The following is a 45,032-nucleotide window of genomic DNA, read 5'->3' as shown; positions in this document are numbered from 1 at the left end:
CTGAACGACCAAGGAGATACGACGTCAGCGGGCAACCACCCCGATTTTCAGGCCAGAACGGCCTCCTCCACCAGGGGAGATCGGAGACTAAAGCGGGTGCCGCAGGTTCGAATCCTGCCGGGGGCACGCACCAAATCTTCGGCACTGGCACTCGCGACCTGCCATCAGCAGGCCGAACAGGCACCTCACCAACCGGTAGACCAGCGATAACAACCTTGCGATGGTCGCAGCCGCCGCTCTGATAGCGCAACTAAACCCCAGCTCGGAGCACGAAATCGTGTTTCCGAGCGGGACACCGTCCTGGCCGGGCTCATGGCTGTACCCGCCGTCCTCATCTCCTCCCCGCGGACTCGAGCGCGTGGCACCCACCAAGCCGGGACGCCCTGTCGACGGCACAGCGCGGTGGCCGGCACAGTCCCACGTGCCGACGCTGGTCACAGCCCGCATCTCCCGGCGGTGAGTGCGGTGATCGCGCACTCGGCGGCGTGCTGTGCCGCGAATGCGGAGGGGAGGGGGGCACAACTTCGGGAGCCGCGGCCGGCCGGTCCGCCGGTGATCCTCCACTGCCAGGCAGGGCGTGGGGGGTGACGATGGCAGACGGGCGCCGCCGCCGGGGGAGTGCTCCGCGCCGTCCGGACCAGTACGTCGTGTGTCACCCCGCGCCCCGCCGTGGTGGCGCAGTACCGGCGGCCGCTGTCGTGAACGGTCCAGTCCAGGGGTGTCGGGGTGGAGTCCGACACCTCCAGGAGGGTGTCCGCGAGGTCGGCCAGAATCCGATACAGCGCGGCTCGTACCACCTCGGTGTGGTCGCGGCCCCAGTGGCACGGGGACCGTTCGGCGACCTCCTGCGCGAGGGTGTGCGCGGCGAGTTCGCGCAACGGATCTCCGGCGCCGGGGTATCCCGGCGCCAGGACTGCGGCGGCGCCCCGTAGGAGGTCGTCCCGGGTCATTGCGGTGCCGCGGGCCAGCTTCCACAGGTCGGCCGGGCCGACACCGTCGACCGTGCGCCGGATGCAGAGGGCCGCCGTGTCGGAGGGGGCCGGGACCTCGGCGTTCAGGAGACCCGCCTGTACGTCCGTGGCCGCGTACACATCGCCCGGCTGGAGCGCGCCCGGCGGCACCGACCCCACCGTCTGAAGGACCCGCTCGTGGATGCGGCGTACGGGATGGGGCCCAGGAGGAGGCGCCGGTTGTCCGGCCAGTACGCACGGAGCGTCGGGCAGGTGCGCCGGCGCGACCCTCAGGGCGGCGCACGCCCGTGTCAGATGACCGGCCATGGTGATCAGTCGTCCAGCACGGCCAGGGCGTCGATCTCGACGAGCAGTCCCGGCGGAAGCCGCATGTACACGGTGGTGCGGGCGGGGAAGGGCGCGCCGACAGCCGCCGCGTACGCCTGGTTCATCTCGGCCAGATGGGCGGGCTCTGTGAGGTACACGCGCAGCATGACGACGTCCTCCCAGCCCGCGCCGGCCGCCTTGAGCACGGCATCGACGTTGCGCAGGGTCTGCGCGGTCTGATCGGCGACCGTGGCGCCGGCGACCTCGCCGGTGTCCGGGTCGAAGGGGAGTTGCCCGGAGACCTGAAGGATGGGGCCCTTGCGGATGCCCTGGGACAGCGGGGCCCCCAGGATGGGGGCGTTCTCGGTGCTGATGACGGTTCTGGTCATGATGTTCCTCAGCTCCAGACCTGGCGTTCGGGGGTGCGGGGGCCGTCGATTTGGGTCCACTCGGTGTCGATGCGCATGGTCGCTCCGCGTTCTGCGTCGTACGGATCCCAGCCGGGGTCGCCGGTCCTGGCGAACCGGATCCAGGTCTCGTGTACGCGGGCGGCGAGGCCCGCGGGAGCCGTGCCGGGACCGAGCAGGGCGTTGGGGCCGTGCAGGTCGGGCCGGTCCGCGAGGTCGAAGACGAAGGGCAGCTCGACCGCGTGGGTGGCGCCGAGCTCTCCGTCCAGGGCCTGGGAGCGCCAGGCGAACTCGTAGGCGTAGGTGACGGACCCGGGATGGGCGGCGTGTGCGCCGGCCAGAGCGCGGCTGCCCGCGCCGAACAGGGCGTCGCCCATGATGGCGGAGCGCAGTTCCGCGAAGGACGCCTCGGGGCGCGACTCGCGGTATGCCTCGACGAGCCGTGCTGGATCCGGGTGCGAGCGCGCCGCCGCCTCGTCGACGTCGGCGGCGGTCGAGGTGGCGTACTTGCCCACCGGGACCAGGTAGAGGTTCCCCTCTTCGGTGTTGGTGCCGACGAGCAGGTCGACGTCGGCGCTCAAGCCGACGGCGACGGACGCGGCGGGTTGTGTGTCGAGGACCAGGCTGAACGGGCTGAGTCCGATCAGCGGGTCGCCGTGGGTGTCGGTCCGCAGATCGATGCCCGCGAGCCGGGAGGCGGCCTCGACCAGGCGTTCGTCGGAGACGTCGGCGAACGCGCCGGCGTGGGGCTCAATGCCCAGGGCCTCGGCCGCCGCCTTGGTGACGCGGGCGGCCTGCTCGGTGCTGAACGCGCCCAGGCCGCTGCCGCTCTGCACGATCGCCCGGTGGAACAGGCCCGCGGCATCGGAGGTGGCCAGGACGCCGCCGACGATGGTCGCCCCGGCCGACTGGCCGAAGAGGGTGACGTTGTGCGGGTCGCCGCCGAAGGCTGCGATGTTCTCCTGGACCCAGCGCAGCGCGGCGACCACGTCGAGCAGGCCGCGGTTGGCGGGCGCGCCGGGGAGGTCGAGGAACCCGGCGATGCCGAGCCGGTAGTTGAGAGTGACCAGGACGACGCCGTCGCGGGCGAACGCGGAGCCGTCGTACATTGTGGATCGCGTCGAGCCGGCGACGAATCCGCCGCCGTGGACGAACACCATGACCGGCAGTTCGTCACCGCCGGTGGCGGGCGCGAAGATGTTGACCGTGAGATAGTCCTCCCCGCGGCTCCAACCGGCGCCGAAATAGGGGGACATATCCACGCTGCCGAGCTTGCGTTCGGACTGCGGCGCGTTGGGACCCGGCGCCGTGGCGTCCCGCACGTCCTCCCACGGCTCGTGCGGCCGCGGCGGCGCGAAACGGCCGGCGCCGCGAGGTGGGGCGGCATAGGGGATGTTCAGGAAGGTGAGGGCCGCGCCTTGGCGCAGACCACGGACGGCTCCCTGGGCGGTGGCGACGACGGGGTCAGGGCGGTGGTTCACGGTGGTGCCTTTCCGGGGCTCAGAACTGCTCGGTGTACGGGGCGAAGGGCGCCCAGCCCTTGATCGCGAACTTGCTCCCCTCGCGGATGACTTCAGCGGCACCATGGCCGCCCAGGTGCGCGGGAATGACGAGGGCGTTGTTGTCGACCGCCCAGCCCAGGAGCTTGTGGCGGGTGGCGCGGGCTTCGGCGGGGTCCTCGCAGAAGCAGCTGTTGGAATCGGGTTCGTGGATCTGGAGCGGGCTGTGCAGCAGGTCGCCGACGAACAGCGCCCGGTCCGGCCCGGACTCCAGCGTCAGCACCGACGAGCCCGGCGTGTGGCCAGGGGCGAGGTCGAGGCGCAGATTGCCGTCGATGCGGTGGCTGCCCTCCCAGAGCTGGGTCTGGCCGGCCTCGTGTACGGGGGCGACGCTGTCCTCGAAGACATTCTGGTTACCGCGGCCCAGCATGGGCTTGTGGTCGTTGGCAGGGTTCCAGAAGTCGAAGTCCGTCTTGGACATGAGATAGGTGGCGTTGGGGAACGTCGGCACCCAGGTCCGGCCATCAAGGTAGGTGTTCCAGCCGACGTGGTCGATGTGCAGGTGCGTGTTGATCACGATGTCGACGTCTTCAGGACGGACCCCGGCGCGGGCGAGATTGTCCAGGAAGGCGGTGTCCAACCGGTTCCACACGGGTGCGTACGGGCGATCCTTGTGGTTGCCGACGCCGGTGTCGACCAGGATGGTTCTTCCCTCGCTGCGCAGCACCCAGGTCTGGATCGCCGAGTTGACGATCCGGGTCTCGGCGTTCAGGAAGTGCGGTGCCAGCCAGGAACGGTGGGCCTCCCATGCCTGCGCCGGGCTCTTCGGGAAGAACGCCTCAGGCGTCATGTCAACAGGGCCGAAGTACTCCCAGACCCGGGTCAGCGTGACATCGCCCAGGGTGATGGTGTCCACGATTGTCTCCAGTTCGATCGGTTCCGCGTGCTCGGCCGCGGCACGGCTGAGCGGCCGCTCATGACGGGTTCAGGGGGTGCCGCGCTCCTGCGGGGCGGTGTGCCGGTGGTGCTGTGACCCCGGCGGAGGCGTCCCCGTCCTCAGGGGGTTACGCCTGCTCATCCATGGTGCGCCGGCCGTGGTGGACAGCGGTATGAGTCACCTGACTGCATCTGGGCACAACGCGGTGTGCCGACCCGCTCAGCAGGCGGCGCCGGCGGGTCAAAGGCTCGTGCGAGCGCCGTCAGAATCAGGTCGATACGGTTCAGATGGAGCAGCAGGCGCTCCTGCGGCGACAGTGGCCCGCGACGCGTACGCCGTTCACCGGAGAGCAGCGACAGCGCTCCGGCGATCTTGAGGCGTTCCGGGTGGGAGGCGGTGCGCCGCCGGCGTCGCGCGAGGCGGATCAGGCGCGTCACCCTCCCCTGCGTGCGGTCGGCCGCCGCGGTGACCCGGGTGGCGTACTCGTCGTCCTGCGGGAGGCGCCCGGCCACGACGGCCAGGTTCCGGGCGTGGTAGGCACAGGCTTCCAGCCGTTCCAACAGGTGGCGAGCTCGATCACGACGGCCGCGCTGGGGATTGAACGGGTGGGTGAGCGGCAGACAGGCTTTGCGGAAGGACTCCAGCGCCCGGTCGAGATCACGGGACGCGCGTATCAGGCTCGTCGTGGTGCCGGTGCTCGGGCTCCGCGTCGTCGCGTCCAGCAGACGGCTGAGGGCCAACAGGAAGCGGACTAGTTCCTCGTCGCCGGCCCGGCGGACCGTGAGGGGCGCCACGACCACGGTGGCGAGGACGCCGCAGGCGACTCCCAGCGCGGTCTCCTGCACGCGCAGGACGAGCACGGTCGTCGAGAAGGTGTCCAGCAGCGCGAGCAGCATGCTCAGCATGCCGGTGATGAAGAACGTCACTGCCCAGTAGGCGTCTGCCGGCGTGTAGAAGGTCCCGAACATGCACGCCAGCAGCAGCACCAGAAGCAGCGGGCCGTACGGTCCGGCCAGGGTGGCCAGGCCGTAGCCGAACACCGCGCCGAGAACTGTGCCCGCCACTCGGCGCGCGCTTTGCAGGAGGACTTCGCCGGTGCTCTCGGTGTTGATGAACACGACCCACGTGGCCATGACGGCCCAGTACCAGTGGTCGGGTGACAACAGGTGACCACCGAGGATGGACAGCGTGGAGGCGGCGGTCACCCGGAGGGCCTGCCGGGTCGTTCCCCGCCTCCGGCCTTCGGGGTCCGCCTCGCGGCAGCGCCCGGCGGTCCGCGGTGCGGCGGGCTCGTACGGAGTCGCCCCGATCCCCGTCGGGGAGACGACGCGCGGGCCGGGAAGGCGCATGGCCGCGGCCAGTTCGTCGATCTCCCGAAGACAGTCCGGTAGCAGGGCGGGTGCGTCACGTGGTGTGCGAGCCGCGCGGACGGCGAGTACGACGAGTCGCTGGGCGGCCACCTCCGCGCGTGTGACGTGCCGCAGGATCCGGCCATCGGTGGCCTCGCCGACCGCGCGCTCACCGAGAAAGTCCCCGATCAGGAGCGCAGCCGCGTGGAGCCGGTCCAGACGGCGCTCCAGCGACAGGCTCAGCGTGCCGGTGTCCTGCGCGGTGCTGAGCAGGACGGCCGTGTCTCGCAGGACGTCGCGCAGTCGCGCGTTGAAGGTGCGCCGCAGGCGGGCGAGAACACGGGACGACGTCATGAATCCCGTGCCGTAGAAAACGGCCACGACGGCACAGAACGCGACGACTACAGCCCCACCCATCGCCGGCAGCTCGCTCGCTCGTGCCCCGGCGAACTGCGCCAGGAAGAAGCCCATGAAACCGAAGACGCCCACGCCCTGCCCTCTGGCGCCGTACTGGCGGGCGCGGACGGCGAGGTAGATGAGCAGCAGGAACACGATTGCGGCCGTGACCGGGTACGGCCTCAGCACGGCTCCTGCGGCCAGGGCCGCGAGGGACACCGGAGCCCCTATCCCCAGCGTGATGAGCTGGTTGCGCGAATGCAGATCGCTGATGGCCAGCGAGGTCACCATCGCGGTGAACCCGCCGGCCAGCAACGCCGTGCCGGACTGCCCCAGGGCCGCCAGGACGGTCAGGGACGCGGCGGCGCCAAGGACGGCGCGCATCGCGGAGGCCAGCCGCATCAGCCCGGGGTCGGCGGCGGCGAAGCGCTCCCACAGCAACGCCGTCTTTCTTGCCCGCATGACGGTCTCCGTACATCCTTCCGTGAGCGAACAGAGGTCCTCCGACGGCCGGGTCAGCTACGGCTGAACCCCGCCCACTCCTTGATCCGGAAATTTCCGCCGCTGCGCGCCACCTCTGCGGCGCCGTGGCCGGGAAGGTGCGCGGGCAGGATGAGGGCCTTGTGATCGGCGGCCCACTCCAGTTCGCGGCGCCGGGTCGCGAGCGCCTGCTTCTCGTCCTCCTCGAAGCAACTGTTGAACTCGGGGTGTTCGAGCTGCAGCGGGGTGTGGAGCAGGTCGCCGATGAACACCGCTCTGTCGTTTCCCGACTCCAGCCGGATTACGGACGAGCCGGGAGTATGTCCGGCGGCGAGGTCCAGCTTCAGGCCGGAGTCAAGGGTGTACGAGCCCTCCCACAGCTTCACCAGGCCCGCCTCATGCACCGGGAGCACACTGTCCTCCCAGACGTTCTGGTTACCCTGCCAGTACTTCGGCCGCACAGGGCCCGCGGGGTTCCAGAAGTCGAATTCGATCTTCGGGATCAGATAGGTGGCGTTGGGGAAGGTGGGCACCCAGTCACGGCCCTCGCGCCGGGTGTTCCAGCCGACGTGGTCGTTGTGCAGGTGGGTGTTGACAACGACGTCGACGTCCTCCGGCCTGACTCCCGCGCGGGACAGACGGCGCAGGAAGCCCGTGTCCATGTACTGCCACTGCTTGGCGTACGGACGGAACTTGTCGTTCCCGGCACCGGTGTCGATCAGGACCGTCCTGCCCCCGCTGCGCAGGACCCAGGTCTGCAGAGCGGAGTAGACCATGTCGGTGCCCGGCTCCCAGAAGTCCGGGCTCAGCCAGTCCTCGTTCTCCTCCCACAGTTCCTTCGGACTTCCGGGGAAGAACTGGCGTGAGGTCATGCCGACGGGTCCGCTGTACTCCATGACACGAGTGACGGTGACCTTGCCCAGCTCGATCGTCTCGACGCGGGTCCGGCTCTCGGAGGCTGCGGCGGAGGCGGTGGTCGGCCGGCTCAGCGCGCCTCCCAGCAGCCCGGCGGCGCCGATGCCCGCCGCGGCTCCGACAAAGCCGCGCCGGCTCAGGGAACGTGAAGTATTGATGCTGTTCATTTCCGCACTCCGATGGAATCACTGGTCACGGCCTGCGTGTCCTCGCGAGCAAGGAACACCAGGACCGTGACAGGCCGCTTTCTGATGGTCGCGGCCGGATGCTCACCATCGTCCGCAATACGGGCGCGGGCCGGTATCAGTCACTCGACTGAAGAACCGCTGGCAGGGGCATCGGACGGCGGAATATCCCGGACGCCGCACGCGTTGATGACCCCGCGCGATCATTCGAGCACATCTCTGGAGCGTTCGTGGAAAACGGAAGAAGTGCCCGGAGAAAGAGCTCGGCAGACGATCTTGATCTGCCGATGGTGGGCCGGGAAACCGAGACCGCGGAAATCATGCGGCGGATCGCCGCTGACCGGTCCCGCGGCGAAGTCCTGATCCTCACGGGCGACCCCGGTGCCGGCAAGAGCATGCTGCTCGACTTCGCGGCCGGTCACGCGCGGCGCGAGGGCGGACGGGTGCTGCGAGCGGCCGGCAGCGAGTCTGAGGCCCATCTGGGATTCGCGGGCCTCCACCAACTGGTCCGCCCGGTGCTCGGCGAGCTCGACAGCCTGCCGCCGTGGCAGCGCTCCGCGCTCCGGACCGTCCTGGGGCTGGACCAGGGCACCGAGGCCCCAGACGGCGTGCTCACCGGATCGGCCGTTCTCACCTTGCTGTCGGACCTGGCGGAGCCGGCGCCGCTGCTCGTGGTGGTCGACGACGCCCAGTGGATCGACCGGGCATCGCTGGACGTTCTCTCCTTCGTGGCCAGGCGCATGGACGGCGAACCCGTCACGCTGCTGCTGGGTGCACGCGCCGAGGCTGCGGTGCCCGGGTTCAACAAGGGATTCGAGCGCCTGGAGATCGGCCCGCTGAGCGGAGGGGAGGCGAATCGCCTGCTCGACCGGCAGCCAGCGCCGCCCACCGGCCGAACCCGGGTACGGATCCTGCAGGAGTCGGCCGGCAACCCGCTGGCCCTGGTCGAACTCGCCCGCGCCGACGCGACCCGGCCTTCAGACGGCGGCAGCGTGGCGGGCCCGCTGCCCGTCACCGATCGACTGGAGCGGATCTTCGCGGAGCAGGCGCGGTTCCTGCCGGAGGCGACCCGTCGCCCCCTTCTGCTGCTCGCGGCCGCTGACGCGACGGACGCGCCCACGGCCTCTCGCGGACTCCCCGAAGCCGGCGACAAGGCGTGGGAACCCGCGGAGCGAGCCGGTCTCGTACGCCAGGACGCCCCCTGGATCTCCTTCCGCCACCCGCTCATCCGCTCGGCCATCTACCATGCCGCCTCCTTCGAGGAACGCAGGCATGCGCATCTCGCTCTCGCGGAGCTGAGCGAGGAGCCCGACCGCCGGGCCTGGCACCTCGCCGCCGCGACCACGCGTCCCGACGAGGAGGTGTCGGCCGCCCTGCGGCAGACGGCCGGCCGGGCACGGCGCCGGGGTGGCTACGCGGCCGCCGCCGCCGCTCTGGAACGCGCGGCGGAGCTGAGCCCGCGCCGCGCGGACCAGGCGCGGCTGCTGACCGAGGCCGCCGACATGGCCGTCCTCACCGGTCAGCTCGGCTGGGTGGAACGGCTGGCCGCCGAGGTTCGCGAGCACAGTGACGACCCGTCACTGATCGGCAGTGCCGCGCTGGCCACCGGGCGGCTCAGGTCCCTGCGCCGGCCTCATGCGGCGGCCTTCGCCCTGCTGACCCGCGTCGCCGACGAGGCGGCGGCCGTTCACTCGCCCCGCGTGCTGGACGCGCTCGCTGCGGCCGCGGTGGTCCGCTACTACTCGGGCGAGGAGCCACAGCGGCAACGGATCGAGAGCCTGCTCTCCGCCGTGCCGGACCTCACCGCCAGGGGCCCCTTGCGCGCCTGGGTGCAGGCCGTCTCCGACCCCAACGGCGCGGGGGCCTCCCTGGCTCCGGCGCTGCCCGGACTCATCGCCGAGGCCAGGGACGACGCCGGCAGTCTGACCACGCTCGCCATCGTGGCGTGGATCCTGGACCAGACCGCCCTGGCCGCCAGGACCTTCGACGAGGCGTACGACCGGTGGCAGGCCCGTGGCTCGCTGCCGGACGGCCTGGGCTCCGCCGTCGGCTGGACCTACCTGGATCAGGGCCGATGGACCGAGGCCCGTTCGGTGGCCGCCGACATCTCGGCGGTGGCGTCAGCGGCCGGGCTGGACCACGCCGAGGCATGTGCGTACGCGCTGGACGCGACGGCGCTCGCGCTGCTCGGCGAGTCTGGCGACGCGCGACACGGTGCCGAGCGGGCGCTGGCCCTCGTCGACCCGCTGGAGAGCCGCTCCATCGTGGTCTTCGCACGCCGGGCCCTGGGCCTGGCGGCCGTGGCCGAGGGCGACTACGACACCGCGTACGCGCAGTTCCGCTCCGCCTTCACCGGCGACGGCGATCCGGTCCACTATCACGTCTCCTACACCGTCCTGGCCGAACTCGCCGCGGCGGCCGTCCGCCTGGGGCGGCGGGAGGACGCCGCCGACCTGCTGGAGCGATCGGCGTGGCGCCTGGGTACCGGCATGTCGGTACGGATCACCGCACTGCTCAACCGAGGCCGCGCCCTGCTCGCCGAACGGGACCACGCGGAACCGTACTTCCAGGCGGCGCTGGCGGACGATGCGGGGGAGCAGTGGCCGTTCGAGCGGGCACAGACACAGCTGGACTACGGTGAGTGGCTCAGGCGGCAGCGTCGCATCGCCGAGGCCCGCCCGCTGCTGACCATGGCACTCGACACCTTCCAGCGGCTCGGCGCTCGGCCATGGATGGAGCGGGCGAAGGCGGAACTGCGCGCCGCCGGCATCGAGGCCGCCGACAGTGTGGCGCCCGGCGCTCTCACTGAGCTCAGTCCCCAGCAGCAGCAGATCGTCCAGCTCGCGGCCCGCGGCCTGACGAACCGTGAGATCGGAGAGAGAATGTACCTCTCGCCGCGCACGGTCGGCTCCCACCTCTACCGGGTGTTCCCCAAACTGGGCATCACCGCCCGCGCACAACTCCGCGACGTGGTCGAAGGCACCCTGTCGAGGGTCGGCGGCCAGGGCCGGGATCCGGTCTGACACATGCGTGGACCGGAATGCTGCTGCCTATGCTCAGCCGCAAGGGTCGCGCCGGCGTCGCCTACCGTTGTCCTCCAGCAACCGGCCGCACCCTCCGTCTGCCTGAAGGATGTCAAACTGGGCCTAAGTGGTCTCGCCTGGAAGTCTCTCGGGGGTTGACTTCTGACTGATCGGCGACCTCATCGGCGAGTTCATGGTGAACGCCGGGGTGGCCGACGCGGTGGTCGATGGCGCCGTCCGCGACGTCCGGGCGCTGTCGGCGGTGGGCCTGACCGTTTACGCGCGGGCGGTCACCCCCGCTGGGCCTTTCAAGGACGGGCCTGGCACCATCGGCGTCCCGGTGGCGGTCGGCGGCGTGGTGGTGGCGGGGCCGGTGACGTGCTCGTCGGTGACGCCGACGGCGTCGTCGTCATCCCACGCCACCGCGTGAAGGAGGTCGTGGACGCGGTCGACGGGATCGTCGAGAAGGAGGAGGTGCTCCGGCGGTGCATCCTCGCCGCGCGCTTCGGGCATACGGTGGTGAGCCGATGACCGATCCGACGACCACCGTGCCGCCGGCGTTTCCGGATGGGGGGAACTACGCCGCCAGTCACGGCGCCCGGCCCTGGCCCCGGCCCCTCTGGGAGCCGTCTCCCTCGCCATGGGCGAGCCGGACTTCCCGACGCCGCCGCCAGTGATCAAGGCCGCCGCGGCCGCCCTGCGCGCGGGACACACCCACTACGCCGACCAGAAGGGCCTGCCGGAGCTGCGCGCCGCGCTCGCCGCGAGGTTGCCGGGGTGCCCCGGCCGGACCTGGACCACGGACGACATCCTGGTCACCCACGGCGCAACGGCCGCGCTGGCGGCCGTTGCGCTCGCGATGATCGGCCCCGGCGACCGCGTGGTCATCCCCGAGCCCGCCTACTCGCTCTACGCCGACCTGGTCGTCCTGGCCGGGGGGACCGTGGACTTCGTTCCGCTCGCCCCGGACCTGCACTGGGACCTCGACGCCTTGGCCGAGGCCCTTCCCGGCGCCGCAATGATGATTTTCTCGAATCCGTCGAACCCGACCGGTATCGTGCACTGCGAGCAGGAGCTCAAGGCCCTCGGGGATCTCCTTGACGGCTCTGGCATCCTGGTCGTCAGCGACGAGGCGTACCACCGGCTGGTTTACCCGGGGCATGTGATGACCTCGGCGCTGGAGGTCGAATCGCTGCGCGACCGCACGGTGTACGTACAGACGTTCTCCAAGACGTACGCGATGACCGGCTGGCGGGTGGGCTACCTGACCGGGCCGCGCGAGGTGGTGGACGCCGCCGCCCACGTGCACCGGACCCACAACGGCTCGTTGAACACGGCGGTCCAGCACGCGGCCCTTGCTGCCCTTGAGCTGCCGGACGGCATCGTCGACGCCATGGTCGAAAGGTACCGGCAGCGCCGCGAGCTCAGCGCTGATTTTGCTGGTGAGTAGTAGGAGCGTTTGCAGTGTCAGGCCCTGATCTCCTCGGCCAGCCCTCTGAGGGACTCGAGCGGGTGCTCGACTTCGATCCACGGCGGGGTGAGGTCGGTGGGCTCGAAGCGGGACCGTGCCCGCCCAGGACCTGCTGACCCGCCGTATCGACGGCCTGCTCTGCGAGCGGCGCCTCGCGATATGAGTCAGCAGGATGGGAGCGTCGCGGAAGGGGGATGGCCCGGCCCAGGTCGGAAGTCCGGTCTCAATCTTGCGCGGCGCTCCCGGCTCCCGCACGGGCCTCGGGCGTGAATTCGGGCAGGGTGAGGGCCGAATGGGCCGGTCGCGGCTCGGTGGGGGGCATGGCGCTGAGCTTGCGCAGTCTGTCGTTGCGCTGTTCCAAAGCCTGGGCCGTGACCGGGAAGAGCGCGGCGCCGCCCTCGCTGACCAGCCCCTGGTTCACTGCCACGAACTCGCGCGTGCCGGCTTCATAGGCGGCGAGCCCGGCGGAGTAGTCCTGGCCGGCCAGGGAACCGGCGAGCATGTACGCGCCGACGAGTGCGAGGCTGGAGCCCTGTCCGGTGAGGAACGAGGGCGCGTACGCGGCGTCGCCCGCCAGCGCGACCCTGCCGCTGGACCAGCGGGGCATGCGGATCTGGCTGACGCCGTCGAAGAACACGTCCTCCGCCTCGTGCATGGCGGCCAGCATTCCGGGGACCTCCCATCCCGCGTTGGCGAAGACCGCGGCGACGAGATCCCGTTGGGCTTCCGGGTTCGCGAACGCCTCGAGCGGCGGTTCCGGCTGGACGAAGTTCAGGAAGGCGTGCACCTCCTCGTCCTCCCCTACGGCGTAGAGCGCCGCGGCCCTGCCCGGGGTGTTCCACATGACGGTCTCGTGGGAGAGCCCGAGGGTGTTGCGCATGGGGAAGACGGCGAAGCAGTAGCCGAGGTACCGGTGGAACTGCTCCTCGGGGCCGAACACGAGCGCCCGGGTATGTGAGTGCATGCCGTCCGCGGCGAACACCATGTCGAACGTGCGCCGGCCGCCGCCGCGGAAGACGACGTCGACCCCGCCGCCGGACTGGTCGAGGGTGTCGATGGAGCCGTCGAACAGGAACTCCACGTCGTCGCGGACCGCCGTATAGAGCGCATCGGTCAGATCTCCGCGCCGCACCTCCAGGTCCCGTCCCTCGACACCGCCGGTGACCGCGTGCGGGTGGACCGAGGCTACCTCACTGCCGTTCGCGTCGAGAAAGGTCAACCGGCGCAGGTCGATGTGCGCGTCCCGCAGCCGCGGCAGGATCCCCATCCTCTTGACGACCTCCAGCGCGGTACCGCGCACGTCGATGGGATAACCACCGCTACGAACCGCGCTCGCCTTCTCCACCACCGTGACCGCGTATCCGTAACGGGTCAGCCAGTACGCGAGCGTGGGCCCGGCGATGCTGGCCCCGGAGATCAGGACCCTGCCCTTCGGCGTGGTACGGGTGTTCATCAGGAACATGCCTTGGCTCCCTTGTCCATGGTGCGGGTGACGAGCAAGGCCAGCGCCGTGATGACGCCGGCGAGGATGAATCCGGTGATGTACGACGATTCGGCCGCGACATCCGACCCGGACGGGGTCCCGGCGGCCAGGAGCACGCCGCCGAGCATCCCGCCCGACGCCATTCCGAGCACGCGGGTCACCAAGATCAGGCTGGTGGCGGCGCCGGTCTCGTTCGAGGCGGCGGAGGTGGCGATGCTGGTCGTCATCGCAGTGACGATCAGGCCGTTGGCCAGTGCGACCAGTGCCTTGCCGACGACGAGATGCCACGCCTCGAAGTGCACGACTGCCATGGCGATCAGCGCGACCGCCATGACGACGACCCCAGCGGTGGCCACGGCACGTGAGCCGGAACGCCGCTCCCAGTTCCCGCCCATCGGCCCCGCCAGCGCCGCGACCACTGTGCCGGGCAACAGGAAGAAGCCGATCTCGGTGGCGCCGGCCCCGAAGCCGTACCCGGCACCGGACATGCTCCACATCTGCGTGACGAGGAAGATCGACATTGAGGTACCGACGCAGATCATGAACGTCAGCACGCTCGACTTCCAGATCGCCGGCCGAGCCAGCATGCGAAGATCGATCATCGGCGAGGCCGCGCGACGCTCGACGGCGATCCAGCCCGCCACGAGGACGGCCAGGAGCGCGACGAGGCCGAAAAGCACGAGCGGCTGCGAGGCGAGGTCGAGGGCAAAGTTGATCACGAACATGAGCGTGATCAACACCCCGCTCAGCAGGATTAGGCCGGGCCAGTCGACTCCGGCGTCGTCCGACCGGTCCGCCGGGTCCTTCGGCACCAGCCGGTTCACCAGAAGGGTGGCCACGATGACGGCGACCGTCGGGAGTGCGAACATCCAGTGCCGGGACAACTGTTCCGCCACCGGCCCTGCCAGCAGCGTGCCCAGCATCCCACCGCCCACGAACAGTCCGCTGACCACCCCGATGGCCGCCTTCGACTCGCCCGCGGGCAGGTGTTTGCTCATGATGATGAACGACAGGGGCAGCGCGCCCACCATCGCGCCCTGCAGTACCTGGCCGGCCAGTAGCACGGGCAGGCCCGGCGCCAATGCGGATGCCATGCCGCCGACACACACCACGATCATCAGCGGGATCAGGACCCGTTTTCCGCCGTAGCGGTCGCCGAACCTGCCCGCCAACGGTGTGACGAGAGCGCCGGTGATCGGGAGCAGGATGTTGAGCAGCGCCCCTCCAGCGGGCCCAATGTCCAGTTCGCGTTGCAGAAGCGGGAGCGTCGGTGCCACCACCGACTCCAGGGCACCGCTGGCGACCGCCAGCATGCCGAGGGCCCAGACCGCGGCCTTCCCGATTCGCACCGGGGGAGCCAGGGTTGTGGTCATGAGCGTCCTTTCCGTGATGGCATGGTGAGTGAGGAATCGGCACCACCGCGCGTTACTTGGGACGGGCCGTCGAGTCGTCCTCTCCGGCCCCGGGACCGCCTGGGCGCACAGGGAGCCGGCCCGGGCAACGGAAGAAGGTTGCTATTCGATGGCGAGCGCGGCCTCGGCCGGCCGGCCGCGCGTCGCCCGCCATACGGGCAGGAGCGCGGCTCCGAGCGTCAGCAGAACGGTCAGCGCGGCCGTCAACACGTAGATCCACGGGGACCCGGCGGGCAGCACCGAGCCGAGGCGCTTGAGGCTGACGGGCACCAGAATCCCGAGGACGGCAACGGTGCCCAGCGCGATGCCGCCGACCGCCAGGATCGCCCCTTCCAAGCCGGCCATCCGCAGCACCTGACCACGAGTCGAGCCCGCGAGCCGCTGCAGCCCGAACTCCCGCCTCCTCGCCGTCATGCTCGACATCAGCGTGTTGATCACCGTGATCGCCGCGTACCCCGCGATCATGATCACCGTGAGGTAGATCGCGAAGTTGGCGGTCGTCTTCTGGTCGTCGAACTCCCTGAGCAGGACGTCTCGGCCGGTCACCCTCAGACCGCCCTCGGCGGAGGTCACCTTGGTCAGGTCCGCCACCAATTGTTTGGGGTCAGTGTTTTTGTCGCCTTTGACCAGGATTCGCGTCGCGTGTCCCTCAGTGGTGTGAGCTGCCAAGGTGTCGGCGGGAAGCAACATGGTGTTGTAGCCGTCCGGAGCGGAGAACAGTGCCGCCACCCGCACGTCGAGAGTGGTGTTGTCGCCCATCCGCAGCGTGATGGTGCCGCCGACGCCGACGCCCAGCTTCTCGGCGTGCTGGCTCCCGATCGCGATCGTGTCATGGCACAGGTCGGCGAGTTTGCCCGCAGTGACCTGGACCGGTGTGGTGGCCTCGGCGCCCTTGGCGGTGACGCCCTGGAGGGTCCAGCCCTCGGTCATCGGCGAGCTCTCATCCGGCTTCTCGATGAAGCCGACGCTGCTGACGTACTCCGAGGCACCGGCGACGTGCGGCAAGGCGTTGATACGTGCCACCAGGCCCGCGTCGAAACGGTCCCGGGTGGTCACCACGGCGTCGGCGACCAGGTTGCCGGCGAAGCCCCGCCGATCGGCCTCGTCATTGGTCGTCTGGAGGTACACCATGCCAGTCGACACCGCGGTCAACAGGATGACGGGGCCCAACACGGCCGCCATCCGGCCGCCGCGGCCACGTGCGTTGAGCACGGCGAGCTGGCCGGTCACCCCTCCCAGCGCGCGCACCGGCCACTGCACGGCAAAGGTCGTGATCGTCGTCAGCACGGGTGCGAGCATGGCGAATCCGATAGCGAGCAGGATCACGGCGGGCGCGGCGGTGGCCGGCGTGAGTGGTCCACTCATCACGGCGATGGTCACGATCATCATGGCGATTCCACCGGCCAGGGAAGCCACCGCCAGCAGCATGCGTCCGCGGCCGATCAGCTTGCCTTCGACAGAGACCTCCGCGAGCGCCTGGGTCGGCTTGACGCGCGACGCCCCTCTGCCGGCGCCAAGGGCACCGGCAAGGGCCGCGAGGATCGCCACCGCCATGGCGGCCACGGTTGGAATCCAGCCTTGCCGGAAGGCCAAGCCGTCCGCGGCGATCCCGCGCTCGACCAGCTGGTCAAACATGAACTGGCCCAGGAACCGGCCCGGAAAGTAGGCCAGTGAGGTGGCGAGTATGGACAGCAGCAACGTCTCGCGGGAGATCAGCCGGCGCAGGTGACGAGGTGTCGCTCCCACGGCTCGCAGCAACGCCAGATCCCGCTGGCGCTGGGCGATCGAAAGGGCGAGCATGGAGGCCACCCCGAAGATGGACACCAGGATCGCGAAGGCGGTGATGACACCGGCCAGAGCCATCACGGTGACGCCGCTCGCCTTGGCCTCGCGTAGTTCGGCCTGCCCCCGCTTGTCGCCCACCAGGGTGACGGTTCCGCTGCCCAGCTTGGCGTCGATTCGCTCCTGGAGCTCGCTGACGTCCGCTCCCGGCTTGGCCTGCACACCGATCGCGTCGACGGTATCCGGCGGTGGGGCTCCCTCGAAGACGAAACTCTTGGTCTTTTGTACGCCGGGCAGCGCCGCGATCGTGTCCGCCAGCCCTGCGTCGATGCGGACCCGCTCGGGCAGGATAGGAGGTTCGTCAGTGTCGCCGCCGGAGCCGCGGTATTCCTGGTCGCCGGTGACGATGACGTCGGCCGAGGCCAGCCGCTGCGGCGGCACATCCGTGCGGATGCCGGTCTCGATCAGGCCGCCACAGGCCATCATGATGGCCGCCGCGAGGAACATGGCGAGAAAGGCCGCCACGAACATGCCCGCGCGAAACCGCAAGGTACGCAGAGCGAGCTGCAGCATCAACGCTGCCCTCCTCGGTTCCTCGCCGGCTGCGGGCGGGGGCCTTCGACGGCGAACGCGCCCAGGTGAGTCATTCGGTCGGCAACGGATTCGGCGGTCGGCGAGTGCAGCTCACCGGCCAGCCGCCCGTCGGCGAGAAATAGGACGCGGTCGGCGTACGACGCCGCGACCGGATCGTGGGTCACCATCACGATCGTCTGACCGGCCACCCGCGAGGAATGCCGCAGCAGCTGGAGAATGTCTCGCGCGGTCCTGGTGTCCAGCGCACCGGTCGGCTCGTCGGCGAAGATGACGGCGGGGTCGCTGATCAACGCCCTGGCGATGGCGACCCGCTGCTGCTGTCCGCCGGACAGCTCCGCCGGACGGTGGTTGCTCCGCTGGGCAAGGCCGACCTGGTCGAGGACCTGCGCAACCCGGCCCCGTTTCGGTTTACGGCCGGCGAGCCGCAGCGGCAACGTCACGTTCTGCCGCACGGTTAGGACCGGAAGCAGGTTGAACGCCTGGAAGACGAAGCCGATCCGGTCTCGCCGTAGTTTCGTCAACTCGGTCTCGTTCATCTCGCTGAGCTCGTGCTCCTCGAGCAGAACCGAGCCGGACGTCGGCTGATCGAGCCCGGCCGCACACTGCAACAAGGTGCTCTTGCCGGAACCGGACGGCCCCATGATCGCCGTGAAGGTTCCTCGGCCGAACTGCGTCGTCACCTCCTCCAGCGCCACCACCTGGTTATCGCGCCTTCCATAGACCTTGCGGACGGCCGGCAGCCGAATCGCGTCGGCGTAGTCTCCGGTGTTCTTCAACGTTTATTCCTGCCGCTTTGCCGGACAATTCCGCCACCAACTCTTCCGGGCACCGCGGTGCCGCACATCGTTCGCCGAGACCGTCTTCGCCTGGTGCACGCGGACCAGCCCGGCTCGCTCTCTGGTGCGGACGCACTACACACGTGCGGCAAGGCTGATCGTCGGCGGCTGTGCGGAATCAGGAGACGCCCTCTAGGCTGAACGAGTGTTGCGGTGGATGGACGTCGATGACGAACTCGCGTAGTTCACTCGCGCCGCCGGTCGGGTCGTGGTGGCGGGAGGGAACGGTCGTCGCGGTGGCGTTCGTGCTCTGCCTGCTCGGTGGGGCGCTTCAGGTCGACGACACGGTGACACTCCCACCAGTGCCGGCCTACTTCCTCGCCGCGGTGTCGTCCGGGTTGCTCCTGGCGCGGCACCGCGCGCCCGTGACCACTTTGATCTCCACGACCGTGTGCGGCATGGTCGTCGCGCCGATGGGTTCGCTGTCAACCCCGCTCATGCTGGCCCCCGCCGCCATCAGCGCCTACTCACTCGCCAAACGCGCCGAACGACGACTGGCGCTCGCCGTCCTGCTCCCATCGGCGACGCTGCTGGCCGCCGTACCTCCCTTCTTCGAACCCGACTTCTCGTGGGCGGATATCAGCAGGTTGGCGACCGTGGCCGCGGCGCCGCTCGTGGCCGCCGTGTTCGGTCGCTCGACGCGGCACCGGCTGGCATACCTGAAGATCATGGAGGAACGGGCACGCTGGGCCGAGGAAAGCCGGGACGAGGAGGCCCGCCGGAGGGTGGCCGAGGAACGGCTCCGCATCGCTCGCGAGCTGCACGACCTGGTGGCCCACCAGATCACCCTGGCCAACGCGCAGGCCACCGTCGCCGCCCACCTCTTCGCTACCCGCCCGGAACAGACCCGCACGAGCCTGAACGAACTGGTCAGGACCACTCGCCAAGCCCTCGACGAACTGCGGGCCACTGTCGGTCTGATGCGCCAGCCCGACGACACATCCGCACTCACCGATCCGGCGCCCGGGCTGTCGCAGGTCCCCACGCTGCTGAAGACCTTCCGCAGCGCGGGCCTGGCGGTGTCGATGCACGAGGACGGCACAGCCAGGCCGCTGCCACCGTCCATCGACCTCACCGCCTACCGCATCATCCAAGAGGCCCTGACCAACGTGACCAAGCACGCCGCCACCGGCAGCGCCGAGGTGCGCCTCACCTGGAACCGCGACCACGTGACCATCACGATCATCGACGATGGCGGGGGACTCCGTAAGCTACAAGCGCACCCGCCCGGCTACGGTCTGATCGGAATGCGTGAACGGGCCACTGCGGCCGGCGGAACTCTCACCGCGGGTGTACGTCCCCAAGGGGGTTTCCTCGTCTCCGCCCACCTGCCTCTTCCCGCCGCCGAGAACACAGCGCGGATAACCGACGGAGCGACCGATGGCGAGGGCCGATGATCCACAACGCACCAGGCGACGAGCCGGACACCGGTGGGGCGGCCGGGGATGACACTGTGCCGCTCCGGGTTCTCCTCGCCGACGATCAGGCGTTGCTACGCGGCGCCTTCCGCACCCTCCTCGACAGCGCCGACGACATCGTCGTGGTCGGCGAGGCGGGCGACGGCAGGCAGGCGGTGACCCTGACCCGCACGTTGCGCCCGGACGTGGTGATCATGGACATCCGGATGCCCGGCACGGACGGCCTCGCCGCCACCGTGGAGATTTGCGCGGATCCGGATCTGCGTGCCACCCGCGTACTGATCCTCACCACGTACGAGACAGACGAGTATGTCGCACAAGCCCTGCGCGCAGGGGCCGGCGGCTTCATCGGCAAGGGGATCGAGGCGCAAGACCTGCTCGACGCCGTACGCACGATCGCCAGCGGCGACACCCTCCTGTCCCCCGCGGCGACCCGCTCCCTCGTGACCCGTTTCCTCGCCACGCCGGCCGGTACCGCAGCACGCCATCCCGAACGACTCGCCGCCCTCACCCCGCGCGAACGCGAGATGGTCGCTCTCGTCGCGACCGGTCTGTCCAATCTGGAGATCGCCGATCGGATGTACCTCAGCCCCTTCACTGTCCGCGCCCACGTGCAGCGCGCCATGACCAAGCTGGACGCACGCGACCGCGCGCAACTCGTTGTCATCGCCTACCAGACCGGCCTTGTAACCGCCGACCCCAACAGCGGCACCGCCCAGCCGTGATGTGAGAGGGCGTTTGATTTGAGTAGATTGCGGCTTATGTTCTAGTAGGTGCCTCGCCAGGTTGGAGTGGTCTCGTCCGTTATACGCTTGATCAGATTGTTGATCGACGCGATGTGAATCACGGCTTGGGAACTGGCGGGTAGAGTCTCATATTATTCCGCGATCGGGGTTATCCCGAGCTGACGCTGTCGAGGTGGGGTGGCGGATGGCCCGGTCGGGATAATTCGGTGTCTTCGTGTCCTGTTCTGCCGGGGGCCTCTGTCTGAGTGGGTGGAGCTCAGAGGGGAGGACATTCATGTACGTACGTGATCCGTTACGAGTAGTGGTGCCAGAGTCGCTGGGGGCGTACGCGGCCGGTTTCTGTGGAGCGTTGCAGCAGCAGAGCTATGCGGCGCACCCGGCGTGCGAACTGGTCCAGCTGATGGCGCATCTCAGCCGCTGGCTCGACGAGCGTCGGCTGCGGCCGGAAGACTTGACCGAGGAGGTCGCCGACCGGTTTCTGAGAGACCGACGGGGCGAGTACCGCAAGTTCCGCAGCAGGCGAGGGCTTGCACCGCTACTGGTTCATCTCCGGCAGATCGGCGTGGTGCCGCCGCCGGAGCCGGTGCCGCTGGACCTCCGCCCTGACGTGGCAATGCTGGTGCGGGAGTATCGGCAGTTTCTCGTGCATGAGCGTGGGCTGGCCAAGGTCTCCATCCGCCGCTACCTGATCGCTGTCCGCACCTTCCTGACGCTGCTGTCCAGCCCGTTGGACGGCGGGCTGGACCGGCTGTCGGCGGCCCAGGTCTCCCAGTTCGTGCTCGACCAGGCAGGACTGCGTAGCGTCCCCGACGCCAAGAGCATGGTGACCGCGTTGCGGTCGCTGCTGCGCTTCTTGTTCGTGACCGGCCGGATCAATCGGGACCTGGCTACGGCGGTGCCCACCATTGCCAACCGCAGGCTGAGTTCTCTGCCCGGGCGGTTGCAACCTGGGCAAGCCGATCTGCTGCTGGCCAGTTGTGATCGCGACACCGCTCTCGGCCGCCGCGACTTCGCGATTTTGACCGCGCTGTCCCGGCTGGGACTGCGTGTCTGTGAGGTCGCCGCCATGCAACTCGGCGACATCGACTGGAGAAGGGGACAGATGGTCATCTCGTACGCCATGACGTGCGGGACCAGCCACTTGCCGAACTGGCCGCCGATCGGCCTGGCCGCCGCGAACCCGGCCCGGAAGGTGGCCGCGTGGTCCTGGTCGTAGTCGTCGCCGCTGGGCAGCAGCAGCAGGTCGGGACGGAGCCGGTCCATCCGCTCCTGCAGCAGGTCCACCAGCTCGCGCAGGCCGACGGTGTCCAGCCGCTCGGTGAGCTGCCGATCCCCGTAGGCGATCTCGTAGCCGAACCCCCGCAGCTCGCTCACCTGCTCGATCTCGGCCGTGCGCTGCCGGTACGTCGTCGGCTCGGCGAGGCCGTAGTGGCTCATGCCATCGACGGCGAGGTAGAGCACGTGAACCTCGCAGCCGTCGTCCGCCAGCCTGGCGAGGAGCCCTCCGCAGCCGAGCACCTCGTCATCGGCGTGCGGCGAGACCAGCAGAACACGGTCAAAGCGGCGCATAGCGCCCCCTGACGTCCTCGCGGGTCTCGTAGTAGTCCGCCGTGGTCCTGATGAGCTCGTCCAGGTTGACCACCGGCTTCCACCCCAGGGTGGTCGCCGCGCGCAGCGCCGGCATCTTCTCGAACGACTCCGCCTCGGCGTAGGCGCCGCCGTGCAGGCGCCGCCCGTCGGTGTGCGTGATGGGCGAGTCGCTGCCGAGCAGGTCGCGCACCCGTTCGGCGAGCCTGCCGATCGTCGTGCGATTGGCCGGGTTGCCGATGTTGACGATCGGCTCGCCGGCGTCGATCGCGGCGTCCATGTAGTCGAGGACGAAATGGGTGAGGTCGTCGGCGGCCGTGAACGCCCGCACCTGCTTCCCGTCGCCGAAGACCGTCAGGGGCCGCCCGGCGAGCGCCTGCTGCACGAAGGTGGGCATCACGAAACCCCCGGCGCGCGACTGCCGCTGCCCGGCGACGTTGAACGGGCGGATCAGCACCGCCCGCAGCCCCCGGGCCATGCTGTTGACCGTCATCGCCTCGACCACGGCCTTGGCGACCCCGTACTCGATCCTGGCGTTGTAGGCCGTGGGCACCCGGAGGGGGTCCCGTTCGTCCAGGACGCCGCTGCGGCCGTAGACCTCCGCCGAGCTGAAGACGCACAGCGGGACGTCGGCCGCCAGGCACGCCTCGACGACGGCGCTCGAACTGGCCACGATGTCGTATCCCAGCGTGCCCGCCCGGGGCAGGATCCCGGCGGGGCCGACGTGCGAGGCGGCATGGATCACACGGTCGACCTCGGCTGCGGCACCGGCGGGCAGGCCCGCGCCCTGGCCGCGCGCGGCTGGACGGTCACCGCCGTGGACTACGCCGCGCCCGCGGTGGCGGCGGCGCGGCGTCTCGATCCGGGCGCGTCGGTGACGTGGCGGACGGCCGACGTCACGGACCCGGCGAGCGTCGACCCCGGCGGCCGGCTCGGCGGCACCGTCACGCTGGTGCTCGACAACGGCTGCCTGCACGGCATCCCATCCCGGCGGCGGCCCGGATGGGCCGCCACGGTCGAGACGCTCGCTGCACCCGGCGCCGATCTGCTGGTACGGGCCGCCGCCCCGCGCCGCCTCGGTGTCGGCCCGGCCGGGATCGACGCGACCGATCTCGCCGCGCTCCTCGGTGCGCGCTGGTCACCCCGGCCCGCACCGGACCCCGGCTGGTACCACTACCGCAGGCGGGCGTGATCGCGCTGCCCGGCCCGTGAACGGGCTGGCGGGGAAGCACCGGCCAGGTTCACCGGCCGCACCCAAGGAGCCGGATTCACCGGCCGCTCCCGGCCGCACCCGAGGCGCCGGGAAGCGCCGGGTCAGGTTGACCGGCCGCTACCGGCCGGACCCGAGGCGCGGAAGGTGCGCCGGTACGCCGACGGGACGACCCCCGCCTCCGCCGCCAAATGCCGCCGCAGTGAGGTGGCGGTGGCGAAGCCGACCTCGTGGGCGACCCGCTCCACCGGCAGGTCGCTGGACTCCAGCAGGTGCCGCGCCCGCCGCAGCCGCTGCTGGGTCAGCCAGCGGCCCGGGCTCAGACCGGTCTCCTGCCGGAAGCGCCGGGCGAAGGTACGGGTGCTCATCGAAGCGTGCGCGGCCAGCTCGTCCAGCGACAGGGGCAGTTCCAGCCGCCGCAGCGCCCAGTCGCGGGTCGGCCCGGTGCCGGCTTCGCTCGCCGGCGGCAGCGGCCGCTCGATGTACTGCGCCTGCCCGCCGTCCCGGTACGGCGGCACGACGCACTGGCGGGCGACCTGGTTGGCGACCTCGCTGCCGTGGTCCTGGCGCACCAGGTGCAGGCAGACGTCGACGCCGCTCGCCGCCCCCGCGGAGGTCAGCACGTCGCCGTGGTCGACGAAGAGCACCCCGGCGTCCAGCTCGACCCGGGGGAACAGCTCCTGGAAGATCTCGGTGAGCGCCCAGTGGGTGGTGGCCCGGCGCCCGTCCAGGAGACCGGCGGCGGCCAGCAGGAAGGCGCCGGTGCAGATGGACACCAGGCGGGTGCCGGGGCGGACGCGCGACAGGGCGGCGAGAGCCTGCTGGTCCGGGGCGGTGGGCGAGGTCACGGAGATCGCGCACGGAGGGATGATCACCGTGTCCGCCTCGGCCAGCACCTCGGGACCGTGCCCGGGGACGATCGTCAGGTCGGCATCGGTACGCACCGGCTGCCCGTCCACGCTCGCCGACAGCACCTCGTAGCGGCCGTCGGCGGAGCCCAGCACCCGGTGTGGGATGCCGAGCTCGAAGGGGTAGACGCCGTCGAGAGCGAGGACGACGACCTTGTGGGCATCGGGTCGCGGGGGCGGGGCCAGCGCGGCCGCGCGGCAGGCGAGCTCACGGAGCCGCTGAGGTGCGGGACGGGTGGAAGGATCGGCAGGCATGGCATGAATGTATCGGAGGCTGACCTTCTTGCCATCGACCCGGGCGCGACCGTACGGCCAGGATCGAGGCATGACGACGACGTACAGCAGTGCTGCCCCCACCATGCTCGCCCTGCACCAGACGGCCCTCGGCGGCCCGGAGGTGCTGCGGCTGACCGAGGTTCCGCGGCCCGTGCCCGGTGTCGGGGAGATCCTCGTGGCCGTGCACGCGGCGGGGCTCAACCCCACGGATTTCAAGCACCGCGCCATGAGTATTTTCCTGCCGCCCCCGCCGCTGACCCTCGGCTGGGACGTCTCCGGCACCGTGGTGGAGACCGGCCCGGGTGTCACGCTCTTCCAGCCCGGCGACGAGGTGTTCGGCATGTTGCCCTACCCGCACGGGGCGGGCTCCCACGCCGAGTACGTGACCGGCCCCGCCCGCGCCTTCGCCGCCAAGCCCGCGGAGATCGACCACGTCCAGGCGGCCGCCCTGCCGCTCGCCGCGCTCACCGCCTGGCAGGCCCTCGTCGAGACGGCGGGCCTGCGGGCCGGGCAGCGGGTGCTGATCCACGCGGCGGCCGGCGGCGTCGGTCATCTCGCCGTGCAGATCGCCAAGGAGCGCGGCGCGCACGTCACCGGTACGGCCAGCGCCCCCAAGCACGACTTCCTGCGCGAGCTCGGCGCGGACGCCTGCGTCGACTACCGCGTCGAGGACTTCGCCGGCACCGAGGAGCGCTACGACGTCGTCCTCGACGCGCTCGGCGGGGAGACCACCACCCGTTCCGTGGACGTGCTCCGCCCCGGCGGCGTCCTCGTCTCCCTGCTGCGGGGCGCCGAGGACACCCGCGCCGCGGCCGAGAAAGCGGGGGTGCGCGCGGTCACCCTGATCGTCGAGCACGACCAGGCGGGGATGCGCGCCATCGCCGGCCTCGCCGCCTGGGGCAGGCTCCGCGCGCACGTCTCCGGCACCTTCCCCCTCGCCGAGGGCGCCCGGGCCCACGCTCAGGGGGAGACGGGCCGCACGACGGGCAAGCTGGTCATCACCGTACGCTGAGGCGCAGACGTCGCGGGCCGTCCCTGAAGATCTCGAACGTCACGCCGGCGGCCGGTCGAGCTTGGCGGCCACGGCGTCGAGCACCCAGTCGAGGCCGGTCGCGAAGGACGTCTCGGCGTCCACGTCCGTGCCGTCGTGCACGAACTTGGCCACGGCCGGGAAGCGGCCCGTGGCCAGCATCTTCGTCACGTGCGGGCCGCGGGCGTGCTGCCAGTCGCGCACGGGTTGACTCCTGGCGGCTGCCGGGATCGGAGACGAAGCGCGATGAGCTTGCGCGCGCCTACGGCGCCGATGGCTATGCGCTGGTGGAAGCGGTGTATGCGCCGTTCTCCCCGGCCTGGTTACGGAATCTGCCCGCGGTGCAGGCGCTGCAGGTCATGTTGATCCAAAACTATGTGCGCGTCACCGACCGCAAGGGGCGGGAGGTGGTTCAGCGGCGGCGGCCCCTCGAAGACGGCGGAGAGGGACTGCCGCCGGTCAGAGTGCGGCTGACCTCCCCCTACGACACTGATGCCCGGTGGGCGGCCAAGGGCGACGACATGTTCTGGAACGGTTACAAGCTGCACGTCAGCGAGACGTGCCACACCCCCGCCGGCACGAACGGCAAGACGATCGTGCCGCCCAACCTGATCACGAACGTCGCCACCACGGACGCGACCGTGCCCAACAGCCAGATGACCGAGAAGATCCATCAGATGCTCGCGGCACGCAGGCTGCTGCCCGGCGAGCACTACCTCGATTCCGGCTACCCGTCTGCGGAACTCCTCGTCGATGCCCGCAAGAGGTTCGGGATCGCGCTCATCACCCCGGTTCTGCTGGATCACTCATCGCAAGCCCGCGCCGCCGCCGGCTACAACCGTGCGGCGTTCACCATCGGCTGGGACGCCGAACAGGTCACCTGCCCGCAAGGACGGGCGAGTTCCTCGTGGAGCCCGTGCGCCCAGCGCGACACCGAGGCGATCGTGGTCAAATTCAGCGGCGAGATCTGCCGGCCGTGCCCGGTTCGCTCCTTGTGCACCTCGGCCAAGAAGGGCGGACGCCAGCTCACCATCCGCGCCCGCCCCCTTCAACAAGCCCTTGACCAGGCACGTGCTGATCAGACCACCAAGGACTGGCAGGACAAATACAAGCTCCGCGCCGGAGTCGAAGGCACCATACGCCAGGCCGTCGCGGTCACCGGAGTCCGCCGAGCACGCTACCGAGGCCTGGCGAAGGTTCACCTCGAACACGTCTTCTCCGCCGTGGCGCTCAACCTCATCCGCCTGGACGCCTGGTGGAACGGGAACCCGCTCGACCGGACCCGCACCAGCCACCTTGCCCGCCTCGAACTGGCAGAACTCGCTCTCGCAGCCTGAGGCGAGTTAACCAGCAGGGTCCGCGATCTCGGCGTACCAGGCGTCGCTCGCCGCCGTGGCCGGGCCGTGGACTGGTTGGGGCGAGCACGAGCCGTCCAGTGTGGTCGAAACCGAGGAGGCTGGTCGGCATCAGACAACTGCTCGACGAACTCGCCGCGACCCGAGCCGGGTTCCAGGCGCGCATGACGGTCACCGGTGACTACCCCGCCCGAAGTCCGCGGGGTCAGCTACTTCTCCGACGCTTCCCTCCAGCAGCCCGCGGCCGGCGTTCCCACTCTCCTGTGCGGCCCGGCGACCCGAACCTCACGCACCAGACCGACGAGCGGGTCGACGTCCGGGCGCTGGAACACGCCGCCGAAATCCTCACGATGCTTCCTTTGGTTCTGGAGGCACCGGAAGCCGCGTGACAGTCGGTGGGCCGGCGCCCGGCCACCTCCCGTCAGCTCAGCAGGGGGAGCCGTTTGTCAACTCGGTGACCTGGTTGCGGGGGCCCGCGAAGATCACGCCGACGATGTCGGAGTTGGACTCGGCCGGGGTGGCGAGCTCGGCCAGGTACGCCTCGTAAGTGCGGGCCCGGAGGCCAGTTGCTCCCGCTCGCCGGCGAAGCGGTAGAGGCGGGTCGGCTAGGCCGGGTCCGCGGTCAGGATGGGCACCGGCGCCGGTGCCGAGGACGGTCGCCGCGTTGACCGTCTGGTTGGTGGGTAGCGCGGCTCGGGCGACGAGCTTCCGGGACGTGGGGCCCTACCGCTGAGATGCGTGCCAGAACCCAGGTCACAGGTTGTCGACGAGCCCCTCGAGATCCCGCTCGCCGTCACGGGTCTGCACGCCCGCGGCCAGCTGCTTCCGGGCGATCTCGACCATGTCCTCGGTGAACAGTGAGTACAGGAAGGCGTTTTCGACGACGTAGGCCGTGTTGGGGGCGGGCGGGGTCGCGGCCCTGACGGTGGCCTTGATCGCGGCAACGACCTCGGGGCGTACTCCCGCGATCCGGCGGGCCAGGGTGTCGACGAAGGAGTCGATCTCGTCGGCGGGCAGAGCCCGGTTCACCAGGCCGTAGCGCTCGGCCACTTCGGCGCCGACGAGCTGGCCACCGATGAGCAGTTCCAGGGCCCGGGCCGGGCCGAGCAGGCGGGTCATGTTCACCGTGCCACCGCCCCCGGGAAGGATCGCCAGGGTGGACTCGGGCTGGGCCTGACCCGATTTGCCGATCGCGGCGAACCGCATGTCGAGGGACATCAGGAACTCGTTGCCGGCGCCCCGGGCGAAACCGGCCACCTTGCCGATGGTGACCTGCGGGAGGTCGCGGACCTCGGCTCCCATGGCTTGGAGGATGTTCAGGCCGTCGGGGATCACGGCGCCCGGCGCGGCGTCGATCGCGGCCTGGGTGGCGGCGGGCAGGGCCTCCGGGTCGGTGAGGTAGGCCATGTCGCCGTGAGCGCTGAAGAACTCCGGATCGGCGCTCTGAAACACGATCACCCGCACGTCCGCATCGGTGCGCACCTGATGTGCGAACCCACGCAGTGACGGCAGCAGCACGCCGTCCATCAGATTGAGAGGCGGATGGTCGAGCGACACGGTGGCCACACCGTCCGCGACGGTGATCTCGAGGCCTGCCCAGCTGTGGTAGTCCATGGTGACTCCTTCTCGATGATGCCGGATGTGAGTCCCGGCTCCCAAGACCATATGTGGCAACCACTGAGGCGAACCATGCCCGCACAGCTCAGATGATTGATTATCTGCCTCATCTGCGTCTGATCAAGGTGCTAACGTCGACGTTATGGATCCACTGACCGACGCCCTGGCGATCTCGGGCGTCAAAGGGGCACTGAGCACCCGTGTCGAAGCAGGCGGCCGATGGGCGATCACCCTGGACGACTATCCCGGGGCGGCCCTGCATGCCGTGACCGCAGGCAGTACCTGGCTCACGGTCGCCGGACACGAACCGGTGGAACTAGCGGCCGGCGACGTGGTCCTGCTGCCCGCCGACACCCCGCACGGCCTCACCGACGACCCCACGGACACGGGCAGTGCCGGACGCGGTCGATGCGAGCATGTGGCCGCTCGCGGGCGCGGCACCGGTGAGGTGATCAGCCTCGGGTCGCAGCCCGCGACCACGCGGATCGTCACCATTCACTACGACTGCGACCCGGCCGCGCTCACCCAGATCCTGACCCTGTTACCAGGTCTCGTGCACGTGCGGGCCGAGGCGGGGACGCCCGGGCTGACCGACACGGTGCGCATGCTCGCCCGGGAACTCGCCCAACCGCAGCTCGCCACGCCTGCCGTACTGAAAAGCCTCATCGACATCATGCTCGTGCAGATGCTGCGCGCCTGGCTCGCGGTGAATCCTCCTGAGTGCTTCGGCACCTGGCTGGGTGCCCTCTACGACCCCGTCATCGGCAAAGCGCTACGGCACCTGCACGCGAATCCGGCCATCCCCTGGACGACCTCGACGCTCGCAAAAGCCATCTCGGTCTCCCGTGCGACCCTCGCCCGCCGCTTCCCGGCAGCCACGGGATACACCCCCGCGGCGTACCTGGCGAACTGGCGCATGGATTTGGCCGCCGTGCAGCTACGCGACAGTCATGGCTCCCTCGAGACCATCGCCGAGGCGGTCGGTTACAGATCGGTACCGGCATTCACCCGCGCCTTCACCCGAGCCCACGGACGCACGCCCGGGCGCTACCGCAGCGAGACACGCAGCCACAACGGTACGGCCTTCCAGTTGGAGACGCCCGCCCCGTCGAGCCTGACGATCAGTCATGACCTCATGAAAACGCCGACCGGAGAGCCGCCCCCTTGATCATCTTCGGGCATTCGACTGCGCCCGACCCGATGGGGATCCTTCAGCCAACCAGGGCTTCCGCCTGTGGCCGCCGCGGGTCATACGCTGCCCAACCTGGGTCGCCGTGGGTCGCGAAGGCGACCCAGGCGCCGTGCACGCGGGCTGCGAGCCCGGCAGGCGCCGGGTCGGGACCGAGCAGACCGGCGTCGCCGTGCAGCCACGGTTCATCGGCGATGTCGAAGACGAAGGGCAGCTCGACCGTGTGGGTGGCACCCAGCCGCCCTCCCAAAGCCGTCGAGCGGTAGCCGAACGAGTAGGCGTGGGTGCGGCCACCAGACAGCCGGGCGTGGGCCTCGGTCATCCGCGCGGTGCCGGCCAGGAAGAGGTCTTCGCCCAGCACCGCGGAGCGCAGCACGCCCGGGGTCGCCCCCGGCCGGGCCGCCCGATGGGCGGTGACGACGGCGGCGGGGTCCGCGTCGACCTTCGCCGCGACGGCGAGCAGATCGTCGTCCGTCGAAGATTCCAGCTTGCCCTGCGGTACCAGGTAGAGGTGGCCCTCCTCGGTGTTGGTGCCGATGAGCAGGTCGATCTCTCCCGCCGGCCCCTCCGCCAGGGTGTCGGCCGGCTGCACGGGCAGGACCAGGGAGAACGGGCTCAGCTCGACGAGGGGGTCCGTGGCCGTCGCGGTCCGCAGGTCGATCCCCGCGAGATCCGGCAGGATCTCGAGGAACCTGTCGTCCGGGATCTCGGCGAAGGCCTCCGCGGTGGGCGGCACGCCCAGCGACCGCGCGGCCACGGCCGTGACCCGTTGCGCCTGCTCGGGGGTGAAGGCGCCGGTACCGCTGCCGCTCTGGACGATCGCGCGCCGGAACAGCCCCTTGGCCTCCGGCGTCGCCAGCAGGGCTCCGATGATGGTGGCTCCCGCGGACTGGCCGAACAGCGTGACGTTCCCGGGATCGCCACCGAACCCGGCAATCGTGTCCCGCACCCAGCCGAGCGCGGCGAGGACGTCGAGCAGTCCGCGGTTGGCGGGGGCACCCTTCAGGTCGAGGAAGCCGGGGATGCCGACGCGGTAGTTCACCGTCACCAGCACCACGCCGTCGCGGGCGAACGCCCGGCCGTCGTAGAGCGCGGCGCGGGTGGAGCCGGTGACGAACCCGCCGCCGTGCACGAAGACCATGACCGGCCGCTTCCCGCCGTCGGTGTCGGGAGTCCGGACGTCGACGGTCAGGTACTCCTCGCCGCGCACCCAGCCCGGGCCGAAGTAGGGGATCATGTCGAGCCGCCCGAAGTCGCGGGTCGGCTGCGGCGCGGTCGGCGACGGCGAGGTGGCGTCCCGGACACCGAACCAGCCCGGGTGGGACACCGGGGGCGCGAATCGGCCGGCGCCCGTGAGGGCCGCCGCATACGGGACGGCGCGGTCGAGCTCGCCGAAGCGGTCACGAACACCGCGCACGACGCCCGCCGGGGTCTCGACGATCGGATCTGCCTGCTGGGACACGGGAAACGCTTCCTCTCTCGGGCTGTTGCGGAGCAGAGCGACGAAGGGGTGGAGCCGACCGTCCCCAACCGGGCTCAAGCGATGCGGGAGAAGCCCGCCCACTCCTTGATGGCGAACTTCGACCCGTCACGCTCGACCACGGCACCGCCCTGGCCGCCGAGGTGAGCTGGGAAGACCAGCGTGTTGTCCTCGGCCGCGCGGCCGAGGAGCTTGTGGCGGGTCGCCCGGGCCCCGGCCGGGTCCTCGCAGAAGCAGGAGTTCGTCTCCGGCTCGAGGAGCTGCAGCGGGTTGTGCCAGATCGCCGACGAACAGGGCGCAGTCGCCGCGCGACTCCAGGGTCAGCACGGACGACCCGGGGTGTGGCCGGGCGCGAGATCCAGCCGGAGGTTCCGGTCGATCCGGTACGAGCCGTCCCACAGGTGGGTCAGCCCCGGCCTCGTGCACCGGGGCGACGCTGTCCTCGAAGACGTTCTGGTTGCCGCGACCCAGCAGCGGTTCGTGGTTGTTGGCCGGGCTCCAGAAGTCGAAGTCCTGCCGCGTCATCAGGTACGTGGCGTTCGGGAAGGTCGGCACCCAGGTCCGGCCGTCGAGGTAGGTGTTCCAGCCCACGTGGTCGATGTGCAGGTGGGTGTTGATGACGACGTCGACGTCATCAGGCCGGACTCCGGCGGCGGCGAGGTTGTCCAGGAAGTTCGTGTCCAGCCGGCTCCAGACGGGCGCGTAGGGGCGGTCCTTGTGATTGCCGACCCCGGTGTCGACGATGATGGTGCGGCCTTCGCTGCGCAGCAGCCAGGTCTGGATGGCCGAGACGCATTCGCCGGTGCCGGAGTCCAGGAAGTCCGGGGCAAGCCAGCTCTGGTGTTCGTCCCAGGCGTCGTCGGGGCTCCCGGGGAAGAAGTCCGCGGGCCCATCTCGACCGAGCCGTAGTACTCCTTGACACGGGTGACGGTGACGTCGCCCAGTTCGATCTGATCCATGCTCACTCCTTGTGAGTCGCGGGCCGCCGCCCTGACCAGGCCGAGCCTGATCGTGTCCGCGCACGCCAACCAGCCCCGCGTTGTCCTATCCCTCGGAGGGTCTGGCTGGGCGGTGCCGCGGACGTGGATAGTGGAGTGATGAACGGACCAGGCCCGCTCGGCGATTTCCTGCGAGCACGGCGGGCCAGGCTGCGCCCGGAAGACGTGGGTCTCCGCGACCTCGGGCCGCGCCGGCGGGTGGCGGGGCTGCGCCGGGAGGAGCTGGCGCAGCTGGCGGGGGTCAGCGTGTCCTACTACACCCGGCTCGAACAGGGACTGTCCCATGGCGCGTCGGCGGAGGTGCTCGAGGCGATCGCCGGCGCTCTGCTGCTCGACGACCACGAGCGGAACCACCTGGAACGCCTCGCCGGGGCTTCCCGCCGCGTACCGCGGGCGCGAAGGCCCCGGCCCGAGAAGGTCACCGACGAGACGCGAGACCTGCTGCGCTCCTTCGACGGCGTCCCGGTGCTCGTCCTCGGCCGGCGCACGGACGTGCTGGCGTGGAACCCACTCGCGCACGTCCTGCTCGCCGGCCACGTGGACCCGCTGAGCCCGGAGGACGGCGCGCGCCGGCCGAACATGAGCCGGATGCTGTTCCTGGACCCGCACTGCCGGGAGCTCTACGGGGACTGGCGGCGCAAGGCGCGTGCCGTCGTGGGCAATCTGAGGATCGCCGTCGGCCGTCATCCGGAGGACCGTCAGCTCGCCGAGTTGATCGGTGTCGGCACGTCCAGTCGTACTTACCTCAGTACTCCCAGGAGTACGCCGACAATCGGCGAGTTGACGATGAAGAGCCCGGAATTCGTGGCGTTGAGGGGTGACCATCGGGTGACACCGTGCGACGCCGCCACCTACGAGCTGCGCCATCCGGTCGTCGGCACAGTGACCGTCACCCAACAAACCCTCGTGCTCGCGCGTTCGCCGGGGCAGTCCGTCGTGGTGTGCACGACGCCCGCTGGGTCACCGTCGGAAGCGGCACTGGCCCTGCTGCGGCAGGCGAGTGCGGCGGACCGCTCCACCGCCGCCCGGTGATCACCTTGTAGCCCGGCTGCCGTCGCTGTGCCGGCAGGACGATCTCGTGGTGTCCCACCGCGTCGAGGCCGGGGGGAGCGGGCGACGATGATCTTCCAGGCGATCGGCTCGAAATCCCCGCGGAAGTGCACCGAGCTCGTCACCACGAGGAGCCGCTGGTCCTCCGGGACGATGCCGACCATCCGGAACAGGTTGCGGTCGAACACCTGGGAGCGCCCGGTCGTCACCGCCACCCGCACGGACCCGGAGCGCAGGCATGTGGCGGGCCCGAGGTCGACCCCGGTGCCGTGCGGTATCGGCCCGTCGAAGCGGCGGCGTCCGTCCGACAGCGCCTCGACGACGAACCGACCCCGCACTGGTTCGTCCCCCGGGCACCGCGGGATCACCTCCGATCCGGAGGTCCGGACGAGCAGGCCGCGGCTTACCGGGCCGTCGGCCTGCCAACCGAGTTCGCCGCTGCCCTCGCGACCGTCGAGGACAGGATCCGGCGCGGGCGCGAAGACCGCGTCAGCACGACGGTGCTCGACCTGACCGGCCGGCCGCCCCGCACCTTCGCGATTCGTCTCGGAGCACGCGAACGAGTGGCGCGCGAAATGACCACCGGGCTGGGTGCCCGTTGCCTCAGGCCGGCAAGGGAAGCCGCTTGGTCGGCTTGGTCACCTGGTTGCGCGGGCCCGCGACGATCGTGACAGTCCGAGCATCCCCAGCATCATCGGCAGGGCCGAACGCGGGACGAGTAGGGGCGCGAGCCCGGCGATGCCCGTGGCGCCCCAGGCCTGGCGTCACGCCTCGTCATGGTGGATCCCTTTCCTTCTTGACACGGACATCGTTCTCACCGCGACGTGCCCGACAGCGCCGGGGCGTGCGGACCGCCCGCCTCCGTCGCCGGTCGGCGGCCGCGGATCCAGCGGACCAGGCCGAGGAGGACCGACCGCAGCGCCTCGGCCCGACGGCTGGACGGGACGAACATCTGCTGCTTGAGCCGCGCGGTGCGCTGGTGCTTGGTGATGAACGGCCGCAGCCCGGCCTCCCAAGCGTCCAGAGCGGCGGCGAGGTCGTCGGGGTGCTCCCGCAGGGCCACGCCCAGCGCGGCGCCGCCGCGCAGCGAGGACGTGGCACCCATGCCCGAGTAGAGGTTCATGCACCACGCCGCGTCCCCCACCAGCACGACCCGCCCCTTGCTCCACCGCGGCATCCGTACCTGGTGCACCGAGTCGAACAGGTGGTCCGGGGCCTGCTCCAGGGAGTCCAGGACGTGCCGCACCACGGGATCGTCCATGCCCGAGAAGACCGAGCGCAGCCGATCGACCCGCGACCCGCTGAACTGGTCCTGGATGTCCGACGTCCGGTAGGTCAGCAGCGCGGTGGGCGCGTGGTCAGCGAGCCCGAACACCCACACCGCCCGCTTCGCACGCGCGATGATGATGCTGTCACTCGCCTCGTAGGAGGGCGCCTGCTCCTTCAGCTGGAAGGCGCAGATCATCGCGTTCCAGGTGGTCAGGTAGTCCTCGTTCGGACCGAACACGATCCGGCGCACGCTCGAGCGCATCCCGTCCGCGCCGACGACCAGGTCGAAGCTCTCGCGGGACTGCGCACCGGTGCCGGCGTTCTCGAGCAGGACCTGGACTTCGGCAGGCCCCTCGGTGATCGCGACCGGAGTGGTCACTGCCACGGCTCGCCGGCGGCCGCGGCTCCGCTCTCCACAACGTCCCGGTCGAGGAGCACCTCGATGGTGCGGACGTTGCGTTCGAAGTATCCGGCGTCGGTGTAGGCCCGCGTCAGCGTCGCTGGGGTGATCTTGGCGTAGTACTGGGTGGACTGCGGGGAGCGGTGCCCGAGCCAGGCCTGCAGCTCGAACAGCGTCATCGGCTCCTTGGCGTTGTAGAGCTGGCTGGCGATGGTGGAGCGGGCCCGGTGGCTGGTGATGTTCCCGCGGACGTCGGCAGCCGGAACGCCGGCCTTGCGGCAGAGCATGGGGATGACGGTGTTGTTGATGTAGGCGGAGGAGACACGGCGGGCCCGAAAGGCGAACAGCAGGTTCAACCGCTGTTCGGTGCGGAGGTCGACGAACAGCGGCTGGTCGGGGCGGACGGCCTGCCAGGCGTCGATGGTCTGGCCGAGAATCGGGTCGACGGGCTTGGCGAATGAGGTTCCGGTCTTGTGGGTGGGAACGTCCAGGAGGCAGACCGCGTCGCGGGCCAGGACCTGGTCGGAGTCGCCGGGGATCGGGGCCTCCCGGTGCTGCCAGCGGATGCATCCCAGGCGCAGCCGGGCGATCTCGTCACTGCGCAGCCCGCTGAACAACCAGGTCACGGTGATCGCGCGGACGAGCTCGATCGGATAGAAGTGCCCCGATCCGGTCTGCGGCAGGTCTTCCTGATCGAGGTTCAGGCCCGCCCATAACAGCTTGGCCCAAATCTCGTCAGCGATCACGCGGGGATTCGGGCCGAGCAGCGCGGCGATGCTGCGCGGGGTCGCCAGTGCGCGTTGCGGGTCGAAGCGGCGGCGCAGCCATTCCCATTCCTGGCAGTCGGTGAAGAACCGGCGCAGTGCGGCGAGTTGCCCCTCCTTGCTGCTGGCTTCCAGCGGCTTGCCGATACGGTCTTTGAGGCCGACGGTGCGCTGGACGTAGTCACCGACGTTCATCCGGTCGAGCGCGGCGACCCAGGCCACGCAGGTCTGCCGGGTCCAGTCCGCCGGGTCGGCGGCATCGGGGTGTTCGGCCTGGAGCCAGCGGCCGACTTTGAGCAGGTTGGAGCGAACGCCGCTGCGAGTTCGGGGTGTCAACGTCGAGGTGGCGTGCCAGCGGTCGACCCACCGTTCCCATTCTGGTGCGCCGCCGGTGGCCCGGGCCGAGTGACGGCCGGTGCCCTGCCGGGGCGGATCGCAGAATCCCAGCGCGCTCACCGCCCGTTGCAGGGCGTGCAGGGTATTCATCTGTGCACCCGGCAGCAGACGCTCGCCCCGGACACGATCGAACAGCTCGGTGGTCAACTCGTCGATGTGAGGGCTGCGGTTGAGCAGGAACAGCCGGCAGGCCACCATCGGCAGCAACGGGTCGTCGTCGCGGCCGAGCCGGTAACCCCACTCGGCCAGGACGGCCCGAACCTGGGCGAGCTCGTCACTCAACCGGTCACGTCCAAAGATTGTCGAGCGGAACTGGCTGGTCAACTGCTCGAAGGTCGTTAAGGCCCATTCCCTCGGCTGGCGCGACAGGCCGGGTGGTCGTGCAGGGCGGCGTGGCGGAACTGGTGGATCGGCCCGACCGCACGCAGCAATCCGAGTCGGTTGGGCGTCGTCAAGGAAGTCCATGAGCCGCCAGGGCAGCCGCCGTGCCACGGCCAGCCAGGCGGTCGCGAAGGTGCACGCCAGCCACGCATGATGGCCTCCGACCACGACCCCAGACCCGATCATGATCAGGAACCCGATCACGAACCAGGGCACGAGCCATTCCACGAGCAACACAAGGCCAGCCAATGTGCCCTACGTTCCTGACAAGATCATAAGTATCTGACCTGCGGGAAGAGCCAAAACCTAAGATAACGATGGCGTCCTCAACTCAAGAACTGTTGCTCACCCTAGTAGCCATTTCCAACTGAGAGTGATGATGCGGGGATGATCGAGAGACGCTCGGCTGGCCGGCCGGGACCGGTGATCACCGCGGCGTACACCGCGTGCCCGCCGCCGACGTCCCGGCCCACAGCGAGGTCAGGCTCGACGGGGATCATGTGACGCTGGAGGTCAGATCCTCCACCATGGTCTGCGGCTCAGAGGTCCCCTACCGGGGGTCTTCGATGAAAGGACGTAGTCTCCAGTCGCGTTCGTCATCATCCGGTCTCAGGGGAGCAACTACGTTCCGCTGATAGTCACGCAGGTTTCGCGGACACCGGATCTCCTTGCCGGGCAACGTAAAAGTCTTCACCAGCCTGCCGGTACGGGCCTCGTAGACGGTGTAGGCGTATTTCGCGTCGACTGCCGGTATCGAGAACGGGCGGATCGCTTCAGGGCTGGGAGTCCCGATGATCTGGGAGACCCGGTAGTCGCAGAGGGTGACGCGCTTACCCACCGATTTCAAGTGCTCGCAGACCACGAGCTGGATCTGGGCGCGGTATGCCTTGTGCCGGGCGACGTCGCTGAGGCTGGGCTCCTGCAGCTGCCATTTCCCCTCGCAGCAAAGGCTGGGTGTCGCCGTACTCGGCCTGGACCTGCCCGTCGAGCAATTTCACTCTGTCCCCCACCGCCAGGTGCGGTCCCGGTCCGGCATACGGCGCCGCGTCCGTGGCCCACGGCCGGGGCCAGGGCCGGCCGGGCCTCATGGCACATGGCTGCGCATCCACCGGAGAGACGCGCAAGCGTGATCGCCTCAGCTCTTCCCGTTGGTGATCTCTTTCTTCCAGCGCGACGGGGATCCCCACGGCAAGGATGGCCGCAGCGAAGATGAGAGCCACGATCCAACCCGACCTCATGGCACTCGCATCAGACGGCCCGCGGTCACGTCGTTGACGTAGTCAAAGGCCCGGAATCGTCACAACAGGCGGGTGGTGATGGCGGCGACCCGCGTTCCGGCGGCGCGACCGCTGAGCGCCCCCGGGCGAGCCCGCGGGCGTGCTCGAACGTCGCGGCCGGCGAGGACGGGCGGTTCGCGGTCAGTGGCGGCTCCGCCCGTCCGTGCGGATAGGACGACTCCCCCATGGGGCGTCCTGACCACCCTCCAGTGTTGTTCAGGGCTCATCGGGGGCCGACTACGTGCCTTACGTGCCTGACAACTCCAGATGCCCGCTGACCTGCTCAGACGGCCCCGGAACTCCAGATAACGGCTGAAGACGCTGTGGCGGATGCTGTACGAGACGGCGGCCAGAGCGGCCGAGATCCTCGCGCTCAATGTCGAAGATCTCGACCTGGAGCACCGCCGCGCCCCCGTCCGTTCCAAGGGCGGCGCCATCGAGTGGGTGTACTGGGACAGCGGCACCGCTCACCTGCTGCCCCGGCTGCTCCGCCTCCCGGACGGCAGCACGCACACGCACGGGCCGCTGTTCCTGTCCGAACGCCGACCCGTTCTGGCCCGCCGCCCGGCGGCCGCCGACATCTGCCCGCACACCGGCCGCGCCCGCCTCGGCTACGACCGCGCCCGCGTCCTGCTGGACAAGCACGCCGGTCTCGACCTGCACCAGCTGCGCCACAGCGCCGCCACCCACCTCGGCGAGGCCGAGGTACCGCTGCAGCTCATGGGCAAGACCCGGCACAAGAACCCCCGCACCGCCATGCGCTACGTCAAACCCGGCGCCGAAGCCATCGCCAGGGTCACCGAGGTCCTGGCACCCCGCCGCCGTACTCACTGATCAGCGATCTCTCAGGTAGGGCAGGACACTGCCCCTTTCTCTCGTACTTGGTACTGGCCTCCGTCCAGACGAGCCGCGACCGCCTGGCCGTGGCGGTGCGGGAGCGGTGCCGGAGCAGGGGCCGGCGGTGGAGCCCGGGCCCGCGGGGGGTACGGACGGAGCCCCGCCTCTTGACCTTCGGCGCCTTGCCGGTGGTCAGACCTGGCCGATCCCGCCGTCGACGGGCAGGTCGATGCCGGTGACGAAGCTCGAGTCCGCGGAGGCCAGGAAGAGCGCCGCGGTGGCGATCTCGTGCTCGTCACCGAGGCGGCCGACGGGCACCCGCGAGGCAATCTGCTCCTTGAACCCCGGCGGGAGGTCCGCGAACGCGGCGGTGTCGATCGCGGCGGGGCTGAGGACGTTGACCCGGATTCCGCGCTGCTTCAAGTCGGTGGTCCAGGTCCGGGCGAACGACCGCAGCGCCGCCTTGCTCGCGGCGTAGACGGTCGTTCCCGGATCGCCCTTGTCTGCGGCGCCCGACCCGATGAGCACGATCGAGGCGCCGTCGGACAGCAATGGCAGCAGTTTCTGCACGGTGAAGAACGTCCCGCGCACGTTCACCCCGAACACGGCGTCGAACGACTGCTCGGTCACGTCGCCGATGTGCTCGTTCCACGTCCAGACGCCGGCGCTGGCGATGAGCACGTCCACCCGGCCCGCTTCGACCGCCACGACCTCGGCCAGGCGGGCCGCGTCGGAGATCTGGCCGACGTCGCCGAGCACGCCGGTCACGCCGTGGCCGATGGCGGCCACCGCCGCGTCCAGCCGGTCCTGGCGGCGGCCGGTGATGACCACGTGCGCGCCCTCCTGGACGAACAGCTTCGCCGTCGCCAGTGCCAGCCCAGAGGTTGCGCCGGTGATCACCGCGACCTTCCCGCCGAGCTTCGCCATGTCGCTCTCCTTGTCTTGAAAAATGAGCATGCTCTCATTTTTTGGGTGCTGCTCACTGTAGCGAAGATGAGAGCACCCTCAAAGTTGAGACGTATCGCACTTTGCTACGGTGACCTCATGCCTGCCACGGGGAACCCGCTGCCCGCTCGCCGGGATGCCCGCCGCAACCGCGAGCGGCTGCTCGAGTGCGCCCGGCGCGCGTTCGCCGGGCAGGGCGCGCAGGCCGCCCTCGACGGCATCGCGCGCGAGGCGGGCCTGGTGGTCGGCACCCTCTACCGGCACTTCCCGACGCGCCTGGACCTGCTGTGCGCGGTGCTCGAGCCGAAGCTGCGCCACGTGATCGAGGAGGTGGAGGCCGCGCTCGGCCTGGAGGAGCCGTGGCAGGCCTTCCGCGGCCTGCTCGAAGTCCTGTGTACGGCCCAGGCCGGGGACCGGGCGTTCGCAGACTTCCTGGCGCGGCGCTTCCCCGGCGACGACCGCACCGAGACCGCGCACAGCGAGATCTGCGCGCTCGCGCAACGGGTGCTGGGGCGGGCGCAGGCGTCCGGCGTCGTCCGCCCGGACGTCACCGGCGCCGACCTCTTCCTGCTGTTGTGGGCGAGCAGCACGGTAGCCGAGGCCACCCGGCACGCCGCCCCGTCCCTGTGGCGGCGCCACGTTCACCTGGCGCTGGACGGGTTCCGGGCGCCGGACCGGCTCGACCTGGGAGAACCCGCGTGGGACGCGGACCGGCTCTGCCGCGCGATCGCCACCGGGCCATCATGGCAGCCATGACGAAGCTTGTGATCGCGGTTCCGCTGGTCTTCCTTCTGGCCGTGCTCGGGTGGAGCGCGCGAACGCCTGCGTGAGCAGGTGGCCAAGCTCAAGGAAACTCCGCAAGGAAGACCAGGACGAGCTGTCCCGGCTACGCGCCGACATCAACGCCCTCGTCCGCGTCGTCAACCAGTCGACTCTGGATAACCGGCAACTATACGGTGGCGACTCAAACTGATCACGGTTGACCGCTGACCGTACGTACGCCTACCGGCCGAAAGGGGTGCCAAGATCGGGTCATGGCCGTTCTGGCCGCATCTCGGCTGGATACCCGATGTGGAACGAAATCCGGCGTCAACGGGGGTTTCCACTGGTCAGTGAGTCTTTGTTGGCTCCCGCTTACGGAGGAGGCTTGCGCCGGATTCCGATCGATCTCACAGCGTGACTTCGATCTACGTGTCGCGTGCGGCGAGCCGGGCGAGCGCGGCGGCGCTGGGGCTGCCCGGTCGCGCGGTGTAGATCACCATCCGCAGATCGGTGCCGGGCAGCAGCAGAGTCTGGCAGTCCAGCTCCAGGGCGCCCAGCTCGGGGTGGTGCAGGTGCTTGCGCAGCGTCGGTACGGGGCGTACCTCGTGGTTGCGCCAGCTGGCGGCGAAGTCGGGGCTGTGCGCGGCGAACTCGTTGACCAGCTCGCCAAGTACGCGTTCGGCCGGGTACCGGGCGCTGGCCGCGCGCAACTGGGCGGCGGTCTGCCGGGCGTATTCGCCCTGCGAGCCGTCGGCGGCCGAGCAGAGGGTGCCGTTCAGCCGGATGGACAGCCGCACGGCGTTGCGTTCCCCAGCGGGTAGCGACCCGAAGTCGATGATCAGGTCGGCTGCCGCGTTGTTCCAGGCCACAATGTCCTGGCGTTCGTCGGTGAGGTAGGCGGGCACCGGCCCGAGCCGGTCCAGCAGCTCGCGGGCGAAGGCGGGCACCGGCGCCCGGCCGGTCTCCGGGGCGGGCAGGGCCTGCCCGGCCAGCCGCGCCAGGTGCTCGCGCTCGGCGTCGGTGAGCCGCAGTGCCGTGCCCAGCGCGGCTATGACCTGCGGGGACGGATGCGGAGCGCGGGCCTGCTCAAGTCGTTCGTAGTAGCTGGTGGAGACCCCGGCCAGCGTGGCCACCTCTTCGCGGCGCAGGCCGGGAGTACGGCGGGCGCGGCGGCCTGGCGGGTGGACGGCCGTGGCCGGCAGTTGGTCCGGGCGCAGCGCCTCCCGCCGGCGACGGAGAAAGTCGGCCAGTTCAGCTCTGCTCACCCGTCCAGGCTGCCACAGTGGCGGCCGCCTTAGCCACGGACCAGGGGTCCGGGGCTTACCCGTCCGTTCCGCGGCGCCCGGATCCGCGGCCAGGCTGGCATGACCACATTTCACGGGACACCGGAGGACGAACATGCCACGCACTCCTGAGGAGACGATCCGCCGACTGCTGGATCTGCTGCTGGCCAAGGACATGGATGCCATCGCCGATCTGTGGGCGGAGCAGGGCACCGGCGAGTTCCCGTTCGCTGCGGGAGACGCGCCGCGGCGGCTGGCGGGGCGGGATGCCGTCCGTGACTATCTGGCCGGATATCCGGAACGGATGGACGTACGGGAGATACCTGTAGTGACCGTGCATCACACGCAACGACCGGACACCATCGTGGTGGAGTTCACCGCGCACGGGTACACGGTGCGCACCGGCGAGCCCTACCGCATGGACTACATCTCCGTGATCACGGTCCATGATGGCCTGATCACGCACTACAGGGACTACTGGAGCCCGCTGGCCGCCGCCTCGGCGACCGGGACGCTGCCCGAGCTGCTCGGCTCGCTGCGCTCGGGGGCCGCCCGATGAGCGGCGTGCTGGTCACCGGCGGCACCGGGAAGACCGGCAGCGTGCTGGCGGAGCTGCTGCGGGGCAACGGCGTACCGATCCGGGTGGCCGCTCGCAACCCATCTGCCGGGGATCCTGACGCGGTCCGGTTCGACTGGAACGACCCGGGCACGCATCGGGCCGCGCTGCACGCGATGGACCGCGTCTATCTGGTGCCTCCAGTGAACGCCGTGAATCCGATACCGCTGGTCGAGCCGTTCCTGGACGAGGCGGAGCGGCTCGGCGTGCGCCGCGTGGTGCTCCTCGGCTCCGCCATCGTGCTGCCGAACGCCCCCGGCGCGCTTGAGCTGGCCGCACGGGTACGGACCCGGCCCGGGTGGGTCGTGCTGCGCGCGTCCGGGTTCATGCAGAACTTCCTGCGCCCGCATCCGCTGGGCGAGCGGCTCCGGCGGCACGGCGAGATCCACACCGCCGCCGGTGGCGGCCGGCTGGGCTGGATCGACGCGCGCGACATCGCGGCCGCCGCCTCCGCCCTGCTGACCAACCCCGATGACGGGTCCAGCGAGAGGCCCAGTGAAGGGCAGGGTGAGTGGCCCAGTGAGAGGCGGGGTGAGTGGCTCAGTGATGGGCCGGGCGACCGGCGCGACTACCTGCTCACCGGGCCGAAAGCGTTGAGCTACCGGGACGCGGCGGCGATCATCACCGCCCGCACCGGCAGGCCGATTCAGGTGCTGCCCGTCGAAACCGACGAGCTGGCGGCCGGCTACCGGGCCGCCGGCATGCCGGCCGAATTCGCCGCCGCCCTTGCCGCCGTGGACGCCGGCCTCAGCGCCGGCCGGGACGACCTGGTCAGCACCGCGGTGCTGGACCTGACCGGCCGCCCGCCCCGCTCCTTCGACGAGTTCGTCCAGGACCACGCGTCCGAGTGGGCGAACGGCGTGGCGCCCTAGCCCGATTCTTCGCAGGTAGGTGAATGCTGTCGCTGGCTGATCGTCTGGATCATGATTACAACATCAGCCAGCGTGGCCGGGTGGGATCGACGTTCAGCAACTCCAGCAGCCGGTGTTGCAGAAGGTCAGGGATCAGGACCTGGGGTGGGCTGGTGGCGGTGGCGGAGATGAGCCGGATGCGTTCCAGGGCGGTGAAGATCAGTCGTCCGGTGGGCCGGCCGGGGCTCTGCTCGGCTTTCTGGTGTGGCGCGATACCAAGGCCGCCCTGCTGATGTTCATTCGGACCAAGGACGTGACGGCGACCGTCCAGTCCGCTACGGCCGCCATCGAAGCCCACCCCAACTACAAACGGCGCGGTGCCCACGACAACGACGGCCGCATCGACGTCGTGATGCATGCCAACGGCGACCCCGACCGCGAGATCAAGCTCGCGTTCCTGCCGTTCTCCCCGCCACGAGACGCCACCAGCCGCTTCGCCAAAGCCAAGCGCTGACCGGCCCGCGGAACGACCCGTCCCACGGCGGTGATCGATCAATCACGCGGGATAGTCAGAAGCCGACGGGGGTTGAGCAGCATGCGAACGAAAAAGTCGCGGTAACGGGCCGGGCAGAAGCGGCTTGGCGTGACATTCCGTTCCGAACTCATCTGGACGAGAACGATGCCAGTAAGCCTTTGAGTGGCCCATCGCTCGGGACCTGCCCGACCGGACGCAAGGTAGCTGTGTGTAGCGGTCGCCTTCCCCAGCCGGTAGTGCACCAACGGCAGCCACCGCGCCACGCCGACGAGGATGCCGCGACCAGCGACACCTTGTCACATGGCACACACTGCGTTTGACCTCCTCATGATCCATCACCTGCAGCCAGCTCCAAACGACCGGCGCATCCCGCCCGCTTGATCCATCGGCCCCATCGGTCACTGCGGGAGAACTGCTCCGCGATGGCCTTGCCAGAGGGCAACCGGCCATCCGGCCGACAGTTGTTCTGAGCCCACCGCCACGCCAACCGATGCAGTTCCTGCGCGCGTTCCCGCGTCGGCTCCGTGCGTTCCTCCTCGCCGAAGGCTGATGCACTCAGACACAGCTCTGACTCCGTGTCGTCCACCGCCAGCGCCTCTGCAACCCGACTCTGCCGGATCTGCCCCATGAGCATTTCATACGCACCGATCAGCGCGAACGATGGCCAAGCCGCGATCACGCGGGCGGTTAGGGTGGGGTCAGCGATGGCCACATTGGCCGCCAGACTGGCCAGGCTACCCACGACCAGCAGCACCCACGGCAGGACTCCCCCGCGACGCCCACACCTGCTCGCGTGCAGCACTGACATCGATGAGGCCACGATCATGCCGTCCACGGCGAGCGGGATCAGCGTCGCCCCCAGCCAGCTTTCTCCGTTTCGTATCGCTAGCTCATGCATGTGCTGGTACGACACGACCGCAGCGATCCCTGCCACCAGCACTACCGACGTCGTAGTCGTCCGTCGAATCCAAGCATCAGCGGACGCGGCGAGGACCGAAGGCATCCTCATCGCTCAACACCGCCCTTGACCACCTCGGTACGAGCCTCAACGATTAGGCGGCCATGCGTAACCGCTGGTGGGAACGCCGAAGATTTGGTGGGTGCCCCGCCGGGGGCACTCATCTCCACCAGGCATTTCGCATGTTGACCTGCGGTTTCTCAGCCGTAGGTCTTTTGCTTGTCAGGCTCTGGTAGGTCGCCGAGGGCATCCGTATGCAGCCGTAGGACCATGATCCGGGGATATGGTCGGGATGATCTTGACGACGTTTTCCGAGGTCAACCGCCGGTTCGGCGTCATCCGGGTGTCCCACGACCCTCACGGTCAGCAGTGCGCAGCGCGATCAGGACCGTTTCGGCGGCCTCCGTGGGGACCTTGACCTGAGAGGGAAGCAAGGGCGGCAGGCATCCGCCTCGATGCAAGCTGCCGGAAGTCGGATAGTTTCGCCATGGGGATCGGGGACGAGTTCCACTACGTCGACATTCCACGTTGCGGCGCCTGCCGTTTGTAGGGCGGCCGAAAAGGTGCTCCTGGGGTCGATCACGACGCCGGAACGCGCCGACGGCCAGGACATCAAGCACTGGTTCCGCGGCCGGGTCGCCGCCGAACTGGGCGATCAGCGTGCCAGTTTGGTGCGGAGGAGCTCGGCGTCCGGCTGCACCAGCTCTTCAAAAATGGACAAGGCCTGCTGCCACGCCTCGCGGGCGGCCTCCTGGTCGCCCGACGCCGAGTGAGAGTCACCAATCCTGGTCAGGACGTCTGCCTCGTCATAGCGATTGCCCATGTCCCGCCACAGAATCAGCGCTGCC

At 69.9% G+C, this 45,032-nt stretch carries 40 protein-coding genes and 3 pseudogenes (1 of these 43 only partly in view); 17 read left to right on the top strand and 26 right to left on the bottom strand.

Going from position 1 to position 45,032, the window contains the following annotated elements:
• Positions 1-434 precede the first annotated feature (434 nt).
• The 6 genes from ABN273_RS25105 to ABN273_RS25080 form a co-directional block, all read right to left on the bottom strand.
• Positions 435-1,277, bottom strand: a complete 843-nt coding sequence (locus ABN273_RS25105; RefSeq protein WP_349451432.1) for a hypothetical protein — start codon at positions 1,275-1,277, stop codon at positions 435-437.
• Positions 1,278-1,282: 5 nt separating this feature from the next.
• The gene (locus tag ABN273_RS25100) at positions 1,283-1,666 is read right to left on the bottom strand and encodes a RidA family protein (RefSeq protein WP_349451431.1); all 384 of its coding nucleotides are present in this window, start codon (positions 1,664-1,666) and stop codon (positions 1,283-1,285) included.
• 8 nt (positions 1,667-1,674) lie between these two features.
• Positions 1,675-3,165, bottom strand: a complete 1,491-nt coding sequence (locus tag ABN273_RS25095) for a carboxylesterase/lipase family protein (RefSeq protein WP_349451430.1) — start codon at positions 3,163-3,165, stop codon at positions 1,675-1,677.
• Positions 3,166-3,184: 19 nt separating this feature from the next.
• Complete coding sequence (locus ABN273_RS25090) at positions 3,185-4,099, bottom strand: MBL fold metallo-hydrolase (RefSeq protein ID WP_502911125.1); 915 nt, start codon at positions 4,097-4,099, stop codon at positions 3,185-3,187.
• Positions 4,100-4,257: 158 nt separating this feature from the next.
• Positions 4,258-6,327 carry an FUSC family protein gene (locus tag ABN273_RS25085; RefSeq protein ID WP_349451429.1) on the bottom strand — a complete coding sequence of 690 codons (2,070 nt, stop codon included), beginning with the start codon at positions 6,325-6,327 and terminating at the stop codon, positions 4,258-4,260.
• A 53-nt stretch (positions 6,328-6,380) separates the two neighbouring features.
• Positions 6,381-7,427, bottom strand: coding sequence for an MBL fold metallo-hydrolase (locus ABN273_RS25080; RefSeq protein WP_349451428.1), 1,047 nt, complete (start codon positions 7,425-7,427; stop codon positions 6,381-6,383).
• Positions 7,428-7,732: 305 nt separating this feature from the next.
• On the opposite strand from ABN273_RS25080, the gene ABN273_RS25075 reads away from it, so the two are divergent.
• The 3 genes from ABN273_RS25075 (at position 7,733) to ABN273_RS25065 (ending at position 11,918) form a co-directional block, all read left to right on the top strand.
• Positions 7,733-10,468 carry a helix-turn-helix transcriptional regulator gene (locus tag ABN273_RS25075; RefSeq protein ID WP_349451427.1) on the top strand — a complete coding sequence of 912 codons (2,736 nt, stop codon included), beginning with the start codon at positions 7,733-7,735 and terminating at the stop codon, positions 10,466-10,468.
• A 166-nt stretch (positions 10,469-10,634) separates the two neighbouring features.
• Positions 10,635-10,898: an RraA family protein gene (locus tag ABN273_RS25070; RefSeq protein WP_349451446.1), complete on the top strand. Its 264-nt coding sequence runs from the start codon at positions 10,635-10,637 to the stop codon at positions 10,896-10,898.
• Between the two features lie 210 nt (positions 10,899-11,108).
• Positions 11,109-11,918, top strand: coding sequence for a pyridoxal phosphate-dependent aminotransferase (locus ABN273_RS25065; protein WP_349451426.1), 810 nt, complete (start codon positions 11,109-11,111; stop codon positions 11,916-11,918).
• A 244-nt stretch (positions 11,919-12,162) separates the two neighbouring features.
• On the opposite strand, the gene ABN273_RS25060 is transcribed toward ABN273_RS25065, so the two are convergent.
• From ABN273_RS25060 to ABN273_RS25045, 4 genes are all read right to left on the bottom strand, one after another.
• Entirely contained in the window at positions 12,163-13,401 is a 1,239-nt protein-coding gene (locus tag ABN273_RS25060; RefSeq protein WP_349451425.1) for an FAD-dependent monooxygenase, read from the bottom strand.
• Positions 13,392-14,795 carry an MFS transporter gene (locus ABN273_RS25055; protein WP_349451424.1) on the bottom strand — a complete coding sequence of 468 codons (1,404 nt, stop codon included), beginning with the start codon at positions 14,793-14,795 and terminating at the stop codon, positions 13,392-13,394. Before ABN273_RS25055 ends, ABN273_RS25060 begins: the two co-directional genes overlap by 10 nt.
• A gap of 141 nt (positions 14,796-14,936) precedes the next feature.
• Complete coding sequence (locus ABN273_RS25050) at positions 14,937-17,189, bottom strand: ABC transporter permease (protein ID WP_349451423.1); 2,253 nt, start codon at positions 17,187-17,189, stop codon at positions 14,937-14,939.
• Positions 17,189-17,986, bottom strand: coding sequence for an ABC transporter ATP-binding protein (locus ABN273_RS25045; RefSeq protein WP_349451422.1), 798 nt, complete (start codon positions 17,984-17,986; stop codon positions 17,189-17,191). Before ABN273_RS25045 ends, ABN273_RS25050 begins: the two co-directional genes overlap by 1 nt.
• Before the next feature lie 227 nt (positions 17,987-18,213).
• On the opposite strand from ABN273_RS25045, the gene ABN273_RS25040 reads away from it, so the two are divergent.
• The gene (locus tag ABN273_RS25040; protein ID WP_349451421.1) at positions 18,214-19,443 is read left to right on the top strand and encodes a sensor histidine kinase; all 1,230 of its coding nucleotides are present in this window, start codon (positions 18,214-18,216) and stop codon (positions 19,441-19,443) included.
• Entirely contained in the window at positions 19,440-20,189 is a 750-nt protein-coding gene (locus ABN273_RS25035; protein ID WP_349451420.1) for a response regulator transcription factor, read from the top strand. Before ABN273_RS25040 ends, ABN273_RS25035 begins: the two co-directional genes overlap by 4 nt.
• 41 nt (positions 20,190-20,230) lie before the next feature.
• Here ABN273_RS25035 and ABN273_RS25030 read toward each other — a convergent pair.
• Positions 20,231-20,341 (bottom strand): annotated as a pseudogene (locus tag ABN273_RS25030) (IS5/IS1182 family transposase); the annotation flags it as partial.
• Positions 20,342-20,484: 143 nt separating this feature from the next.
• Here ABN273_RS25030 and ABN273_RS25025 point away from each other — a divergent pair.
• Positions 20,485-21,426, top strand: a complete 942-nt coding sequence (locus tag ABN273_RS25025; RefSeq protein WP_349451419.1) for a tyrosine-type recombinase/integrase — start codon at positions 20,485-20,487, stop codon at positions 21,424-21,426.
• 14 nt (positions 21,427-21,440) lie between these two features.
• Here ABN273_RS25025 and ABN273_RS59605 read toward each other — a convergent pair.
• Together ABN273_RS59605 and ABN273_RS25015 are read right to left on the bottom strand one after the other, a co-directional pair.
• Positions 21,441-21,779 (bottom strand): annotated as a pseudogene (locus ABN273_RS59605) (PIG-L deacetylase family protein); the annotation flags it as partial.
• Complete coding sequence (locus ABN273_RS25015) at positions 21,766-22,542, bottom strand: NAD-dependent epimerase/dehydratase family protein (protein ID WP_349451417.1); 777 nt, start codon at positions 22,540-22,542, stop codon at positions 21,766-21,768. The gene ABN273_RS25015 and the pseudogene ABN273_RS59605, both read right to left, overlap by 14 nt.
• Between ABN273_RS25015 and ABN273_RS25010 the strand changes: the two genes are divergently transcribed.
• The gene (locus tag ABN273_RS25010; RefSeq protein ID WP_349451416.1) at positions 22,534-22,989 is read left to right on the top strand and encodes a methyltransferase domain-containing protein; all 456 of its coding nucleotides are present in this window, start codon (positions 22,534-22,536) and stop codon (positions 22,987-22,989) included. The two genes, ABN273_RS25015 and ABN273_RS25010, sit on opposite strands and share 9 nt — an antisense overlap.
• Before the next feature lie 122 nt (positions 22,990-23,111).
• Here the strand turns inward: ABN273_RS25010 and ABN273_RS25005 are convergent, their stop codons facing one another.
• Entirely contained in the window at positions 23,112-24,101 is a 990-nt protein-coding gene (locus ABN273_RS25005; protein ID WP_349451445.1) for a GlxA family transcriptional regulator, read from the bottom strand.
• A 139-nt stretch (positions 24,102-24,240) separates the two neighbouring features.
• Here ABN273_RS25005 and ABN273_RS25000 point away from each other — a divergent pair, with 139 nt between their 5' ends.
• Positions 24,241-25,203, top strand: coding sequence for an NADP-dependent oxidoreductase (locus tag ABN273_RS25000; protein WP_349451415.1), 963 nt, complete (start codon positions 24,241-24,243; stop codon positions 25,201-25,203).
• 39 nt (positions 25,204-25,242) lie between these two features.
• On the opposite strand, the gene ABN273_RS24995 is transcribed toward ABN273_RS25000, so the two are convergent.
• Positions 25,243-25,425 (bottom strand): hypothetical protein, encoded by a 183-nt coding sequence (locus ABN273_RS24995; RefSeq protein ID WP_349451414.1) that lies wholly within the window; start codon positions 25,423-25,425, stop codon positions 25,243-25,245.
• 83 nt (positions 25,426-25,508) lie between these two features.
• Between ABN273_RS24995 and ABN273_RS24990 the strand changes: the two genes are divergently transcribed.
• Together ABN273_RS24990 and ABN273_RS24985 are read left to right on the top strand one after the other, a co-directional pair.
• On the top strand, positions 25,509-26,558 hold the full coding sequence (locus ABN273_RS24990; RefSeq protein ID WP_349451413.1) for a transposase: 1,050 nt from the start codon (positions 25,509-25,511) through the stop codon (positions 26,556-26,558).
• Positions 26,559-26,839: 281 nt separating this feature from the next.
• The gene (locus ABN273_RS24985) at positions 26,840-26,965 is read left to right on the top strand and encodes a hypothetical protein (protein ID WP_349451412.1); all 126 of its coding nucleotides are present in this window, start codon (positions 26,840-26,842) and stop codon (positions 26,963-26,965) included.
• A gap of 364 nt (positions 26,966-27,329) precedes the next feature.
• Here the strand turns inward: ABN273_RS24985 and ABN273_RS24980 are convergent, their stop codons facing one another.
• The gene (locus ABN273_RS24980) at positions 27,330-28,190 is read right to left on the bottom strand and encodes an enoyl-CoA hydratase/isomerase family protein (RefSeq protein ID WP_349451411.1); all 861 of its coding nucleotides are present in this window, start codon (positions 28,188-28,190) and stop codon (positions 27,330-27,332) included.
• Positions 28,191-28,335: 145 nt separating this feature from the next.
• Between ABN273_RS24980 and ABN273_RS24975 the strand changes: the two genes are divergently transcribed.
• The gene (locus ABN273_RS24975) at positions 28,336-29,361 is read left to right on the top strand and encodes an AraC family transcriptional regulator (protein ID WP_349451410.1); all 1,026 of its coding nucleotides are present in this window, start codon (positions 28,336-28,338) and stop codon (positions 29,359-29,361) included.
• A 43-nt stretch (positions 29,362-29,404) separates the two neighbouring features.
• Here ABN273_RS24975 and ABN273_RS24970 read toward each other — a convergent pair whose 3' ends face one another.
• Together ABN273_RS24970 and ABN273_RS24965 are read right to left on the bottom strand one after the other, a co-directional pair.
• On the bottom strand, positions 29,405-30,844 hold the full coding sequence (locus ABN273_RS24970; protein WP_349451409.1) for a carboxylesterase/lipase family protein: 1,440 nt from the start codon (positions 30,842-30,844) through the stop codon (positions 29,405-29,407).
• A gap of 126 nt (positions 30,845-30,970) precedes the next feature.
• Positions 30,971-31,885 (bottom strand): MBL fold metallo-hydrolase, encoded by a 915-nt coding sequence (locus tag ABN273_RS24965; protein WP_349451408.1) that lies wholly within the window; start codon positions 31,883-31,885, stop codon positions 30,971-30,973.
• 74 nt (positions 31,886-31,959) lie between these two features.
• Here ABN273_RS24965 and ABN273_RS24960 point away from each other — a divergent pair, with 74 nt between their 5' ends.
• Positions 31,960-32,892, top strand: a complete 933-nt coding sequence (locus ABN273_RS24960) for a helix-turn-helix domain-containing protein (protein ID WP_349451407.1) — start codon at positions 31,960-31,962, stop codon at positions 32,890-32,892.
• An 83-nt stretch (positions 32,893-32,975) separates the two neighbouring features.
• Here the strand turns inward: ABN273_RS24960 and ABN273_RS59600 are convergent.
• The 4 genes and pseudogenes from ABN273_RS59600 to ABN273_RS24945 all read right to left on the bottom strand — a co-directional run.
• Positions 32,976-33,248, bottom strand: a pseudogene (locus tag ABN273_RS59600) (MlrC C-terminal domain-containing protein); the annotation flags it as partial.
• A gap of 476 nt (positions 33,249-33,724) precedes the next feature.
• Positions 33,725-34,558, bottom strand: coding sequence for an FAD-dependent monooxygenase (locus tag ABN273_RS24955; protein ID WP_349451406.1), 834 nt, complete (start codon positions 34,556-34,558; stop codon positions 33,725-33,727).
• A complete protein-coding gene (locus ABN273_RS24950) occupies positions 34,555-36,021 on the bottom strand; it encodes a tyrosine-type recombinase/integrase (protein WP_349451405.1) in 1,467 nt (488 codons plus the stop codon). Before ABN273_RS24950 ends, ABN273_RS24955 begins: the two co-directional genes overlap by 4 nt.
• A 649-nt stretch (positions 36,022-36,670) precedes the next feature.
• A complete protein-coding gene (locus ABN273_RS24945) occupies positions 36,671-36,982 on the bottom strand; it encodes a hypothetical protein (protein WP_349451404.1) in 312 nt (103 codons plus the stop codon).
• A gap of 727 nt (positions 36,983-37,709) precedes the next feature.
• Here ABN273_RS24945 and ABN273_RS24940 point away from each other — a divergent pair.
• Positions 37,710-38,231 (top strand): tyrosine-type recombinase/integrase, encoded by a 522-nt coding sequence (locus ABN273_RS24940; protein ID WP_349451444.1) that lies wholly within the window; start codon positions 37,710-37,712, stop codon positions 38,229-38,231.
• A gap of 195 nt (positions 38,232-38,426) precedes the next feature.
• Here ABN273_RS24940 and ABN273_RS24935 read toward each other — a convergent pair whose 3' ends face one another.
• The gene (locus ABN273_RS24935) at positions 38,427-39,191 is read right to left on the bottom strand and encodes an SDR family oxidoreductase (protein ID WP_349451403.1); all 765 of its coding nucleotides are present in this window, start codon (positions 39,189-39,191) and stop codon (positions 38,427-38,429) included.
• Between the two features lie 87 nt (positions 39,192-39,278).
• Between ABN273_RS24935 and ABN273_RS24930 the strand changes: the two genes are divergently transcribed.
• Positions 39,279-39,935 (top strand): TetR/AcrR family transcriptional regulator, encoded by a 657-nt coding sequence (locus ABN273_RS24930; RefSeq protein ID WP_349451402.1) that lies wholly within the window; start codon positions 39,279-39,281, stop codon positions 39,933-39,935.
• 431 nt (positions 39,936-40,366) lie between these two features.
• Here ABN273_RS24930 and ABN273_RS24925 read toward each other — a convergent pair whose 3' ends face one another.
• Positions 40,367-41,206: a helix-turn-helix transcriptional regulator gene (locus ABN273_RS24925; RefSeq protein ID WP_349451401.1), complete on the bottom strand. Its 840-nt coding sequence runs from the start codon at positions 41,204-41,206 to the stop codon at positions 40,367-40,369.
• Positions 41,207-41,339: 133 nt separating this feature from the next.
• Between ABN273_RS24925 and ABN273_RS24920 the strand changes: the two genes are divergently transcribed.
• The 3 genes from ABN273_RS24920 (at position 41,340) to ABN273_RS24910 (ending at position 43,205) form a co-directional block, all read left to right on the top strand.
• Positions 41,340-41,783, top strand: coding sequence for a nuclear transport factor 2 family protein (locus ABN273_RS24920; RefSeq protein ID WP_349451400.1), 444 nt, complete (start codon positions 41,340-41,342; stop codon positions 41,781-41,783).
• Complete coding sequence (locus tag ABN273_RS24915) at positions 41,780-42,712, top strand: NAD(P)H-binding protein (protein WP_349451399.1); 933 nt, start codon at positions 41,780-41,782, stop codon at positions 42,710-42,712. Before ABN273_RS24920 ends, ABN273_RS24915 begins: the two co-directional genes overlap by 4 nt.
• Before the next feature lie 112 nt (positions 42,713-42,824).
• Complete coding sequence (locus ABN273_RS24910) at positions 42,825-43,205, top strand: hypothetical protein (RefSeq protein ID WP_349451398.1); 381 nt, start codon at positions 42,825-42,827, stop codon at positions 43,203-43,205.
• A 346-nt stretch (positions 43,206-43,551) separates the two neighbouring features.
• On the opposite strand, the gene ABN273_RS24905 is transcribed toward ABN273_RS24910, so the two are convergent.
• Both ABN273_RS24905 and ABN273_RS24900 read right to left on the bottom strand, forming a co-directional pair.
• Positions 43,552-44,229 carry a DUF2637 domain-containing protein gene (locus ABN273_RS24905; protein WP_349451397.1) on the bottom strand — a complete coding sequence of 226 codons (678 nt, stop codon included), beginning with the start codon at positions 44,227-44,229 and terminating at the stop codon, positions 43,552-43,554.
• A 610-nt stretch (positions 44,230-44,839) separates the two neighbouring features.
• Positions 44,840-45,032, bottom strand: partial view of an ATP-binding protein gene (locus ABN273_RS24900; protein WP_349451396.1) — the 3' end only. It continues 1,949 nt past the right edge of the window; 193 of the gene's 2,142 nt are visible here — the last part of the coding sequence; its start codon lies off the right edge, out of view; its stop codon occupies positions 44,840-44,842.

The organism is Nonomuraea sp. B19D2, from assembly GCF_040137845.1.
In the GTDB taxonomy this organism is placed as follows: Bacteria; Actinomycetota; Actinomycetes; order Streptosporangiales; family Streptosporangiaceae; genus Nonomuraea.
The sequence above is the reverse complement of the archived record's forward strand: the minus strand, read 5'-3'. Positions and strand labels throughout refer to the sequence as shown.

Excerpts from the sequence above, each read along its gene's own strand:
- ABN273_RS25105 (WP_349451432.1), bottom strand. The coding sequence starts at position 1,277 with ATGGCCGGTCATCTGACACGGGCGTGCGCCGCCCTGAGGGTCGCGCCG.
- ABN273_RS25100 (WP_349451431.1), bottom strand. The coding sequence starts at position 1,666 with ATGACCAGAACCGTCATCAGCACCGAGAACGCCCCCATCCTGGGGGCC.
- ABN273_RS25085 (WP_349451429.1), bottom strand. The coding sequence starts at position 6,327 with ATGCGGGCAAGAAAGACGGCGTTGCTGTGGGAGCGCTTCGCCGCCGCC.
- ABN273_RS25080 (WP_349451428.1), bottom strand. The coding sequence starts at position 7,427 with ATGAACAGCATCAATACTTCACGTTCCCTGAGCCGGCGCGGCTTTGTC.
- ABN273_RS25075 (WP_349451427.1), top strand. The coding sequence starts at position 7,733 with ATGGTGGGCCGGGAAACCGAGACCGCGGAAATCATGCGGCGGATCGCC.
- ABN273_RS25065 (WP_349451426.1), top strand. The coding sequence starts at position 11,109 with ATGGGCGAGCCGGACTTCCCGACGCCGCCGCCAGTGATCAAGGCCGCC.
- ABN273_RS25060 (WP_349451425.1), bottom strand. The coding sequence starts at position 13,401 with ATGTTCCTGATGAACACCCGTACCACGCCGAAGGGCAGGGTCCTGATC.
- ABN273_RS25055 (WP_349451424.1), bottom strand. The coding sequence starts at position 14,795 with ATGACCACAACCCTGGCTCCCCCGGTGCGAATCGGGAAGGCCGCGGTC.
- ABN273_RS25050 (WP_349451423.1), bottom strand. The coding sequence starts at position 17,189 with ATGCTGCAGCTCGCTCTGCGTACCTTGCGGTTTCGCGCGGGCATGTTC.
- ABN273_RS25040 (WP_349451421.1), top strand. The coding sequence starts at position 18,214 with ATGACGAACTCGCGTAGTTCACTCGCGCCGCCGGTCGGGTCGTGGTGG.
- ABN273_RS25035 (WP_349451420.1), top strand. The coding sequence starts at position 19,440 with ATGATCCACAACGCACCAGGCGACGAGCCGGACACCGGTGGGGCGGCC.
- ABN273_RS25025 (WP_349451419.1), top strand. The coding sequence starts at position 20,485 with ATGTACGTACGTGATCCGTTACGAGTAGTGGTGCCAGAGTCGCTGGGG.
- ABN273_RS25010 (WP_349451416.1), top strand. The coding sequence starts at position 22,534 with ATGGATCACACGGTCGACCTCGGCTGCGGCACCGGCGGGCAGGCCCGC.
- ABN273_RS25000 (WP_349451415.1), top strand. The coding sequence starts at position 24,241 with ATGACGACGACGTACAGCAGTGCTGCCCCCACCATGCTCGCCCTGCAC.
- ABN273_RS24980 (WP_349451411.1), bottom strand. The coding sequence starts at position 28,190 with ATGGACTACCACAGCTGGGCAGGCCTCGAGATCACCGTCGCGGACGGT.
- ABN273_RS24975 (WP_349451410.1), top strand. The coding sequence starts at position 28,336 with ATGGATCCACTGACCGACGCCCTGGCGATCTCGGGCGTCAAAGGGGCA.
- ABN273_RS24960 (WP_349451407.1), top strand. The coding sequence starts at position 31,960 with ATGAACGGACCAGGCCCGCTCGGCGATTTCCTGCGAGCACGGCGGGCC.
- ABN273_RS24935 (WP_349451403.1), bottom strand. The coding sequence starts at position 39,191 with ATGCTCATTTTTCAAGACAAGGAGAGCGACATGGCGAAGCTCGGCGGG.
- ABN273_RS24930 (WP_349451402.1), top strand. The coding sequence starts at position 39,279 with ATGCCTGCCACGGGGAACCCGCTGCCCGCTCGCCGGGATGCCCGCCGC.
- ABN273_RS24920 (WP_349451400.1), top strand. The coding sequence starts at position 41,340 with ATGCCACGCACTCCTGAGGAGACGATCCGCCGACTGCTGGATCTGCTG.
- ABN273_RS24915 (WP_349451399.1), top strand. The coding sequence starts at position 41,780 with ATGAGCGGCGTGCTGGTCACCGGCGGCACCGGGAAGACCGGCAGCGTG.
- ABN273_RS24905 (WP_349451397.1), bottom strand. The coding sequence starts at position 44,229 with ATGCCTTCGGTCCTCGCCGCGTCCGCTGATGCTTGGATTCGACGGACG.